General features: G+C 41.4%; 42 protein-coding genes and 2 pseudogenes. 7 read left to right on the top strand and 37 right to left on the bottom strand.

The annotated features are described in order from the left end of the window. Positions 1-129: 129 nt before the first annotated feature. The 12 genes and pseudogenes from PseudUWO311_RS17940 to PseudUWO311_RS17885 all read right to left on the bottom strand — a co-directional run bounded on the left by PseudUWO311_RS17940 (position 130) and on the right by PseudUWO311_RS17885 (position 15,997). Entirely contained in the window at positions 130-4,491 is a 4,362-nt protein-coding gene (locus PseudUWO311_RS17940) for a non-ribosomal peptide synthetase (RefSeq protein WP_142656605.1), read from the bottom strand. Between the two features lie 97 nt (positions 4,492-4,588). Continuing rightward, positions 4,589-4,741: pseudogene (locus tag PseudUWO311_RS24935) on the bottom strand (phosphopantetheine-binding protein); the annotation flags it as partial. A 219-nt stretch (positions 4,742-4,960) separates the two neighbouring features. Then, on the bottom strand, positions 4,961-5,305 hold the full coding sequence (locus PseudUWO311_RS17930; protein WP_142656604.1) for an EamA family transporter: 345 nt from the start codon (positions 5,303-5,305) through the stop codon (positions 4,961-4,963). Positions 5,306-5,390: 85 nt separating this feature from the next. Continuing rightward, complete coding sequence (locus PseudUWO311_RS17925) at positions 5,391-6,287, bottom strand: class I SAM-dependent methyltransferase (protein ID WP_142656603.1); 897 nt, start codon at positions 6,285-6,287, stop codon at positions 5,391-5,393. Between the two features lies 1 nt (position 6,288). Beyond that, positions 6,289-7,311 (bottom strand): polysaccharide deacetylase family protein, encoded by a 1,023-nt coding sequence (locus PseudUWO311_RS17920; protein ID WP_142656602.1) that lies wholly within the window; start codon positions 7,309-7,311, stop codon positions 6,289-6,291. 96 nt (positions 7,312-7,407) lie between these two features. Then, the gene (locus PseudUWO311_RS17915; RefSeq protein WP_142656601.1) at positions 7,408-8,952 is read right to left on the bottom strand and encodes a hypothetical protein; all 1,545 of its coding nucleotides are present in this window, start codon (positions 8,950-8,952) and stop codon (positions 7,408-7,410) included. Between the two features lie 104 nt (positions 8,953-9,056). Continuing rightward, positions 9,057-10,382, bottom strand: a complete 1,326-nt coding sequence (locus PseudUWO311_RS17910) for an NAD(P)/FAD-dependent oxidoreductase (RefSeq protein ID WP_142656600.1) — start codon at positions 10,380-10,382, stop codon at positions 9,057-9,059. A 94-nt stretch (positions 10,383-10,476) separates the two neighbouring features. Continuing rightward, positions 10,477-11,103: an acyltransferase gene (locus PseudUWO311_RS17905; RefSeq protein WP_142656599.1), complete on the bottom strand. Its 627-nt coding sequence runs from the start codon at positions 11,101-11,103 to the stop codon at positions 10,477-10,479. Between the two features lie 4 nt (positions 11,104-11,107). Continuing rightward, a complete protein-coding gene (locus PseudUWO311_RS17900; protein WP_142656598.1) occupies positions 11,108-12,145 on the bottom strand; it encodes a Gfo/Idh/MocA family protein in 1,038 nt (345 codons plus the stop codon). A 132-nt stretch (positions 12,146-12,277) separates the two neighbouring features. Then, positions 12,278-13,510 (bottom strand): DegT/DnrJ/EryC1/StrS family aminotransferase, encoded by a 1,233-nt coding sequence (locus tag PseudUWO311_RS17895; RefSeq protein WP_142656597.1) that lies wholly within the window; start codon positions 13,508-13,510, stop codon positions 12,278-12,280. Positions 13,511-13,790: 280 nt separating this feature from the next. After that, positions 13,791-14,933, bottom strand: coding sequence for a glycosyltransferase family 2 protein (locus PseudUWO311_RS17890; protein WP_142656596.1), 1,143 nt, complete (start codon positions 14,931-14,933; stop codon positions 13,791-13,793). A 632-nt stretch (positions 14,934-15,565) separates the two neighbouring features. After that, positions 15,566-15,997, bottom strand: coding sequence for a hypothetical protein (locus PseudUWO311_RS17885; protein WP_223807627.1), 432 nt, complete (start codon positions 15,995-15,997; stop codon positions 15,566-15,568). Between the two features lie 793 nt (positions 15,998-16,790). On the opposite strand from PseudUWO311_RS17885, the gene PseudUWO311_RS17875 reads away from it, so the two are divergent. Next, positions 16,791-21,872 carry a diguanylate cyclase domain-containing protein gene (locus PseudUWO311_RS17875; RefSeq protein WP_142656595.1) on the top strand — a complete coding sequence of 1,694 codons (5,082 nt, stop codon included), beginning with the start codon at positions 16,791-16,793 and terminating at the stop codon, positions 21,870-21,872. Between the two features lie 27 nt (positions 21,873-21,899). Here the strand turns inward: PseudUWO311_RS17875 and PseudUWO311_RS17870 are convergent, their stop codons facing one another. After that, a complete protein-coding gene (locus tag PseudUWO311_RS17870) occupies positions 21,900-23,477 on the bottom strand; it encodes a cryptochrome/photolyase family protein (RefSeq protein WP_142656594.1) in 1,578 nt (525 codons plus the stop codon). 87 nt (positions 23,478-23,564) lie between these two features. On the opposite strand from PseudUWO311_RS17870, the gene PseudUWO311_RS17865 reads away from it, so the two are divergent. Continuing rightward, a complete protein-coding gene (locus PseudUWO311_RS17865) occupies positions 23,565-25,808 on the top strand; it encodes an ATP-dependent helicase (RefSeq protein ID WP_142656593.1) in 2,244 nt (747 codons plus the stop codon). A gap of 285 nt (positions 25,809-26,093) precedes the next feature. On the opposite strand, the gene PseudUWO311_RS17860 is transcribed toward PseudUWO311_RS17865, so the two are convergent. Then, positions 26,094-27,437: an IctB family putative bicarbonate transporter gene (locus tag PseudUWO311_RS17860; protein ID WP_142656592.1), complete on the bottom strand. Its 1,344-nt coding sequence runs from the start codon at positions 27,435-27,437 to the stop codon at positions 26,094-26,096. Between the two features lie 107 nt (positions 27,438-27,544). Between PseudUWO311_RS17860 and PseudUWO311_RS17855 the strand changes: the two genes are divergently transcribed. Both PseudUWO311_RS17855 and PseudUWO311_RS17850 read left to right on the top strand, forming a co-directional pair. Further along, the gene (locus PseudUWO311_RS17855) at positions 27,545-27,868 is read left to right on the top strand and encodes a tetratricopeptide repeat protein (protein ID WP_142656591.1); all 324 of its coding nucleotides are present in this window, start codon (positions 27,545-27,547) and stop codon (positions 27,866-27,868) included. Between the two features lie 108 nt (positions 27,869-27,976). Continuing rightward, positions 27,977-29,494 carry a UbiD family decarboxylase gene (locus PseudUWO311_RS17850; protein WP_142656590.1) on the top strand — a complete coding sequence of 506 codons (1,518 nt, stop codon included), beginning with the start codon at positions 27,977-27,979 and terminating at the stop codon, positions 29,492-29,494. 154 nt (positions 29,495-29,648) lie between these two features. Here PseudUWO311_RS17850 and PseudUWO311_RS17845 read toward each other — a convergent pair whose 3' ends face one another. From PseudUWO311_RS17845 to PseudUWO311_RS17785, 14 genes are all read right to left on the bottom strand, one after another. Then, complete coding sequence (locus tag PseudUWO311_RS17845; protein ID WP_142656589.1) at positions 29,649-30,743, bottom strand: RuBisCO accumulation factor 1; 1,095 nt, start codon at positions 30,741-30,743, stop codon at positions 29,649-29,651. 341 nt (positions 30,744-31,084) lie between these two features. Beyond that, on the bottom strand, positions 31,085-31,621 hold the full coding sequence (locus PseudUWO311_RS17840) for a tetratricopeptide repeat protein (protein WP_142656588.1): 537 nt from the start codon (positions 31,619-31,621) through the stop codon (positions 31,085-31,087). Between the two features lie 384 nt (positions 31,622-32,005). Beyond that, on the bottom strand, positions 32,006-33,178 hold the full coding sequence (carA, locus tag PseudUWO311_RS17835; RefSeq protein WP_142656587.1) for a glutamine-hydrolyzing carbamoyl-phosphate synthase small subunit: 1,173 nt from the start codon (positions 33,176-33,178) through the stop codon (positions 32,006-32,008). A 76-nt stretch (positions 33,179-33,254) separates the two neighbouring features. Beyond that, on the bottom strand, positions 33,255-33,425 hold the full coding sequence (locus PseudUWO311_RS24455) for a hypothetical protein (protein ID WP_223807626.1): 171 nt from the start codon (positions 33,423-33,425) through the stop codon (positions 33,255-33,257). 27 nt (positions 33,426-33,452) lie between these two features. Then, positions 33,453-33,584 carry a DUF4926 domain-containing protein gene (locus PseudUWO311_RS24450; RefSeq protein WP_223807625.1) on the bottom strand — a complete coding sequence of 44 codons (132 nt, stop codon included), beginning with the start codon at positions 33,582-33,584 and terminating at the stop codon, positions 33,453-33,455. 214 nt (positions 33,585-33,798) lie between these two features. Next, positions 33,799-34,077 carry a DUF6883 domain-containing protein gene (locus PseudUWO311_RS17825; RefSeq protein ID WP_142656586.1) on the bottom strand — a complete coding sequence of 93 codons (279 nt, stop codon included), beginning with the start codon at positions 34,075-34,077 and terminating at the stop codon, positions 33,799-33,801. Between the two features lie 275 nt (positions 34,078-34,352). After that, on the bottom strand, positions 34,353-34,871 hold the full coding sequence (locus PseudUWO311_RS17820) for a glyoxalase-like domain protein (RefSeq protein ID WP_142656585.1): 519 nt from the start codon (positions 34,869-34,871) through the stop codon (positions 34,353-34,355). A 136-nt stretch (positions 34,872-35,007) separates the two neighbouring features. Then, entirely contained in the window at positions 35,008-35,490 is a 483-nt protein-coding gene (locus tag PseudUWO311_RS17815) for a hypothetical protein (protein ID WP_142656584.1), read from the bottom strand. 25 nt (positions 35,491-35,515) lie between these two features. Continuing rightward, the gene (locus PseudUWO311_RS17810) at positions 35,516-36,727 is read right to left on the bottom strand and encodes an AAA family ATPase (RefSeq protein ID WP_142656583.1); all 1,212 of its coding nucleotides are present in this window, start codon (positions 36,725-36,727) and stop codon (positions 35,516-35,518) included. A 151-nt stretch (positions 36,728-36,878) separates the two neighbouring features. Next, entirely contained in the window at positions 36,879-37,643 is a 765-nt protein-coding gene (gene larB / locus PseudUWO311_RS17805; protein ID WP_142656582.1) for a nickel pincer cofactor biosynthesis protein LarB, read from the bottom strand. Positions 37,644-37,706: 63 nt separating this feature from the next. Then, positions 37,707-38,633 (bottom strand): FTR1 family protein, encoded by a 927-nt coding sequence (locus PseudUWO311_RS17800; RefSeq protein WP_142656581.1) that lies wholly within the window; start codon positions 38,631-38,633, stop codon positions 37,707-37,709. Positions 38,634-38,705: 72 nt separating this feature from the next. Continuing rightward, positions 38,706-41,306 (bottom strand): bifunctional aconitate hydratase 2/2-methylisocitrate dehydratase, encoded by a 2,601-nt coding sequence (gene acnB, locus PseudUWO311_RS17795; RefSeq protein ID WP_142656580.1) that lies wholly within the window; start codon positions 41,304-41,306, stop codon positions 38,706-38,708. Between the two features lie 251 nt (positions 41,307-41,557). Next, positions 41,558-43,186: a sensor histidine kinase gene (locus PseudUWO311_RS17790; protein ID WP_190303552.1), complete on the bottom strand. Its 1,629-nt coding sequence runs from the start codon at positions 43,184-43,186 to the stop codon at positions 41,558-41,560. Beyond that, positions 43,179-44,567, bottom strand: coding sequence for a TldD/PmbA family protein (locus tag PseudUWO311_RS17785; RefSeq protein WP_142656578.1), 1,389 nt, complete (start codon positions 44,565-44,567; stop codon positions 43,179-43,181). Before PseudUWO311_RS17785 ends, PseudUWO311_RS17790 begins: the two co-directional genes overlap by 8 nt. A 448-nt stretch (positions 44,568-45,015) precedes the next feature. Between PseudUWO311_RS17785 and PseudUWO311_RS17780 the strand changes: the two genes are divergently transcribed. After that, on the top strand, positions 45,016-45,570 hold the full coding sequence (locus tag PseudUWO311_RS17780; protein WP_142656577.1) for an Npun_F5560 family protein: 555 nt from the start codon (positions 45,016-45,018) through the stop codon (positions 45,568-45,570). A 107-nt stretch (positions 45,571-45,677) separates the two neighbouring features. On the opposite strand, the gene PseudUWO311_RS17775 is transcribed toward PseudUWO311_RS17780, so the two are convergent. The 6 genes from PseudUWO311_RS17775 to PseudUWO311_RS17750 form a co-directional block, all read right to left on the bottom strand. Continuing rightward, positions 45,678-46,937, bottom strand: a complete 1,260-nt coding sequence (locus PseudUWO311_RS17775) for an O-antigen ligase family protein (protein ID WP_142656576.1) — start codon at positions 46,935-46,937, stop codon at positions 45,678-45,680. 255 nt (positions 46,938-47,192) lie between these two features. After that, the gene (groL, locus tag PseudUWO311_RS17770) at positions 47,193-48,827 is read right to left on the bottom strand and encodes a chaperonin GroEL (protein ID WP_142656575.1); all 1,635 of its coding nucleotides are present in this window, start codon (positions 48,825-48,827) and stop codon (positions 47,193-47,195) included. Positions 48,828-48,945: 118 nt separating this feature from the next. Next, entirely contained in the window at positions 48,946-49,257 is a 312-nt protein-coding gene (groES, locus tag PseudUWO311_RS17765) for a co-chaperone GroES (RefSeq protein ID WP_142656574.1), read from the bottom strand. A gap of 414 nt (positions 49,258-49,671) precedes the next feature. After that, on the bottom strand, positions 49,672-49,773 hold the full coding sequence (locus PseudUWO311_RS17760) for a PetM family cytochrome b6-f complex subunit 7 (protein ID WP_263402976.1): 102 nt from the start codon (positions 49,771-49,773) through the stop codon (positions 49,672-49,674). Between the two features lie 73 nt (positions 49,774-49,846). Further along, the gene (locus PseudUWO311_RS17755; RefSeq protein WP_142656572.1) at positions 49,847-50,536 is read right to left on the bottom strand and encodes a hypothetical protein; all 690 of its coding nucleotides are present in this window, start codon (positions 50,534-50,536) and stop codon (positions 49,847-49,849) included. Between the two features lie 104 nt (positions 50,537-50,640). Next, positions 50,641-50,922, bottom strand: coding sequence for a hypothetical protein (locus tag PseudUWO311_RS17750; RefSeq protein WP_142656571.1), 282 nt, complete (start codon positions 50,920-50,922; stop codon positions 50,641-50,643). An 825-nt stretch (positions 50,923-51,747) separates the two neighbouring features. On the opposite strand from PseudUWO311_RS17750, the gene menB reads away from it, so the two are divergent. Continuing rightward, the gene (gene menB / locus PseudUWO311_RS17745) at positions 51,748-52,578 is read left to right on the top strand and encodes a 1,4-dihydroxy-2-naphthoyl-CoA synthase (protein ID WP_142656570.1); all 831 of its coding nucleotides are present in this window, start codon (positions 51,748-51,750) and stop codon (positions 52,576-52,578) included. A 365-nt stretch (positions 52,579-52,943) separates the two neighbouring features. On the opposite strand, the gene PseudUWO311_RS17740 is transcribed toward menB, so the two are convergent. Together PseudUWO311_RS17740 and ribBA are read right to left on the bottom strand one after the other, a co-directional pair. Then, complete coding sequence (locus PseudUWO311_RS17740; protein WP_142656569.1) at positions 52,944-53,159, bottom strand: Nif11-like leader peptide family natural product precursor; 216 nt, start codon at positions 53,157-53,159, stop codon at positions 52,944-52,946. A 452-nt stretch (positions 53,160-53,611) separates the two neighbouring features. After that, positions 53,612-55,312 carry a bifunctional 3,4-dihydroxy-2-butanone-4-phosphate synthase/GTP cyclohydrolase II gene (gene ribBA / locus PseudUWO311_RS17735; RefSeq protein WP_142656568.1) on the bottom strand — a complete coding sequence of 567 codons (1,701 nt, stop codon included), beginning with the start codon at positions 55,310-55,312 and terminating at the stop codon, positions 53,612-53,614. A gap of 478 nt (positions 55,313-55,790) precedes the next feature. On the opposite strand from ribBA, the gene PseudUWO311_RS17730 reads away from it, so the two are divergent. Next, a complete protein-coding gene (locus PseudUWO311_RS17730) occupies positions 55,791-57,020 on the top strand; it encodes an S-layer homology domain-containing protein (protein ID WP_142656567.1) in 1,230 nt (409 codons plus the stop codon). 361 nt (positions 57,021-57,381) lie between these two features. On the opposite strand, the pseudogene PseudUWO311_RS17725 reads toward PseudUWO311_RS17730, so the two are convergent. Further along, positions 57,382-57,671, bottom strand: a pseudogene (locus PseudUWO311_RS17725) (photosystem II q(b) protein); the annotation flags it as partial.

Raw genomic sequence — 57,671 nt, 5'->3', positions numbered from 1 at the left:
GGAGAGTATAATATGAGTCGATGGTTTGCAGTGTTCCGATTCAGTCTCTATGCAATCAATAAATAGCAAATGTCTCTCTGGAGAAATAAGTTTGTTGGGAGAGCGTTTAAGCTCTCCAGTGATTTTGTTTTAGCGAAACTCCTCAGACGCTTGCCAAATTAATCTACCGATCTGCTCAGCATTCTTCTTCATTCCAACATCAGCATGTGCACAATCAATCTTATAGAGTTCGACCCTTCCTGTTAGGCTATTTCCCCATCCATAATAGGGAAATAGCCATGAAAAATCAGTCCAGTTTATTTCGGTCATACCCGATCTCAGTCCAGACCTCGTAGGCGTAGTTAGTATAACTCTACCCGAATAACCTTTAGAGCAATGGCTTTTCAATACTTCTTCAATTGAATCCCAAGCTTGTGGTAATATTCGATCATATTCATTTAGTGGTTTCTTCGACTTTGATGGAAATTCCTCATCCGCAAATTGATTAAAGTCTCGCTCGCTCTCAATTTTACGAATTTCTTGCTTAGCTTTAGGCGAAAAAAGCTTCTCAAGTATATATTTAGCTTTGTTAATTAGGGATAATGGTAAGAGTTGTAAAAGATGAAACTTCAGCTGACAAAATTTGAGATCGACTTGACGCAATTTATCGTAAATTTGAGATGGGCCTGGCTTATCCACTACTGCTAAGAAAGCAACTTCTTTCCCTTTTTTCTGTAGTTGGTGAGCTACTTCCATCGCAACTATCCCTTCGTAGCAATTACCCCCAATCAAATAAGGTTCATCTTGCGGGATTGACAATAATTCATCAACTATGACGGATGCGATCGCCTCAATATAGTTTTCGGTAGAGCGTAAAGGTGTCCAACTACCGCCAGGTATGGTATATACAGGTTGATGTAGTCCTAAATTCTTGCTGAAATCAATGTAGCCAATCCAAATAAAAGGTTTAGATGATTTCATCTCAGCTGGTGGAACTTCCACGATTAAGCCTCGTTTTCCGATATGCTTGCCTATACGACCCGCACACAAAGCTAGAAAAGCTCGATAGTCTTCTAAATCAAGACCAGAAGGAATTTCATCAAGAGAGATTGTCTCAGATGGCTTTTCACGCATCCATTTTGCAATCCCTGCGATCGTTCCTGTCTCAAAAAATGACGACAGCGGGAAATGGTAGTTAAAAACCCGTTCTATTTCTGTAACTAAACGTACAGTTAGAAGAGAATTCCCACCTAGTTCAAAAAAGTTAGCTGTAACACTTATATCGTTAACACCAAAAAGCTTTTGCCATATATTTGCTAGTTGTTGCTCTAGTTCATCACGAGGAGTGATCGCTTCATCGTTTTGCTCTTGTGCTGCATCTAGTTCGAGTAAAGCACGACGATCTACCTTTCCATTTGGGGTTAACGGTAATGTATCTAAGACGATAAAACGAGAAGGCAGCATATAAGATGGCAGTTTTTGACGTAAAAACTTCCCTAGGGATTCAATATCAATCGCCTGTTCCTTTTCTGCACTTAGGTAAGCAACAAGAAATTTTTCTCCATTCGGAGCTTCATGACATAGGACAATAGCTTGTTTAATAGCAGGATATTGTTCTAATCGGGTTTCAATTTCGATTGGCTCAACCCGAAAGCCTCGGATTTTAATTTGGAAGTCGGATCGGCCAATAAATTCTATATTGCCATCAGGCAAATAACGAGCGACATCACCAGTCTTGTAAAGCCGATCTTTTGAATTCTTTGAGAAAGGGTTAGCAATAAATCGTTTTGCTGTAATATCTGGACGATTTAAATAACCTCGACTGAGACCAACTCCACCAATATACAATTCACCAGTAGCCCCAATAGGAGATGGCTGTAAATTGTGATCTAGAATATAGGTCTGAAGATTAGCGATCGCACGACCGATGGGAACTTCAGCATCAGGATGGAGGCTCCCAGATGGCTCGTAGACTGTTGCAGATACGGTTGTCTCAGTTGGTCCATAGGTATTCAGCCAACGTGGAAAATCACCAACCAGCGATCGCCATTTTTGATAAGTTGATTTCGAGACCTTTTCTCCTCCTACAATTACCAGTCGAAGTTCCGTAGGAAGAGGCTTATTTAGGATAGAAATACCATGAACCATCTCATGCCAAAAAGCCGTTGGCAAATTAATGATTGTAATGGATTGCTGGGCGATCTCTTCGAGAAAATAAGTAATTGATGTGTAAAGTTTTTTGGTAGGCAAAACAAGCGTTCCACCACTCAACCAAGTGGGGAATATTTCTTCAACTGCCGCATCGAAGCTTATATTAGAGAAATGTAAAACTCGATCTTGTCTAGACAGCTCAAATATTTTACAAATAGCCATGCTGTGGTTGACCATGCTGCGATGGGAAATCATCACACCTTTAGGTTGTCCTGTCGAGCCTGACGTGTAAATCACATATGCTAAATTCTCAGCGGTTAAAAAGGTTAATGGAGCATCGTATCGATGCTGGGTGATCGCATCCAATTCTAGGTCGAGAGACACCACTTTAGCGCTGCACTCCGAAAAAGAATCAGCCATGCTTGAATGAGTCAAAATCAGGGCAACTTGTGCATTCTTTAACTTGTCTATGCGACGTTCATGCGGATAGCTAGGATCTAGAGGAATATAGGTTCCACCAGATTTAAGTATACCAAGTAGACTAACTAGCAATTGTGTCGATTTCTCTATACAGATAGCGACTAGGGTCTCTGTCCCAACTCCCTTAGCTTGGAGATAGTGAGCCATTTGATTAGCGCGATTATTCAGCTCTTGATAAGTTAACTGCGCATCTTCGCCGATGATTGCGATCGCATCTGGAGATTGTTCCACCTGAGATTCAAACAATTGATGCATACAAGCATCTGGGATTGGGATTTGATTTTCATTCCACTTATACAGGATTTTTTCTCGTTCTGGAATTGATAAGAGTGGAAGATCAGAGATTCTCTGGTCAGGATTAGCAGCTATCCCCTCAAGAATATTCTCAAGATGAACTAACATTCGCGCAATTGTACTAGATTCAAATAAATCAGCATTATAATCAAACACCATGCCGAGTCCTTCGTCCTGCTCGCGCATGACTAAAATCAAGTCGTACTTTGTCTTGCCGTGATAGATGTAACCAAATAGAGATGTAATAGTCAAATCGGGAAGCTTGACTGATGCCATACCTCGTCCATTTGACCAAGGTGGATTGAGCGCAAATTTCACTTGAAATAAAGGCGATCGGCTATTGCTCAGTTCAGGAGGTAACTCTTCTACTAGTTTCTCAAAAGGTAAATCCTGATACGTATTAGCTTCTAGAGAAGCTTCACGAACTCGATCAAAGAGTTCCCTAAAGGTGGGATTGCCATCAAAATTAATGCGTTGCATTAAAGTGTTGGAGAAAAAACCGACTACGCCCTCAGTTTCCACCTCTCCTCGACCTGCACAAGCAAAGCTGATCAGAATATCGTTTTTTTGTGAATACCGATGTAGCAGAGTTTCAAAAGCTGCAATTAGAGTCATGAATAGGGTTCCACCCAGCTTCTGACTCAAGTTACTGAGGCTCTCATTTAAAGATTTTGGCAACATTCTCGCTCTGCGATCGCCTCGATAGGTCTGAACTATCGGGGGACGAGTATGATCGGTTGGCAACGGAATGACCGATAAAGATCCTTCTAATTTCTGCTTCCAATAATTAATCTGTGATTCTAAAACTTCGCCTTTAAGCCACTGGCGTTGCCAATGAGCAAAATCAACATATTGAATTGATAGCTCTTTTAAAGGAGAAGGCTTGCCATCAATAAAAGCAGTATAAATTGTAGTGAGATCCTGATAGAACACATCGGAAGAAGCACCATCACAAATAATACAGTGCATATTCCAAACCAGAAGATATTCATCATCACTCAACTGGATGAGCAGCACCCTCAATATCGGTCCTTTCGCTAGATTAAATGGACAGCGAGCTTCTTCAGTTGCTAGTCTTAGTGCTTCTGCATCACCCTGTTCAGGTTGAAGATTTCGCAAATCGAGTACTGGCAAGGTGAGATCGACATCAGGTTCAATTACTTGCGTAGGCTGATCGTCAACTGATGGAAATCGAGTTCTCAGCACCTCATGGCGACGAGCCACTGCTTGCAGACTTTTCTCCAGTATTGGAATATTGAGAACTCCATTAAACCTAACCACAACAGGGACGTTGTTAGAAGAGCTTTCAGGTTCAAACTGGTGTAAATACCAAAGACGCTGCTGTCCAAAAGATAGAGGCAAAGCTCCGCTGCGATCAATCTTGACAATTGGAGGGAGTTGGGAATTGTTAGTTCCCGTAGCTTGACGTAGAAACTTAACGATTTCGGCTTTGCGATTTTTAATCTCAGTTAACAGTTCAGGCGTAATTGCGTCTTTAGCAGCCCGATAGCGTAAGCGATCGCCTTCTAACCAAAGATGTATATCTTTTTGACTCAATTCAAACAATAATGCGTCCAGTGTTTTCATAGCTCTTCCTCCTCGTAAAGATCTGACAGATTATCTTGGGCAACTTGTGAGCTTTGTTGCACCCAGTTTAATGTCACAATCCTCTCTCCTAAATCTCCTATAGTAGGGGTTTCAAAGAAAGTACGCAGCGATATTTCAACTGTAATACTTTCCACTGTCTTGCAATTATTTGAGTTGCTAATAGAGAATGCCCACCTAACTCAAAAAAATTATCATGGATACCCTCTCGCTCTAAATTAAGTATCTTTCCAAAACATCTGCGATCTGCTCCATATAGTTATCATTTCCTAGAATGCATTTCAGAGATGAAGTGAACAGCAAAGTAGATTTTTTTCTTCGTATTGACATAAAACAAGACACTATGAGCTTATGTGGGACAGTAGTTAATTCAACAGCATAAGAAACTCTTGCCCTCCTGTGACAGTAAATAACCAAACTCAAAAATTCGTTGATGATTACGAAAATATAGCTATAGTTCTAGAGATGTCAAGACTAAGCCAGAAAAAATTAGTCCCATACCTACAATATACCAATTGGTAATTCGATCGCCAAGGAATAAAGCGGAGAAAAGCGTCACCAAAATATAAGTCAAAAAGGTGAATGGATAAGCCTTAGAAAGGGGAATAAACCTTAAAGCAAATACCCATAGCAAAGTGCCGATCGCATAAAAGAACAAACCCATAATCAATGCGGGATTTATCCAAGTGAGATAATTCTCTCCATTGATTAAGACAGCACCTTTCTTGAATAAAATATGCCCCCCAGTAGTTACTAGAGATATCGCTAAAAGTAAAAGTAAATTTCTATCAAACATACTGGCTGGGTTTAATGGGCTAAAGATGAAAGGTATCGTAAATCACGGTAGGTTAAGCCTTGCATAACTTATCGTAATTTTATTGTTAAGCTGCTTCTGCTTTCTGGAATAAAATCCAAAAGAGATCCTCAGCAGGATATGGAATGGCAAGATTGTCAGGAATAATGCTCAAAATATTGATAACTAGTCTACCAAGTCGCGATCGCTCAAGTTTGTAGCGTAGTAGAGATTTGATATGTGCGCCATTGATCCATTTAGACGGTCTACCACATATAACTTTGTAAAAGCCAAATTGAGTAGCTAATTGTTCTAAATCATTAGGAGAAAACCAATGTAAGACACTCGGTGGACTGTATTCATGCCAATGCTGTCCACAAATCTTAGCCGTTAGACTGTCCCGATTCCAAGTTTCTATGAGCCAGTAACCATTAGGTTTAGTTATGTTTGCGGCATTACTCAATGCTTGGCGCAGGTCAAAAAAGTGTGGCATAACTTGGATCATACTAATCAAATCGTAGCGATCGCTGGTGCTAATAGTTTCTAAGGAACCAACTTCGACGGACAAACCTAGCGATTTGCAATCATGATTAACCATCTCGGCATTTGGTTCAATACCTTTGCCTTGCCAACCACTTTGAGTAAATCCTTGCAATATAAAACCTGCTGCTGCGCCAACATCTAATATCGTGCCAGTGTCCATATAGCGCTTGAGAAGTTGAGCATATCTTTTTCCATGATCAAGGATCAATTTAGCTTCACCTAAATAATCGGGATAGCCATCTCCACCACTATTAAAGTAATGATCACCATAAACAGTTTGAGTATGGTGATTATTAGGGATAATGTCAGCAAATTGATGACTACATTTTTGGCAGTAAAGAATTGAGCAGTCATACTTTGAGAATAAATATGTACCAGTTGTTCTACAAATGGGGCAATTTATAGGTTTCGCAGAAGCATTGTTGCTATCCAAATTCAGCATATCAAATCTCCTTAATAGGAGTATTAGTGTTATAAAAATGTGGTGTAACTAAGGCTAACTTTGCTTGGCGTTGTTTAATAGCCTCAGCATGATGAGACATAGGCACGATCGCATAATGCTTTGCAAGGATTTGTAAAACCTTGCCAACCATAGCTACCTTCTTATAACTAGGTTGATTCATCGCAGGGAAAAAAGCTAGCTCAGGGACATCCTCACCACCCATAAAATCTAATGGATGCAGTAAAAGCGATGGCTGAACGCGCATCAAACGACAGAGGGCGATCGCAAATCGAAAATAGAGCAAAGCCAAAGTCTGCGAAAAGACTCCAAGGTAAAGTAAGTAGCTAACATGAATTGGAATCTTGAAAATAGGCATTGTCGTCACGGGAATCTCGATTAAATTACCCATCAATCGCCATTGATAAGGCTTAAGTGGACGAAATCCTTCTCGAAATTTTCCAAATAGTCCCTTACGCTTTTCCATTTCCTCTTTACTAAGTTTACTAGTCATAAAGTAGTAAGCACGCGCAAGAGGTCCTAAAAATGTCGGAAATGTCGATGCATCATATTCATAACCACGCCGAGCTAACACTCGCAACACCGTAGAAGAAAGACTAAATCCAGGTCCACGAAACCCGATCGGACGACTACCTGTTGCTTTTTCAATATAATCTTCTGCGATCGCAAGTTCTTGATCCACTTCATCTTCTGAATAAAGATGCAGCCAAGGTTCATGCTTAAAGGAATGATTACCAATTTCATGCCCTGCATCGGTAATCGATTTAAGAGCAGCATGATTTTTTTCTAGTGCAGCATCTTGCCCAACAATAAAAAAAGTAATTTTTATGTTTCGATCTGCCAAAAATTCCAATACTCTCGGAATTACAATATCTAAATATGAAGGAAAAGACTCCCAGCCAGCATCTCCATGGGTTTTCATGTAAGACCACTGATTATCAAGATCAAGGGATAAACTGGCAACAGGTTGATTATTTTTTTTATTCAACGGATTCTGAGACTTCATAGATTTATAGATAGCGTAAATTTATTGTTTATATTATCGTGCAAATTATGTGAACACATGAAAGATGAAATTAGAAAAGCAAAACTATAAACTAGATTAAATTGGTAATTTATTAAACACCCATAGCCAACTCCAAATACTTGCGATAACTATAATGACCCATAATCCACGCAGCCATAACACAGCAGTTAGGCTTAGTCGTCCTTCAGATAGCCACGGCAAATAATTCCATCTAGTTGCACGTTCCCAATCATTGCCTGCTAAGTGAGACAAATCGATGTCAGATATATTAACTACTTTGTCATTAATTAGTTTTGAGAAAAAATTTGCGTAGCGCATCTGGACATGGTTAACATTTTCGATTCTTGGCGTTTTAGAAACTCCATTAGCTAACCTATAAGATTGAAATATTTCCAAGTTCATATGCAGTGAAATAGCGGGGATTTGTAGTAATAATAGGACTGAAGCAATTAGAGTTGCTAACCTATATTTTGTTACTCTCAGCATCGTTGGAAAATGTTCTCTAAAAAATAATACTGTCGCCGCTCCAAGAGTTACAGCAATTAGTGGTAAAAGGTGTACTTGGAAACGAGAGCCGTATGATGAACCACCAGCCCAATCGTTATATTTACAATAAATCAAGATTGATGAAGTAAATAGGAACAGAGTGAACAACAATGATTGTTTTAAATTACGTGTTAGGTATTTCCAAGCATAGATGGTAATCGCTAAACAGGGAAGAATCCAGAGATTAGTCCATACTACTCCCCTACTCAAGCCAAGAATCGGTTCAAAAATTCCAATCAGCCAATCACCACTAAACTCTGACAAGGGATTCCCAGATCTTAGAATATTGCCAGTCTTAAATATGTTATACGAACCAATCGTGATAAGAACGCAAAATATAGATACCCCAAAGGCAAGAAAAACTGAACGCAAACTTTTCGCTTGAGATAGCTGAGATTTGGACCCATAAAAAATTTCAGCTCCGTATAGTCCTAAAATCCCTAAAAGGAATGGTAAAGCAGTTAATCTAAACAGTAAAGCACTAGCTACAGAAATAGCAGAAAAACATATGTACTTATTATCACCAAATTTTTTCCAGTTTAAAAAAGAACAGAGCGCAGCGATCACAAAAATGGATAACTGTACTTCCTCTTGACCCTCCTTAAGCATCGACCAATAAATAGTCCCAAAATTTGCAACTACCGCTAACATATAAGCTATTAACGGCTGCATATTTAAGATCAAAGCTAATTTCATACACAGCCAGAAATTAAGAGCAAGACTCACAAAAAAAACTGAAACTGAAACTAGAAATATTAAGAATCTTTCTTTTTGTCTGGGATCTGTTGGAATATCTTTAACAGCTAGATGCGAGACAGCAACAAATGGCAGAAAAAACAATGATTGTCCAGGTCCCCAAACTGCGATATAAGGACTGGAATATGGAGTATCTTTATCTTTGAACATGGGGAAGCTTTCTGCATCGCCATACGAACTAACAATTATTTGCCCTTCTGTAACTAGTTGACGTGCAACTCTATAACGATTAATTGTATCTGAACTATCAAAAGTACCTGATGATGACCATAAAGAGGTCATCAAAATTGCCACAATCAAAATCAGTATCCTTTTCATTTTGATTTATCTCTTTCCAAGCATAAAAACACCAATTATTTCCTAACATAAATGTTTTCGGGAATTTTATATTTAAAAACATAAATGTTTTTGAGTTGACGTATCTAATTTATATCTATTTTTGTCAGTGATTGTTCTGCAAGCTGAATCGTTTCATTGACATTTAATGTTCCATTAAGAATGTGAGCGGAATTAACTATATAAACACCTGATATAGAGGTTCTAATAGATGGTAAGCGTTCTGAATAATTTAAGGTGGCGATCGCTAGCACATGTCTTACTCTAGAAACTTGAAAACATAACACATCACTACGCTCAAACCGAGGATACATATGGACTAGGGCTTGAATAAACTTTTCCTCAAGTTCGCGATCGCTTAATTCAAACGCAGGATCGTCAGGAACAACGTATTTTGGTAAATATACTAATGCATTACCACCAAACTGTGCGCGATCGACTAGAGCCGTCATCTCAATTACACCAGTAAAGGGAACCCAAGTATCTGTAATATTCGTGACATAAAATTTAGAGATTGGCTTTTTAAGAAGTACCGAAGCGCAGATAATACCCTGATACTCAATATCTTTCAGCCGCCGAATTTCGTCATCAGTAAGCCCTGAGCATACCTTTACCGCAACTGGGGCGGGTACTGTCAGAACAACCCGATCAAATTCTTCATAGGAACCATCCTCAAACGCAATATTGATAATATTTCCATCAAAGGTTTTTAACGATTCGACATTCTTGATTTTATGGTTTAATTTAATCGAAACATTAGACTCGGCTAGGACTTCAGCAAAGCGAACAAGCATACGGCTATATCCACCAGGAAGGTAGCCAAATAGTTCTTTTTTTAAGCCAGTGCGCCTAGCAGCATATAGTCTGGCAATAATTGCCCAAATAAATGAAGCTGATGCTTTCTTGTAGTTTTCTCCTAATTTCGATCGCAGTAGTGGCAACCAAATTTTCTCAAAGGTATGTTTGCCCGACCATTTTGTAAGCCAATCGCTAACAGATATCTTTTCCAGCTTTTTCCAGTCTTTAATTTTGGAACCATAGATGATTGTGAAAGCAAAGCGCAGTTTATCAATGAGATTGAGAGGGAAAAATCGTAAGAACTCGATCGCATTAGAGATCGAATAAAGTTTACCGTCGTTATAGAAACCTGTTTTAGTCTCAACCCATTGCATATCTCGCTCTAGACCTAGTTCAGTAAGCAGCGATCGCAAATGTTTATCTGACAGCAAGGTAACGTGATAATGGCGATCCCAGATGATGTCGCCTAGTTGCCAAGCATCTGCCAAACCACCTAAGCGATCGGAACTTTCAATTAAAGTAACTTGCTTACCTTGTTGGGCTAAACGTAGAGCGAGGGTCATTCCTAAAATGCCGCCACCTACAATGCCCCAATGCTTGGATTTGGATGCCATAGGTCGTCAATTTGCTATTTTATTTAATTCAAGATATAACAGGATATTCGGATGAGAGCTACCATATCACCCAAATATTTAAATTCAGCTTAACTTAGCAAGGATGAGCCAGTTCTATAACCTTACATTCTTTGATCTCATACTTCAAACCACATGCCGAGCAGGCTATTTCTGACTCATCTACATTTCCCTCAACAGGAAAACGCCTTAGTAGCTGACCGCAACGACAGACACAACCGACTGACTTAGCGGGATGCCCGATCACTAAATGGAAATCAGGTACAGACTTAGTGACCAAAGAACCCATGCCAATCATAGCAAAGCGTCCGATCGTGAGATCATTGCCAATTGTACAGCCTGCGCCAATTGTTGCACCTGCTTGGACAAGAGTTGGGAGCGTATGCTCATCAGGATCGGAAGGTCGGAGTTTCTTTAGATCGCTGGTGGTTGCTCTGGGGAAGCGATCATTTGTGAAAATAGTACCTGCACTAATCATCACGCCATCTTCGATGGTGACAGCATTGCAAATATATACAAAGGCATTAATCTTGACGCGATCGCCAATTTTGACACCATAGGCAATGTAGGTCTTTTCACCGACGATACATTCTTCGCCAATTTGGGTTGAGTGGCGAATGTGAACGCTGTCCCAAATGGAACTGCCTTCACCTATGCTAACGTTATCCTCGACGATCGCCGAAGGATGGATACGAACCGTCATATATTTACCCCACAACTACAGAAGCAGCTTCGTTGCTTTGCAAACCGTACATTTTGCGAGAGATCGGAGTCCAACTAGTTTGCATCATGGCAGCGTAGGCTGATTCAATAGCTTCTACGGAGGCTAGTCCATCTTCAGCAGTAATAATCAGTGATTCTTCACCTCTAATTGCCTTGGTGAAATTCTCAATCTGGCTGCGAAATGCTTGGACTTTGTTATAGCCTTTACCAAATACAATCCAATCAGGACTGGAAGCTTGGCGATATTTAGATTCCTTCCAACCGACAGAAATTGTGCCTTGAGAGCCATATATACGGATATAGCTATCTAGCTCTTTATTGATACTCCAAGAGAGGTCAATATTTCCACGTACACCACTTGCACTCTTCACAAAAATCTGCACGGTGTCCTCAACCTCCAAGCCTTGAATGCGTTTGCCCTCAACAACTTGAATCTCAGCCAGAGTGCCAAGAAAATACCGCATAATATCAACAGAATGCGTACCGTTGTCAATTAGAACGCCACCACCGCTGATTTGTGGTTGAGAGTTCCACCGCTTGCTCATATCAACGCGACCTGTGAAAGCATTCTCAAACAGGACAATTTCGCCTAGAATGCCTGACGAAACAATCTGCTTAGCATGAATCACATCTTCTACATAGCGGAACTTAGAAGCCATTGTCAAAATCACACCAGCCTGTTTTGCAGCTTCAAGCATTAGCTTGGCACTGGCTGAGTTGACGCTCAGTGGTTTTTCACAAAGAACATGAATTTTGCGCTCTAGTAGGTATCGACTAACTTCCAAATGGGTAATTGGAGGAGTACAAATGATTGCGGCTTCAATCTCAAAGCCATTTAGCAATTCTTCGTAGGAGGAGAAACTCTGACATCCTAAACGCTCTGCTAAAGACTGTGCTCTGGGAAGATCCACATCGGCAATACCTACAAGTTGGGCAATATCACTACTCTCAAACGCTTGGACGTAAGATTGCGCGATCGCGCCAGCACCAATTAGACCAAATCTCAATTTTGCAGTTGACATGATTATTTCTGTTTAACTTTAAATTATTTAGTTTGTAAAGCAAGAATAATTTTTGAAAAGCTTTCTAAATTAGATAGAGCTTTTCAAAAATTATTTGAATTTAACGAGATATCTAATCCCTAATACACAACATTAAATGCTCAGTTGTTTAACAGATTCGTGAATTGCATCAGCAATATAATCGATATGCTCATCGGTGTAACGCTCATTCCAAGGTAAAACCAACACAGCTTCTAGTCCAGCATAAGTCCCAGCAAATTTTGCGGCATCATAATCCACTGCTTCAGGTCTAGCTAAAGTAAATGGGAAGCGAGAATTGCCAAATGTGCGCTGTTTTTGGAAAATCTCGCACATGAAAGCTGGCTTTTGGATATAGCGTGGTGCTGAGAAAATTCCTTTCGGTTTCAAACTTTTCGCTAAACCGACAGCTCCATCCGCAATTTTTGCGCTATCGACGCTCAGGCAATACTTCCAATAAACATGGGTGTTTCTGGGATCAATCAGAGGAGTTGCAATTCCATCTAGTCCTTGCAACTTAGCTGTCAACTTGTCAGCAGCAACTTGACGACTCTTAACAATTCCTTCTAACTTTGCAAGCTGGGCAACTGCTACGGCTCCTTGCAACTCACACATCCGACCATTGAGAGCGAGGAAATAATGATCGGGTTGGGGATCTCCATAGCCCCAAGCCTTGTTTACGAATAGAAACATACGCCGTGCAAAAGCTTCGTCATTAGTGGTGACAATCCCGCCTTCTCCAGTGGTAATGTGCTTACCTTGTTGCAGACTAAAGCATCCAATTGAACCGATCGCCCCAACTTTTGTCCCATTATGCTCAGCGAGAAATGACTGAGCGCAGTCTTCGATAATAGGAATGCCGCGTGATTCTGCTAGTTCGACAATCTCTGTCATGTTGCAAGGATTGCCGAATAGATGTGTGACAATGATCGCCTTAGTGCGATCGCTTAGGCAAGCCTCAATCGACTCAGCCGTGACATTCCAAGTTTTGGGATCGACATCAGCGAATACAGGAATAGCGCCTTGGTAGAGAATAGGAGTCAAAGCTCCCATATCAGTAATTGAAGTGGTGATAATTTCATCACCAGGCTCAGGATCAACAGCACATATCGCGGTATGAATTGCACCTGACCCCGAAGAACATGCATAAGCGTATTTAACACCAATTAAAGCGGCAAACTTTTCTTCAAGCGTTTTAACAAAATTTCCTTTTGTGCTAGTGAGTGTACCGCTATGAATAGCTTCAGACAGTAGCTTGATTTCTTCTGCGCCGAGAGTACGTCCAGACGCATCTTGGTCAGAGGGTAATTGAATCATCTTGTTGAGAGTTGATGCAGATTCAGTCATTTTAAATGATGCTCCTTAAAAAAGTTATTTCTCGAAAACAAATAAGGTGTTGATGTTACAAAACAAGTAAAACTTACATAGATGAAAAGTAAACCCTTGATTTGTGTGATCTTAATAGCTTAAGACGTAATTCCAAGTTCAGAGATATTCTGCCCTATTTCAGCAATCAGCCAAAATATCAAGAATGGCAAGACTTAGTTACTACGAGGTTTTCAGAGCTATCAAAAATTACAGCTACCAATATAAAGGCATGTCAATTAGCCATGTCTTTGATATTAGACTAGTTCTCAGTACTACTATCATTTTGCTTTTTTTCATAGATAGAAGAGGCAAGAAAAAATATTTCTTCAAAATATTTTTTGCTCTGCATAGATAAAGTACCTAAGCTAAACATTTGAATAGCTAAAATCAGTGTCACACCACCAATAAAAAAGGTGTGAGGTGATTGATTGTATGCCATTGCAATAGCTTCGGTAAAATCTGGAAATTGCTGATACGATGCTAGATCTTTGTAATTAGACCAAGATCTTAAAAATGCATAAAAGTTGGCATAGATTGAAAGTAAAAACAATATGAGACTGGGAATGAGAAAGAATATTACAGGTCTAAATAAAAATCCAGATAGCAAAACATCAACTATCTGCCAACCAATCTTCATACTAGAGATTCTTTTGACCTCATTCGCTTTCTGGGGTAACCAACAAAGATGAGCGGGAATTTCTTCAACCCTCGCACCCAAAAGTCTTGCTTTATGAATGATTTCTGGATTGATGTCCATTCCTTTCGATCTAAGATTGATTTTTTTCAAAAATCTAGCATCATAAACTCTGACCATCCCAGTTAAGGTTGCCAGACTACGCTTGTCAGTAAAAGATAGAAATCGATTAGCCCAGATGCTCAGAGTTTTTCGTAACCAAGGCACATTAGAAATAGAACCACCACGCATATATGGTGAAGCTACGACTATTCGAGCTTGAGTTTTGACAATCCGATCTAACATGTCACCAATATGATCGACTGAGTAACTCAAGTCTAAATCAACAACAACAATGTAATCTCCTTGACAATTCTTGAAACCATATTTTAAAGACTGACCAAGCCCAAAGTTAATGCGATGATGTAGTACCAAAATGTTGTCTCTACTCTTAGCAAATTCTAACGCCTTTGCGTGAGTGTCATCTCTGCTTCCATCGTTAATGATAATCATCTCCCATTGGTAATTAGCCTCTAGGGACTGCATATACTCACAAAGAATTGCCAGATTTGCTTCAATAATAGATGACTCATTGTAAGCTGGAACAATCAATGAGACTAGTGGCTTTTCAGATAAAAATGTTGCATCACTTGGCAGTGATGTGTCTTTTTCAACATGAGATTCAGAGGATGAGGATGTATCTAATTCTAAGGTCTTAGAGGAAGTCATAACTTTAATAATTAGAGAGCTGATTGTCTGGTAGTTTTTAGGATGATTAGAAACAAACTAATTAATCCCTGCAGTAATTTTATATGACAGGTAATCAATAGACTTGTTGAGCAATAAGCTCTAAAAGCCTTGAAAACCAGTTTGGGCAGAGTTTTAGCACTATAGACTTAAAATCTTTAAGAATCTATCTGGGCAACGATTTCAGTAATTTTAATTGTTATTATCCAACAAGTCTAATTACAGATTACTTTATCAAAAACTATTCTAATATTTACTCTTGCCTCTATTGTATGAATTGTGTGAATTTTAAGCTTTAAATTTATAATATTATACGACTATAAACTGAAAGAACACAAGTTAAGTTATACATATGTTACAAATTAAGTTATACATAAGTTACAAATCAAGTTATACATAAGTTACTTCATTTCTTCTCTCTCAGTTAAACTCCCTGAAACTGGATGATTTTATCTGACTATGCTCAGTATGAGCATAGTCTTAATTTTTGAGAAATAGACTAGCAATTTTGAGGTTTGCTGCGCTTCCGTCACTACAAACATTAAGGCTTATTCATAATACCTACGTTTTAGATTCTTTGTGAAATGAATTGATGATTCCCGAATAGCCTGCTTTTAGTCTTCACTTTTCTTTTCATAAACATTAGTCATTAGCGACACTCTTCCATTCTCAGCAAAGCTATCACGATGCTGATCAACGAAATTCCAATATAAATAATTAAATGGACAAGCGCAGCTGCCTGTCTTTTGCTTCACATCATATTTGCATTGTGAGCAGCAGTTACTCATTTTATTGATGTAACTACCACCTGAGATATAAGGTTTTGATGCAAGTATGCCACCATCTGCAAAGGTAGACATGCCTATGACATTAGGAAGTTCAACCCATTCGTAAGCATCGATATAGGCAAGCCAAAACCAATGATTTAGCTGACGCGGATCTGTGTTTGTGAGATTGCTAAAGTTGCTCAGAACCATCAGTCTTTGAATATGATGCGAATAGCCATGATTTAAGACATGGGTAACAGCATCTTTAAGACAGAGCACATCTGTATTTGCATTCCAATAAAGTTGTGGTAAATCGTTAGTAATAGACTGTCGTCAGAAATGGACTTGCGAGGAAATAAGATGCCAATCAATTAGGAACAATGGTTATATTCCATTTGGGTAAAGTATCAGAATGTTGCCAAACATTTTACTAGCTCACCTTACAGCAACATTAACTTAATCTAGAATCGTACCATGCCAATAATTTTCTATAGCAATGAAAGCGATAGAGCAGCCCAGCAGCGTTTAATAGGATTATTTTTGATGGATAAAAGGGATAGTAAACTAGACGAATTTTTAAGTCAATCTTTTGGGATAACTCGACCATGCGTTTGATAAATTGAGTAAGTTTTCTGCGAGTTGCGGAACCGCTATCAAGGTTAATCACCCATTCGTCAAAGGCTGAAGCCCGTAATTGATTCTTTTGCCGCTTTTTATTTGAACAAAAGTAACTAACTTGTAAATGCCCAGATTCCCAACTTTTTGTATGGCTGGTAAAAGCTATCTGCGATCGCGCCGAAAAAGTCGGGAATCATTTGTTTATACATTTTTGAATTTCAAGCTTATGCTGATCTTTATCAAGCAATTGCTACTGGCAAGTTACGCAGACATACTAATGAGAGTTTTCAATCAGGTTAGTCTACTAAACTTGAAAGCAAGAACGCCCCAGAAGTTTCAGTAATAGCTGCACAATAACTAAATATTAGTGAATACTCTCTCAACATATTTAATCTTATAAATACGATAGAATTGCTATATATTTAAACTATTTATCTATTTATTAAGCAAGCCAATGAGCATTTTTTCTAAATACGAAGAATTAAAGCAAATCTATGATGGTGAAAGCTCACAAGTATATAATGCTCGACATATAGAAGATGGTCAATTAGTAATCCTCAAAGTTTTAAAAACAGAATATCCAACCCCAGAACAAATTCGCCGTTATCGCCAAGAATATCATCTTACATATCATCTACAACTACCCAAAGTAATCAAAGCCTTTAGATTAGAAGAATGGCAAAGAACCCTCGTAATTGTTTTAGAAGATTTTGGCGGTATTTCTCTTTCTCAATTATTAAAACAACATTCTCAGGGATTACCACTAGATCTATTTTTTATGCTAGCTTTCAAGCTAGCAAATGCCCTAGGTCAACTCCATAGCCAGTCAATTATCCATAAAGATATTAATCCTGCCAATATCGCTTTTAATCCAAAAACAAAGGTACTCAAACTGATTGATCTTGGCATCTCTACCCAACTCAGTCGAGAAAATCCCGTACTGCAATCTCCAAACACTTTAGAGGGGACATTACCCTACCTTTCACCTGAACAAACTGGGCGGATGAACCGATCGCTAGACTATCGGACTGATCTTTATTCATTAGGAGTAACTTTCTATGAATTATTGTCAGGAAGATTACCTTTCCAAAGTTCTGATGCGATGGAGTTGATATATTGCCATATTGCCAAACAGCCAGATTCTTTATTAGAGATAAAGAAAGGACAGATTCCATCAATGGCAGTGGAGATAGTCAACAAACTCATGGCAAAAAATGCCGAAGACCGTTATCAAAGTGCATGGGGATTAAAGGCGGATTTAGAGGAGTGTTGTGTGCAATGGGAGAAAACAGGTGCGATCGCAAAATTTACTCTAGGAAGATTTGATATCCCCGATCAATTTCAAATTCCTCAAAAACTCTATGGGCGCGATCGGGAAATCAGCCAACTCCTATCATCATTTGAACGGGTTGCGACTCCAGCATTAGAAGTAAAGAGGGAGAGTCACAAGACTGAATTAGTATTAGTCACAGGTTATTCTGGGCTTGGTAAATCAGCAGTCGTGCGATCGCTATATCAACCGATTACCGCGAAGCGCGGCTATTTTATTACGGGCAAGTTCGATCAGTTTCAACGTAATATTCCCTACTCAGCATTAGTTCATGCATTCGCGGAGCTAGTCAAACAATTACTAGGTGAATCGGAGGCAGTACTGCAACAATGTCGCGATCGCTTAGTAGTCGCTTTAGGTAGCAATGGCAAAGTGATCACAGATATCATTCCTGATCTGGAATTGATCATCGGTGCTCAGCCGCCCGTGCCGATGTTAGGCGCGGCTGAAACTAAAAACCGATTTCATTTAGTATTTCAACAATTTATCCAAGTGTTTTGTAGCCCCGAACATCCTTTAGTGCTGTTTCTCGATGATATGCAGTGGGCGGATCTTGCGACTCTAGAATTGTTGGAAAAGCTGTTAGGCGATCGCCAAATTCAAAATTTATTGGTCATCGCCGCCTATCGTGATCATGAAGTGTCAGCAGGTCATCCCCTGACTTTAATAATTAATCAATTACAGGATAAAGGAGTTAATGTAGAACGGATTACGCTAGCACCATTGGCAATTGAGCAAATCGAGCAATTGATTGCCGAGACATTGCATCAACCGACTCTCAATATCAAAGGTTTAGCCGAATTAGTCATCCGCAAAACTGAGGGCAATCCTTTTTTTATTAATCAGTTTCTCAAAACTCTCTACAATGAGAACTTACTGAGTTTTAATTATAGCTTTGGGGAATGGGTTTGGGAATTAGACAAAATTGAGCAAATGGGTTTCACCGATAATGTGGTGGAACTGATGGTTGGGCAATTGCAGAAACTCCCCAAATCTGTGCAGGAAGTCCTATCAATAGCTGCTTATTTAGGTACAGAGTTTGATCTCAGCACCCTCTCACTAGTCCAAAATCGTCCTGCACAGGATATCTTCGAGGATCTCAAACTTGCCATCAAACAGGGATTTGCGATCGCGCGATCGCCCTTTGATGACAATATCCTGATTCAAGATTATCAATTCGGACACGATCGCATTCAGCAAGCCGCCTATGCCCTCATCCCTGAACAGGAGTGTAACCCCACCCACTATCGCATTGGTCAGTTATTGCTGCAACATTGGTCAGAGGCAACCCAATCCGAACAGATTTTTACGCTAGTTAAACATCTCAATTATGGTATTGCTTTAATCACTAATCAACCTGAACGCGATCGCTTAGCCCAACTCAATCTCTTGGCAAGTCGCAAAGCCAAGTTAGCAACTGCTTATCAAGCCGCCTATGAATATGCCGAAGTTGGACTAGGCTTGCTGGATAGTTCATCTTGGCAAGAGCATTATGCAATGACTTTACAGTTACATGAGCTTGCCGCCGAAACTGCATCCCTATGTAGGAAATTTGAGCGCATGGATTTGTACTTGAATACGATCGTTCACCATGCTAAAAGCATCCTTGATCAAGTACCCGCTTACTTTATCAAAATTCAATCTTTATCTTTTCAGAATCAATTTACTGAGGCGATCGCCATTTCTCAAGTAATTCTCCAAAAACTGGGAGTGCAATTTCCTGAAGTGATTACGTCCGAATTAGGACTACAGGCAATTCAACAGATCAAAAATTTAATCGGCGATCGCGTAATTGCTGATTTGGGTGACTTGCCTGCGATGCGAGACCCTGAAGCTCTTGCCATGACCCAGATTGCGGCTATGACAATTCCTGCTTGCCATATTCTGAGCGCACCAATCTATCCCTTGGTGATGACCTTTCAGGTACGTTTATCGATCCAATATGGCAATAGTCCTAGGTCTGCTTTTAGCTATGCTGCCTATGGAGTTTTTCTGATTATCAACTTACAAGACATTGATTCGGCAATAAAGTTTAGCCGCCTTGCCTATCATCTCGCGTCTAAACCCGAATCCAAAGATATTCGTGCGGAAACCTTGGTTCCGATTGGATTATTTCTGCACCATCGCCAGTTCCATCTTCACGAAACCTTGCCCATCCTTCAGGAAGGTTATCAAACTGGATTAGAAACAGGAAAATTTGAACATACAGGCTATTGTGGCTATGGATATTGTGTTAATGCTTTCTGGAGTGGACTCGCTTTTAGAGAGATAGAAACGACAGTTAATACCTATGGACAACAGTTACACTATCTTAAGCAGATTACTAATGCAAACTATTGCGAAATCATTAAGGCTGCCATAGCTGCTTTGCTAGACAATCCCAATAAGGTAGAAGAGCATTTTGCTCAAATTACCCAAACAGAAAAATTAATTGCCGAATCTCTAGCTGCAAACAGTTGGCTACGATTATTTCTCTTCTATTTACATCGTGCTTTCTTAAGGTTTTTAATGGAAGAGTTAATTGATGCAAACAACGATATTACTCAAGCCAGATCCTACGTTACCTCGATTGTGGGGATTATTTGCAAAGCTAACTTCTACTTTTATGACTCTTTGATTTTGTTAGCGACGATCGGCAATTCTGAAGTTGGTTTAAAAAGTCAATATCAACGCATTCAAGATAATCAATCTCAGTTAAAGTTTTGGGCAGATCATGCTCCGATGAATCACTTGCACAAATGGCAACTAGTCGAGGCAGAAATCTGTCGCGTACTAGAGCAGAAAGAACAGGCGATGGAACTTTACGATCTGGCTATCGCAGGAGCAAAACAAAATCAATACCTGCAAGAGGAAGCTTTAGCTAACGAGCTTGCCGCTAATTTCTATCGGAACTGGAACAAGTTAACGATTGCACGAACCTACATGATGGAAGCGCGTCATGCCTATTTACGTTGGGGGGCGATCGCTAAAGTCAAACTGCTTGATAGCCAATATCCACAGTTATTACATATGCCCGTGAGTAGTTCCTCCTCAAGCTTCCTGCATACTACCTTGAATACTTTGAATACACTGGACGGTAGAAATTCTGGAGCCGATCTCGATTTAGCTACGGTGATGAAAGCATCGCGAGCGATCGCTAGTGAAATTGTCCTCGAAGACCTCGTTCAAACCTTAATGCGAATTCTCCTAAAAAATGCAGGAGCGCAAACGGGTTGCTTGCTATTGCCCATAGATTCGCCTGTAGAACGATCTGAGAACTTAGCGATCGCCATTTATATTAGTGGCGAGCAAGCAAACATTTCCCCAAATCAAGCGATTAATCAGGTCTTACCAGAGTCGGTTTTGTATTATGTGACCCGCAGTCAAGAAAGTGTTGTCCTTGACTATGCAACCCATATCGGAGACTTCACTCAAGATCCTTATATCCAATCGGTGCATCCCATGTCTATTCTCTGCTATCCCCTCATCAATCAAGGGAATTTAGTGGGCGTGGTTTACATGGAGAATCAAGTGACGATCGCCGCCTTCAAGAGTAACCATATTGAGTTCTTACAATTAATCAGTGGTCAGGCTGCGATCGCAATTACCAACGCTCAACTCTATGCCGAGAAGATGAAATACACCTGCACTCTAGAACAAAAGGTTGCAGAACGGACTGCTGAACTGCAATCTGCCAATGAAGAGCTATATCGTCTAGCGACCTTAGATGGACTCACGCAAGTGGCTAATCGTCGTTACTTCGATCAACAGTTAGATCAAGAATGGCATCGTCTCAAACGTGAACAATTGCCCCTCTCGCTAATTTTATTTGATGTGGATTATTTCAAACGTTATAACGATTGCTATGGACATCAGGCGGGAGATGCTTGTCTAATTCAAGTTGCTCAAGCTGCCAAGGAGGGGAGTAGTCGGTCTGCTGATCTCGTGGCGCGTTACGGAGGTGAAGAGTTTGTGATCATTTTGCCTAATACCGATCATAAGGGGGCGATCTTGATCGCCGAGCGCATTCAAAAGTCACTACGGGATAAAGCTATTCCTCACGAGCGTTCAGAGGTACGTGACATTGTTTCGATCAGTTTAGGGATTAGCTCCGTCATCCCCTCATCAGATTGCTCTCCTAAGATGCTCATCTCCACTGCTGATGAGGCTTTGTATATGGCTAAACAACAGGGACGCGATCGATATATTTTCAACTCCCCAACTTAGTTCAGGCTAATTGGGGATTCACTCTCATTAGCCACGATCCAAATTTACAATAAAATGAATTGAAGATTCTTTAATCGCCAGCTTTTCATCTTCAGTTTTCTTTTCATAAACATTAGTCATTAGCGACACTCTTCCATTCTCAGCAAAGCTATCACGATGCTGATCAACGAAATTCCAATATAAATAATTAAATGGACAAGCGCAGCTGCCTGTCTTTTGCTTCACATCATATTTGCATTGTGAGCAGCAGTTACTCATTTTATTGATGTAACTACCGCCTGAGATATAAGGTTTTGATGCAAGTATGCCACCATCTGCAAAGGTAGACATGCCTATGACATTAGGAAGTTCAACCCATTCGTAAGCATCGATATAGGCAAGCCAAAACCAATGATTTAGCTGACGCGGATCTGTGTTTGTGAGATTGCTAAAGTTGCTCAGAACCATCAGTCTTTGAATATGATGCGAATAGCCATGATTTAAGACATGGGTAACAGCATCTTTAAGACAGAGTAAATCTGTATTTGCATTCCAATAAAGTTGCGGTAAATCGTTAGTAAATTCAAAATAGTTGCTTTCTCTAGCTTGGGGCATCTGGGCTTCGTAATAGACATGAATATATTCACGCCATCCTAAAATCTGCCGAACAAAGCCCTCAACGGAATTTAGAGGCGCTAATTTCTGTTCAAAAGCTGCGATCGCCATTTCACAGATTTCCTGTGGCAACAACAAACCATTATTAAGATAGGGCGATAATACAGAATGGAATAAAAATGGCTCACCAACTTTGATTGCATCTTCATAGGCTCCAAAATTTGCGAGGCGAGTTGTGATGAATGCTTGAGCTAACTCTAGGGCGCAATCGCGAGTTACCGCATAGCCAAACTGGTCTAGTCTTCCAAAGTTATCGGGTAAGTAGTTTTTGACTAACTCGATTACTTCTTGCGTAATCACATCTGGCTCTATTACAGGAATCTTAGGAATAGAGACATTTTTGGGTAGAGATTTACGATTCTCTTTGTCATAATTCCATATACCTCCCAAGGGTTTCCCATCTGCCATCAAGTAGCCAGTTTGCTTACGAAGTTCTCGATAGAAATTTTCTAGGCGATAACCTTTTTTGATTTTAGATTTGAACTTATCCGCATCTGCAATGAAAAAGTTATTGGGAATTAAGGTAACGCGATCGCCAAATTTATCTGCTAAAGCCGTCATTTGCGCTCGCGTATCCCATTCTGATGGCTGCATGTAAGTAAGATTAATCTGGGGATATTTTTCCAAAAACTCTGCGATCGCATCCGCATGAAAACCTTGCGTAAATAAATTCAATACAGTAAAGCCTTGGTTATGACAGGCGATCGCAAAGTGGCGCTGAGCACTAAGGATATAAACCAATTTTTGCTTATGGTGTGGGATTACTGTCGCATATTTTAAGGATTCGACAAAGACTAATAATGGCTTTTGGTCAAGTAATTCCTTAGGAAATACATCAAGATTTAGCTGATCGTGCAGAACAAATAGAGCGTGATCGCTAGTTTTTAACTTGTTTTCAAGAGACGGTAAATTATTGATTTGCGTAAGAAATTCACGAGCAGTTTCTATCATGTTTTAACACAGCTTGATTGCTTAAAAAACACTATAGCCTTTCCCAGCTTGCTATAAAATGCGTGATGTACATCTGCCAAAGTTGCTATGGTCACCACTGAAGCTCTCCATGAATTACGCCAAATCCTCCGTAAAGGACAGCAACCAATGGCAGACTGGAGTGGTGGCGAATTGGCAGTGTCCGCAGTGCCAGGGGCTGGCAAATCAACAGGTATGGCAGTAGCCGCCGCGATCGCGATCGCCAATTTCAATCTGCATCGCCAAAAGCAATTGGTCATCGTCACCTTTACGCGATCGGCAGTAAGTAACATTCGCAAAAAAGTATCAGATCATCTCAAAAACCTGCGCTTGCCGCAAAGTTCTTTTACAGTTAGCACATTGCATAGCTTGGCTTATAACATTGCCAGTACCCATCGAGAGCTATCAGGATTTGGCTTAGGCGAAACTAAGATTATTTCCGAATCTCTCAAACAGAAATTAATTCGGAATGCTACAAATATTTGGGTAAAAGAAAATCCCAAGCTCTATGACCTATTGCTAGAAGGTAAAAATTTTGACGGCGAAGATACTGAGCGGTTACGGCGACAGACCGTGTTGCGGACTGATGTATTACCGAGCTTAGCGAGAGAAGCGATCGCTACCGCTAAAAGCTCTGGATTAAGCGCGATGCAGTTACGGGAAGCCGAAGCACCCGATGGCGGCGATATTTTGGCGATCGCAGCGGGACTTTATGAAACCTATGAGCGATTGTTACGGCAAGAAGGAGCGATTGATTATGACGATATGATTTTGGGGGCGTTGCGCGTATTGAAACATGAAGGCGTTCGTAAATATTGGCAAGAGCGGATTTTTGCTGTATTTGAAGATGAAGCGCAGGATTCTTCGCCATTGCAGACAGAATTGTTGGAGATTCTGGCTCAGAATCCTCTTGAGGGCAAAAACCTGATGCGGGTTGGTGATCCTAACCAAGCGATTAACTCCACATTTACCCCTGCTGATCCGCGCTTTTTTAATGAATTTTGCGATCGCTGCCATATCAATTCTCAACTCTCGACTCTTGACCAAGCAGGACGCAGCACTAGAAACCTGATGCAAGTCGCAAACTATATGTTGCACTGGGTCAATCATTCGGAATATGCCAAGATTGAGAAGCCCTTTCGGATGCAAAGAATTATTCCTGTCGATGCGGATGATCCGCAAAAAAATGCGAATCCTGAACCAATAGGCAAGGGTGTAGAAATCTATCTGCCAAATACTGTCGATGATATCGAGCATGAGATTACGATGATCGGCGATCGCATTAAGCAATTACATGAACAAGATCCTAAACTCAGTATGGCGATTTTAGTACGTCAGCATAATCAAGGTCGCTTCGTTGCTGAGTCTTTAGCATGGCTAACCAAAGAGCATGAAATTAAAATCTACGATGTCGAACAAAGCGATCGGCGATCGCGTGTGCCGATGGATATGTTGGCGATTTTGCAATTTATGGAGCGTCCTCATTCGCCTGACAATCTCAAATCAGCACTGGAAGTTCTCAAAGATCGCCAAAAAATTTCATCCTTGCAAGATCTTAATGCCCTCGCCAGTAATCCTGAGAAGTTTCTCTATCCGACCTTGTTAGATCCTGTGCTATCGCAACTCGCACAGGAAACTCAAGCAAAATGTATCGGCTTACTTCGCGCTAAAATCGAACTTCCGTTATATAACTTAATTCCATTTGTTGCGTTTACCCTCTATGACGATGAGGCAGGGCTATTAGCAACGGCAGATAAATTAGGCGATCGACTCAATCAGCAACTTGTGGGCAGTTATTCGATGCAAACTGTAATCGAGTCATTACGAGAAATTGTCGAGTCAGAAAACTTTGAAGCGGTCGAAGATGAGAATCTGGAAGGGCGCTATATGACTGGTGGTCAGGTGACGCTGATCAGTTTGCATAAATCTAAAGGGCTAGATTGGGATGTGGTATTCATGCCTTTTCTGCATAAACGCATTTGTCCAGGGGAAGCTTATATTCCTGAGTCTGTAAAGTTCTTAGGAGATTTTGGCTTGCCTGAAGTAACGCGGGCACAGATTAGAGCGATTGTCCATAGCGATCGCCTGCCTAATGCTGAGGAAGCTTGGAAGCAATGCAGTTACCTCAAACAAGCTGAGGAGTTTCGTCTGCTCTATGTCGGCATGACCCGCGCCAAAAAACTACTATGGCTATCGGCAGCTCAGTCCGCGCCATTCAGTTGGAACACCTTAGAAAATCGTACTGAGAATGCTGCCATCTGTCCTGCGATTACCGAACTAGCCCGTAAATTTCCTGAGCTTATTTCATGGTGATAACAGGCTGAGTTCGCATGGTTGAAGAATGCACTGGTAAAATTCTAGGCTCTGAAACACTGACTTTGTGAAGACAAAAAAGACGTAAATACGTCGATCAAGTTTTAATATCAATTCAAAAAAATGTTGTCACACTTTCGTGAATTGATATTAAAACCCAGTAAGGTTTTTGAAATCAAGAAGTGGCTACGCCTTTTCTTGATTTGGTATAAGTACAGTACCTCTCGGCAAGAAGAACTTAGTAATGGTAAAAAATTTCTTCAGCATTCTCTAAATAACACTTTTTTATTCTGCATTTTTGGTTGGAGCTATATAGAAACTGCTAACGATTGCGATCGCTAGCCACCAGAGTAATTGAACTTGAGGTCGATACCAAACTGTATCGACTAAGCCATGTGTCATCATGCCCACGATGGTCGCGATCGCGGCGATAATCCATAAGCCATTGGCATCGCGATCGCTTCTCAAGCGATTCAGCGCAATCCATGCTTGGCGAAAGAACGTGAAAATTAGCCAACCATAGCAAATTACGCCGATAATTCCTGTCTCAACGGTAATCTCTAAAGGCACTGAATAAGTCCCCAGAGCGCTGTAGCCCGATCTCTGATAGAGCGGATAAACTAGGTTAAAAGCTTTATTCCCAGGTCCAATCCCTAAAATTGGTTTGGATTTAATCATATTAAATACTGCCTGCCAGACGTTGACCCGAAAGGCGTTACTGCTATCTTCGGTTCCAAAAATACTGCCAACCCGCTTACGCAATGTCGGTACAAGAATTGTCCCTAAAGCGATCACACCTGCGGTTCCGCCGAAAGTAACTGGCAAAGTCCAAGTCGGCAAACGCTTGCCCCACCAATAAACTAACAGCAAAACTAGGATAAAACCTTCGGCTGCCAGTCCCATCAGACCACCCCGACTTTGAGTCTGCGTAATGCAGAACGCACCCGTAACTGCGGCGATCGCACCCAAAGCTTTCATGCCCCAATCACGCCAGTAAATCGTAGCAATTATCCCCATCGGCAATGCTGGTATCAAGAAGCCTGCAAATAAGTTGGGATTACCCAGAAAACTATAGACGCGGGTAATACCCGCAACTTCTGAAGTGGGATCTGTCCATGTCGCTAATTCGGGTGCACCAAGATACCATTGCTGCACCCCGTAGGCACTTGAGATCAAAGCAGTGACTAAATAAGTCGCAATCAAAATAGAACGCCAACCTAAGCGCATCATTCGACTCATTGATACGAAGGCAAGCATATAAATGGTCAACTTGACCATGCCATCAAGCGCAGCTACGCGCACAGGTGAAATTAATGTGGCAATAAGTGCGATCGCCCAATAGCTAATCAAAGGTATATGAATCGGTGTCCAAATTGGTACTGATTGATCCTCGACATCACGCCGATCGCTAAGCCACATCATCAACCATGCGAGCGCTACTGCCGCCCCAATTACCCCAGTTTGAGCATTTTCTAGAAAAGGCAACGTGGCGATGAGAATCACTAACAAACCGCCCAAAAATTTCGCACCTAATAATCGGCTACCATCACGCCATGCCTGTAATGGGCTAATTAACTGCAAAAATTTATTGTAGACATGGAGAAATGGTAGTTTGAGCTTGGAATTCATACGGGGAGAATTAACTGGTTATGGACAGCGCAAAAATATTAGGTCTAAGCGACCTTACACCTTGTATCTTAGAAGAAAAGCACAGGCAGTAATTATTTTTTAAAGCAATGACGGACAAACTTGACTCCGCAGAAGCCTACAATGATCGTGGTATGGAACGTGCCGAGAATGAAGATTTTGCGGGTGCGATCGCCGACTATACCGCCGCGATCGCGATCGATCCCAACTATGCTGAGGCATACTACAATCGCGCCTACGATCGCTCTGAGATCGAAGACTATGCTGGTGCGATCGAGGATTATAACAAGGTGATCGAACTTGCGCCTGATGCTGCACCAGCCTATTTTAATCGGGGCTTAGCCAAGGCAAAACTTGGTGATGCTGAAGGGGCAAATGCTGACTGTGAATACGCCAAAACTATAGGGCTATAAGAGGAAAGGCGGCGCTTCGCGCTGCCTTTCCTCTTTTTTTGGATTTGGAGGCGTAACATTTAGTTACAATAAGCTACTGACTAATTGCCAAAGCACCACCAAATTCCTATGACCCGTGACCTGCGATCGTTTCTCAATCTGCTCGAAGAACGCAAACAACTTCATCGCGTTCAAGCCCTTGTCGATCCTGAATTAGAAATTGCAGAGATTAGCAATCGTCTTTTACAGTCGGCGGGGCCAGCACTGCTATTCGAGAATGTCAAGGGTTACAAAACTCCAGTTGCAGTAAATCTATTAGGCACAGTGGAGCGCGTCTGCTGGGCTATGGGCATGAAGGAGCAATCGGAATTAGAAGTACTTGGCATGAAATTAGGCAAGCTGCAAAGCCCAAAACCACCTAAAAAAATCTCTCAAGCGATCGAATTCGGCAAAATTCTCTTTGATGTAGTTAAGTCTCGTCCTCAAAAAGTTCTATTTGGAAATGCGCCTTGCCAAGAAGTTGTCTTGCAAGGCGATGATGTCGATCTCGATCAGATTCCCATTCTCAAGCCCTATCCTAAAGATGGTGGTCGGGCGGTGACTCTTGCCCTAGTAATCACTAGAGATGTGGAGAATGGCATTCCTAATGTGGGTGTATATCGCTTACAGCAGCAGTCTAAAAATACGATGACGGTGCAGTGGCTGTCAGTACGTGGTGGTGCAAGACATTTACGCAAAGCAACTGAGGCAGGAAAGAAACTGGAAATTGCGATCGCGATCGGTGTTGATCCAGTTCTGATCATGGCAGCAGCAACTCCAATTCCTATAGATCTATCAGAATGGATTTTTGCGGGACTCTATGGCAATGAAGGCGTACAACTTACTAAGTGTAAAACCCTTAACTTAGAAGTTCCCGCTTGTGCGGAATATGTTTTAGAAGGCACGATTACGCCTCATGAAGTAGGAACTGATGGGCCGTTTGGCGACCATATGGGCTATTACGGCGGTATTAATGATCAAGCTCCATTGATCAGATTCCATTGCATGACTCACCGCAAAGATCCGATTTATCTGACTACCTTTAGTGGCTTGCCTCCCAAGGAAGAAGCGATGATTGCGATCGCCTTAAATCGTATCTATACGCCGATCCTTCGCCAACAGGTTTCCGAAATCACCGATTTCTTCTTACCAATGGAAGCGCTGTCCTATAAAGCCGCGATTATTTCGATCAAAAAGGCTTACCCTGGACAAGCTAGACGAGCTGCCCTAGCATTTTGGAGTGCTTTGCCTCAGTTTACCTATACCAAATTTGTGATCGTCGTTGACCATACGATTAATATTCGCGATCCGCGTTTAGTAGTTTGGGCTCTCAGTTCCAAGGTTGACCCTACCCGCGATGTATTTATCTTGCCCGATAATCCCTTTGATTCCCTTGATTTTGCTTGTGAGAAGGAAGGGCTGGGCGGACGTATGGGCATTGATGCGACTACCAAAATTTATCCCGAAACCGATCGCGATTGGGGAGATCCATTAGAGAGCGATCCTGATGTGTCGGCTATGGTGACGCGCCGTTGGGCTGAATATGGTTTGGCTGACTTGAAGCTGGATGGAGCCGATCCTAATTTGTTTGGCTATGACATTCACTAGTCTCAAACTCCAAAACAAAAGTGGCGGCGCGAAGCGCTGCCACTTTTGTTTTGGAGTTTGATTTGTTCTATGTATCAAGAAATGTAAAAAATGTAGGGGCAATTCATGAATTGCCCCTACATTTTTTTGGTCACACTCAAACTAAAGATTGATATTATTCTTCAAACTGCCAACGATCTTGAGATGCGGCTTCGTCGAAGAAGCGTTTAGGACGAAGAGTCAGGGTGATTTTGCCAAATAGCTTCACCTCTGGTGAAGACTCAAACCATGCAAACTTGAGGTTGCCTTCTTCATCAGCGATCGCAAAATAGCCGTTTTCATCCCAATCACGTTGGGCGCGATCGACTAGTACTAAAACATCTTCAACGCGATTGCGAATCGTACTAACAACCTCTTCTTGAGCGATCGATGCTTGCAAAGTATCTGTATTACATGAAACGATCACTCCATCTTCCGCTTCATGAACCACAAACCATCCTGGCAGAGTTGCCCATGTGGACTCACTAGAGGAATGTACAATCCCAAAAGGAGCCAATTCATCAGCAAATAGAACTGCTTTGAACTGATCAATTGACATTGGCAAAGTCCCGACGACAGGCAAAATGCGAGGGATACTATCTTCGGAATCGTAACGAAAGTTAGGCAACTTGGGAGCTTTCTTTTTGGAAGGGTTAGCCATGTCAGTGAGCAGCCGTTCGATCGCCGATCTTGCCTTTTCACTATGAGCAAAACGCAAGCCCCGCGCAATCAACCTTGTGCGTTCTTGCGGATCGATTTTTCCTTGAGCAGCTTTCAGGACTTGTAATACAACTGCATCCCCAGGGTGGCGAGTAAATCCTTCTGGTAAATTTGCCACTGAAGAAGCTTCTTTAATTGCCTTGACGACATCTTTGGCTTCCAAAACATCAAGATTCTTCTCAAGGGCAAAGGTCGCCATCGCTACTCTTTCAGACTGATTGAGTACACGCAACTCATTGAGAATGTCACTTCCCTTTTGCTCAAAATGGGCAAGCACAATATCAGCAGCATTACCTGCTTGTAGGCTGGCATAAACCTGTGAAGCAACGACAATCTGATTTTGTTGAACTGGCTCAAAACCCGTATTTTCAAAAATTGCGAGGGAATTCTCGCCCATTTTTTGTAGCATTTGGCAAGCAATCCCCCACTGCACCCAAGTGCCTTCTTTATGGCGCAAGAGTCTCAAAAGTCCTTCAGAATCAGTTGGAAGTGTGGGTACGGGGGTCGGCATAGTTGTAATACAAAATCAAATGAGGCAAAGATTGATCAGCATAAACATCATCGCATTTTAGGTGTTAAATTTTCTCGCTCATCTGGGTTAAGTAGGTGAAGACATCTCAAGCAGACCGCAAAGAACTTATACTTATAGCAATTTTAGATAAAACGAACAACAAGAGACTTTTTGAAAATGTTGCTGTCTAATACTTTCAAAAAGTCTCCTACTCCCTTCCGACCAAAGAAATAGACATCAAAAAACAAGGATTAGCGTTGCGGCGCTTCGCGCCGCAACGCTAATCCTTCACTGGGAAAGGAGCAATATAAATCAACGAAAGTAAATGAAATGGAAAGTTATTACTTAGGAAGTTTCTCGATTTTCTCAATTACGGCGGTTGCAGCACTAGCTTTTTCCGCCATACCACTCTTCTTGAATAGTTCGCCAGCTTTTTCAAGGTCAGCCTTCGCTCCTTGCAAATCATCTGACTGTGCTTTTGCAAGTCCACGAGTATAGTAAGGGTCGCCATTTTCAGGGGTAAGGCGGATGGCTTCGTTGAGGTCTACGATCGCTCCCTTATAGTCCTTGAGTTTTGCTTTCTCGGCTCCACTATTGTTGTAGGCTTCAGCAAAGTCAGGACTAATGCGGATGGCTTCTTTATACTCAGTGATCGCCCCCTCAATATCTCCAGCTTTAGCTTTTTCAACACCACTGTTGTAATGTTTTGCAGCTTCTTCCGTAGGACCTTTGGTACTGGTTACTGCGGCTGGAGTTTCTGTGGTCGTCTTAACCTCAGTCCCGCCCGACACACTTACTTTAGCTTCGCAAGCATAAAGGAAGCTGCCCATTAGAGTAATTAGCAGCAATCCACGCAATTTTAATAATGAAGCCATCATAATTTATTCTTTCCTATCTAATATAAAGTTGTGAATTCTAGATACTGAAAAAGATTTAATAACTGACGTTACGTGGAACGCAGATGATGAATCTCCTACTGCTAGCGTGACAGGGCAAGCACGGGGGCATTGCCCCTACCTGTAAAATTTTAGAAACTGTAGGGGCTGTGCCCCCGTGCCAGCCCCCAACCTTGAGGATCGTAGGAATTCCTTCCACTTAACATCAGTTAATAACTGACGTTAAGTGAAACCTTCACCCCCTAGCCCCTCTCCCAAAAAGTAATATGGATGAGGAACTTGAAAAAATTCCGCATAATGTCAGTTAACAATGATAATTTCCCTAGCAAAGCGGGAAACATTACAATTATTATTGACTAAAAAGATTCAAACAGCAACTTTTTTGAAGTTGTTTTTATGCTCGCGCATGGAATTCACAAAACGCTCGAACAGATAATCGGCATCGTGAGGACCAGGGCTAGCCTCTGGGTGATATTGCACCGAGAAGATTGGCAAAGTTTTATGCTCTAGTCCTGCGACCGTGCGATCGTTGAGGTTGATGTGGGTCAACATTGCGGGAGATGCATCAAAAGACTCACCTGTGAGAGCAAAACCATGATTTTGGCTAGTGATCTCGACGCGGCGATCAGAGTTTTCAGCTTGGTTTTGAGCAGGTTGATTTAAGCCACGATGTCCAAACTTGAGCTTGAAGGTGTCGCCACCCATTGATAAGCCCAAAATCTGATGACCTAAGCAAATACCAAACATTGGCTTGTCAGCACCGAGCAAAGCCTTAGCAGTTTCGATGCCTTGAGTAACGGCAGCAGGATCGCCAGGTCCGTTTGACAGGAAAATTCCATCAGGATTATAGGAGAGAATCTTTTCGGCGGGGGTATCTGCGGGAACGACGATCACGCGGCAACCATAGCTAGCAAAGCGGCGGAGAATATTGCGCTTGACTCCGAAGTCGATCGCTACAACAGTCATCGCTTCACCTGTTAACTGCAATGGTTCGATAAATTCCCATGCAGGTAAGGTTTTGTCTGCCCATTCATAAATGCGATCAGTTGAGGCGGCTTGAGCAAGGTTTTGACCTTGCATAGAGGGAGCTGCTTTTACTTGCGATAATAAGACTTCAGGATCAAGGATTTCCGTGGAAATGCCGCCATTCATGGCTCCAAGCGATCGCAACTTGCGGGTAAGGGCGCGAGTGTCAATCCCTGCAATACCGACAACATTATGTGCCTTGAGGTAATCGGGCAGAGACTGACGCGATCGCCAATTACTGGGGACAGCCGTAATGTTACGCGCAATTACACCACGCACCTGTGGGCGATCGGATTCATCATCTTCGGGGGTTACGCCTGTATTGCCAAGTTCGGGGCAGGTAAAAGTTACAATTTGACCTCGGTAGCTGGGATCGGTCATTACCTCTTGGTAGCCAGTCATACCCGTATTAAATACTACTTCGCCGATCGTGGTTCCTGATGCGCCGAACGCATAGCCACGGTAACAAGTACCATCTGCCAAGACCAAAATTGCTGCTTGCTTTGTTGCCATATCTTCAAATACTCGTTCGTTGCTGTCCACTATTCAGATACTTATTTTGGACATTAGCGCACATTCTAAACGTTATCTAAGACACTTTTAGCAAATCGATAGGTTCTTCATTTAATAATTTTTCAATATAAGCATCTAAATGAACCAGTTTTACAACACTTAATCGATGAAGCTTTTCTAATATCTCCATTTCTTTTTGCCATTGCTCTAAAGAAGTAACTTGAGATTCATAGACTTCAATTGTCACATTTGGGACATTAAATCCTTCAAGGCTCTAACCATATTGCTGTTGCTCAGTTACAGCATATTGTTCTACGATGGTCGCAACTGAGCCACGTTTCAAATTATGGGCTGGTATGTCATGTAATAAAACGACTTCGGAGAATAAAGGATATTTAGGTTTCATAAGAATTACTCCCGATCGCTAGAACGTCTAGGAACTAATGTAACAAATTTTGCTTGTTGATTTTTAATCATCCAAATAGTATAGGACTTACGCAAATTAACCAAGAAATCAAGTTCTTGGCTAAAAGCTCAAGTCCACTGAAGTGGACTACAGAATACTGTTAATTAACCCGTTTCAACGGGTTTGAGCTTTTAGCCCGCACTTGAGTGCAGGGCTACTGCGTAAGTCCTATAGTAGTAACTTCAAGCTCTATGCCATTTATACCTTTAAGTTTTGCTTCAATTTTATATTTGTCCCCATAGGTCGTTTTTTCTAAAAATTGTGCAGGCTGGGGCAAAATTTGAGATCGCAAATCAGCTTCTAACTGTTGCCAATTGTCTAGGGTATATCCTGCTTTCTGAAGAAATTGTGATTTGTCATCTTTGGGCAGAAGCACCAACAGATATTTGGTGAGCTTTTCTTCGGCGATCGCGGTGTCAGCAGGAAGTAGCATCGTTTATCTAGACTCCTATTTCTGGTTTTGCCACTGTAGCGCGATCGCTTTCAATGCCAGCTACAGGTAAGTTTAGCTGCTGCCTAAATTTAGCTAGTTCTTGAAAATAGTTGGTCAAGTGGTGGTAGTCCTAAAAAGGAAAGAATGAGAGCGGAGGTAAATAAGCTTTGTAATGATGGATGAAATTCCAAATGGCTCCAAACCGAAAATCTGTAATGCCCGTTAAGCGGGAATTACAGATTCTTGGCTTTTATATTTAATTGTGCGTAGGGTACTTAGCTAAGAACTTCAGCGATTTCAATCACTTGACCATCGGGGTCTTTGACCAAAAAGTTGAGCGGCTTTTCGCTACGGACTTTGTGTTTAATGCCTTTGACTTGAATCTGCAACAAGAGCTGCTCTACACAATCGCGATTAAAGCAAATATGTCGTCCTCGGTTTGCGTCGGTGACATTGGCTCCAGGGACAATGTGCAATTGGACGTTTTTCTTGAGCTGATACCAAGCGCCATCCATGTCTGCTGAATATTTTGACTGAGAGCGTCTAGCTTCGGCAGGAATATAAATGGGATCGGCAGGTGCACCCATGCCATATTCATAGCCATAGTAATAATGTAGCGGCACATCTGCGATCGGCAGTTTCATTTCGCCTTCATAAAAATATCGCGCTTGATCGAGGTTAGAAACCATGATCGTATGTACTTTTGGTGCGCTGGTGAGAAACATCCACATGGCAACAGCGTATGCACCGAGGAGCATAACCATGATGCCTTGAGTAGAAAAAATTGACTCCATCGTAAAGCAACTACATATTAAGAGACTAAGCTTTTTAGTTTAACGCAACTGTCATAGGTTTAAGTCACAAACTACACGATCTGACGATTTGCCTTATAGGTTAGTGCGGCACTTCGTGCCGCACTAACCTATAAATCTAGGTATCGTAGGGAATATCTGAGGGCTTTTTGCCAACGGTTACCGTAAAGCTAGGAAATTTCACTAAGTCCGCAGTAAATTTTTCGTCTAAAGTCAGGGCATATTTGCGATCGGACAATAAAACTACGGGAATATGCTCTCGATCTTCTTTATTAGAAACTAACTTTCTTTCTACTTTTTTTGTGAAATGCTCTTGCTTAAATTCTTTTATCTGCTCGTTACTAATTCGATTTAATCGACCTTGCTGGGTTAAGAGATTAATAATCACGGCAATATTATTACCTGATGCAGCATGTCCCATCGTTCTGTAATATTCAGCTATCAATTTTTGGGAAATAACTAAGTGAGCATTATCATCATGTTTTTTGGGATTAGAGTTAGACTCTATTAGCCATTTAATTAACTTTTTGTACTCAGGATCGATAGGATTAGAGAAGTTTTTAGCTATATTGTTATCGATAAATATATCTTTTCTAGTCATTAGATATTCTTAAAATTTAAACCTATCAAGCATTAAGAGCAATGTCCATTGTGTCAATCATATATGTCTCAAAAAATCCTTTGGGAGCATTTAAGATTTGTCCATCTTTAGTAAATTCAATACGATGAGCGATGCTGCCATCTTTAATAGAATTTTCAAAATAATACACGGCTACATCTTCAGGCTGAATTTCTCCTTTAACAATAAGTAATCTCATTCTATTAAGCAAATACTCACTATGAGTTTCAACAATATAGTTTTTATTTCTCTCTTTGACTTGCTTAACTAAATAGTCACCTAAGTTAGCTTGTACAGAAGGATGTAAATGTATTTCTGGCTGAGACATAATTAATGTTGAATCATCTGACAATTGTAAATCAGCAACAATAATCGGCAAAAACTGACTGATCCCAAATCCAACATCAGCTAATGATTCCCATTTACTTCTACTCTTAACTTTAACTTTTAGCTCAAACCTACCTCCAGAGAGTCTGTGAAGCTTTACGTCATGGAGCATTTTCAAATCCTTAAGAGTAGCGGTCAACTTATATAGTTCTTCTGATTGATTATCATTCCAATCTAAAATTTGATCAATATAGCCATCACCAAACTTATTAATAACACCACTTGATAGAGATTGGTAATAAGTTCTTTCAGGTTGAAATCTGAAAGAACTTATAAAATTGAAATCATTAATTAAATCACCATACATAGCACTAGTACTATCCATAAAATAATTATAAACTTCTATATCAGAGTCATTAATTACTTCAAAGTAAAAATCATTTATATTTAGGGTCATTAATTGTTGATTATTATCTCTAATATTCACAACATAAGACAAATCTTCTTTTTGCTTGACCTCAATTTCAGCTCCATTCTTTAGGTATTTCAATCTCGGAGATTTTCGTATTGTATCAAAGCTCCATAAGGTTGTGAAATCATATATATTTTTCCCAAAAGAAAAATTTAAATCGATTTCTATATTGTTTTTGAAATCATGATTAAATAGAACCTCCTCAAATCCTCCCATATTCACATAGTTGCCATTAAGTGATAAATATAATGGGAACGAGTTTCCATTTAAATTAACACTTTGAAGGGGCGCTAAAATCCCATATATTAGAGAACTCTTCCCACTACTATTTTCACCTGTAAGCAAAGTTATTTTTGAGAAAGAAATATCTACTTCTTTAAAGCATTTAAAGTTTTTAAGAGCTAATCGATGAATCTGCATAAGTGTTTTTCTAAAAAACTATTTTGAGATATTGTTTTGGTTTATATTCTGGAATTTTATGATTTGCCGATCGCAATAAATCTCTAATGAGTTACCGAAGCTGAATACATAATACAAGTTATAAAAGTCCTAGCTTTGTTTTACTACATTTTTAATAATCTTGCCGATCGCTTGCTAAGCGTAAAATTTTCCCTGCTAACATCGCCGCTCCGAAGCCGTTATCGATATTTACCACACCTACACCCGTAGCACAGGAATTAAGCATCGTCAGCAAAGGCGCTAGCCCATTAAAACTAGCCCCATAACCAATACTCGTCGGCACAGCTACAATCGGGCAATCAGCCAAACCAGCAACCACACTTGCCAACGCCCCCTCCATGCCAGCGACCACGATAATCACATCAGCATCAGTGATCGCATCACGATGACTGAGCAAACGATGAATTCCTGCCACACCCACATCCCAAAGTCGCTTAACTGTAAATCCACATAGCTCGCCTGTGACAGCCGCTTCCTCTGCGATCGGCAGATCGGCAGTTCCTGCGGTAAGGATTGTCATTGTGCCTTGCTTTTTCATGATTGACTCACCGAGGCAGCAAATTTGGGCGATCGGGTAATATCGTAAACCTCGCAAAGATGGCTGAATCAGTTCATAAACAGAAGATGAGATCTTAGTTGCCATTACCAAGGGATTTTTGGACTCCATCACCCGCATGATTTGGACGATTTGCTCAGGAGTCTTACCCAGGCCAAAAATCACTTCAGGAAAACCTGTTCGTAAAGTGCGATGGTGATCGATTTTGGCGAAATCTCCAACCGATTCATAGTGGAGATATTTCAATTCTTCTAAAGCTCTCTCTGGACTAAGTTCTCCTTTCGCTACTGTTTCCAGAATTTGCTTTAAGTTGTCATGCATAGAAATTAAATGTGCTGATTTAGAGGGCAATGCTTCGGATAGTTTACTGATTTTACGTTACCGTCAATTCTTCGCCACACTTTTAATAGGCTTGTCCGAAAGGCTTTGGAAATATAGCAATCCCGCAGAGGTTAGAAACGTAAAGTAAGCGATCGCTTGTCCAAGAAATAGGCGATCGCGAAAGCCAAACAAAGCTTTAAGCAAGATTCCAGGGAATTCTTTGTCAGGAAGAATCTCATGTACATCCCAAACTAAACCACCTAGAAGACAAGAAGTTAATTCAGTTGTTGTATCAGTTGGGAAACAAAGTGTAGTCTGCGAGAGTTCGGCATAGGCTGCTACGGCTTTGTCAAGATGTCCGATCGCACTGATGACTAGCCCTGCAACGATTAGTAATAGAAATACACCCATTGTTTGAAAGAATACTTTGAGATTGATGCGAATTCCGAATTGAAACAGTGCAACCCCGATCGCTACTGCCCCAACTAAACCTGCGATAGCGCCCAAAATTGGCGCAAGTCCACCTTGCAGCTTAGCAGAGATAAAAATCACCACCTCAAAACCTTCGCGCAAAACTGCGATCAAAATCAGCGTAAAAACCGCCCATCCTGCATTCTTTTCATTTGCGATCGCCTTGCCAATTCGCCCCTCGATTTCACCCTTCAGCGCTTTAGCATTTTCGGTCATCCATACCAACATCCAACTCAACATGGCGATTGCGGTAATTCCCAAAAGCCCTTGCCACAATTGCCCATAAAAAGCGGCTTGGTCTGGGTCAGTACTTTCGACCTGCTTTAAAAACCAATTCAGTAATATCCCCACTACAAAGCTAGCTAATACTCCTGTACCAATGCCGCCAAACACCCAAGGGTTAAGCGAACTGCGATCGGCTTTTTTGAGATATGCCATCACGATACCCACCACAAGGGCGGCTTCGACTCCTTCGCGCAAGGTAATCGCAAAAATCGGTAAGGCTGCACTGAAATCCATAGAATGTTCCTTTCAAAAATTCGTGTAGGGTTTGCAGTTTGCCTATAGGTAAACTGCAAACCCTACATAATTTTAACGCTTTGCTACAGGCATCCCCAAAATGTCCTCAATGCGAGGCATATCCTCTAGCGCAATCACCCGACCTTGATCTTCAAAATTAGAGATCTGATCGAAGTTGAGATAGCGATAGAGTTCACTGGAAAAAGGATCGATCTTCTTAGTGACGATCGCTTGATATTCTTCCACTGTCGGAATCTTACCTAGCAAGGCGCAGACCGCCGCTAGCTCAGCCGAACCGAGATAGACTTGAGCGTCTTTGCCCATGCGGTTATTGAAGTTACGGGTAGACGTGGAGAAGACCGTCGCGCCATCAGCAACACGAGCTTGATTGCCCATGCAGAGAGAGCAGCCAGGGACTTCTGTTCTTGCTCCAGCTACACCGAAAGTACTATAAATCCCTTCTTCCTTGAGTTGGAACTCATCCATGCGTGTCGGTGGTGCTATCCAGAGACGTGCTTTCACGGCGGCTTCCTTTTCGAGAACCTTAGCGGCGGCGCGATAGTGACCAATGTTGGTCATGCAGGAACCGATAAACACTTCATCCACGCGATCGCCTGCTACTTCTGAGAGTAACTTCACATTGTCAGGATCGTTGGGTGCAGCCACAATTGGCTCCTTGATTTCATTGAGATCGATTTCGATGATTTCGGCATATTCAGCATCGGGATCGGCTTCCATCAGAACAGGATTAGCTAACCATTCTTCCATTTTGGCGATACGACGCAATAAAGTCTTAGCGTCGCTATAGCCACGAGCAATCATGTTCTTCATTAAGGCGACATTTGATCGCAAATATTCGGCAACTGTCTCCGTACTGAGCTTGATCGTGCTGCCAGAGCATGAACGTTCAGCGGTGGCATCGGTGAGTTCAAAGGCTTGTTCGACCTTGAGATCGGGTAAACCTTCGATTTCCATGATTCGACCAGCGAAGACATTTTTTTTGTTCTTCTTCTCAACGGTCAGCAACCCTTTTTGAATGGCAATGTAGGGAATCGCATTCACGACATCGCGCAGGGTAACCCCAGGTTGCAACTTACCTGTGAAGTGCACTAATACGGATTCAGGCATATCGAGAGGCATGATTCCCAAGGCGGCGGCGAAGGCGACTAGTCCTGAACCTGCGGGGAAGGAAATACCCAAGGGAAAACGAGTATGGGAATCGCCACCAGTGCCGACGGTATCGGGTAGGAGCATTCTATTTAACCAAGAATGGATAATGCCATCATTGGGACGCAGGGCAACACCTGCACGGGTTGCAAAGAAATCAGGAAGTTCTTTATGGGTTTTAATGTCGGTGGGTTTAGGATAAGCCGCCGTATGGCAAAAGCTCTGAAGCACTAAGTCAGCGCTAAATCCTAAACAGGCGAGTTCCTGCAACTCGTCACGGGTCATTGGGCCAGTTGTATCTTGAGAACCAACGGTCGTCATCAATGGTTCGCAGGAAGTATAGGGGCGCACACCAGCCACACCGCAAGCTTTGCCCACCATTTTTTGAGCGAGGGTGTAACCTTTGCCTGTGTCAGTAGGTGTGGAGGGAAGGATGAAAATATCGCTGGCGGGTAAACCGATCGCTTGACGAGTTTTGGCGGTAAGACTGCGACCGATCAACAGAGGTATGCGACCACCAGCGCGAACTTCATCTGCGATCGTGTCGGGGGTGAGGCTGAAAGTAGAGAGAGTTTCACCAGCCGCGTTAGTGATTTTGCCTTCGCGAGTGTGAATCGTAATTACATCGCCTGTTTCTAGTTTAGAGACATCGCATTGAATCGGCAAAGCACCCGCATCTTCGGCAGTATTAAAGAAAATCGGCGCAATCGTGCTACCGAGAATTACGCCGCCCGATCGCTTGTTAGGTATGAAGGGAATATCGTTGCCAATATGCCACAGCACCGAGTTAATCGCTGATTTACGCGAAGAACCAGTTCCCACAACATCACCGACAAAAGCGACAGGATGTCCTTTTTTCTTAAGTTCAGCAATGGTTTTTAGACCAGTGGGCATCATTGATTCCAACATACAGAGCGCATGGAGGGGAATGTCAGGACGTGAGAATGCTTGAGAAGCTGGTGAAAAGTCGTCGGTATTGATTTCACCTGTTACTTTAAAAACGGTTACAGTGAGAGTCTCAGGTAATATGGGGCGACTGGTGAACCATTCGGCTGCTGCCCATGACTCGATTACGCCTCTGGCTCTAGCGTTAGTTTTAGATAATTCCAAAACTTGATTGAAGGCATCAAATACTAGGAGCGTTTTCTTGAGAGCAGTTGCAGCAAGATCGCCTAAATCATCATTTTCTAGTAAATCGATTAGAGTATGCACGTTATAGCCACCGACCATCGTGCCAAGCAATTCCACGGCTCTTGACGGTGTCACCAATGGTGATGTCAATTCACCCTTAGCGATCGCTGTTAGCCATCCTGCTTTGACATATGCAGCCTGATCGACTCCTGGGGGAATGCGATCGCGCAGTAACGATAGTAAAAACTCCTCTTCACCTGCTGGAGGCTTTTGTAATAAATCACAAAGTGCCGAAGCTTGCTGGGCATTCAAGGGCAGAGGGGGTATCCCTTGCTGGGCGCGTTCGGCAACATGGTCACGGTAGGCTGATAACATACGTCGTTATTTCTGATTCTGTAATTTGAGATATAGCAGATTGCAAGAGTAAGTACCTCGGCACAATTAAAAAGCCAGAACCCACAATCTGCACCGCCCGCTGCGTGGGCGGTGCAGATTGTGGGGCTTATATTTAATTGTGCCTAGCTATTTATGACCATCTGGGGCACACTCTCATAATCTGCTGAGGATAGCTATATTATTGATCCTATTAAACTTTGGCGCGGAAATTATGTTTACGTTGACATGTTTTAGGTTTTGCAGAGATTTGGGTTCAAAGTAAAATGAAAACTTGTGCCAGATGAACAAGATAAATCTAAGCTAGCTCGCAATTGTTGAGTCATAATACGTACCAGTCTTAAACCAAGAGAAGCAGTTGCTTTAAAGTCAATATTTTCAGGAATCCCAACTCCATTATCACGAATGATTAAATGTAAGTTGTCATCATCTATCGATTTATATAAAATCACTTCAATTAAGCCTACATTATTATTTGGGAATGCATACTTAAAAGCATTTGTTAATAGTTCATTCACAATTAATCCCATGGAAATTGCCGTATCAATATTCAATTGAGTTGGCTTAACATCTAATTTTAATTCAACTTGGCTAGTATTAAAACTTGTGGAGCTATAGAGATTCCCAACTAGACGCTGTAGATATTCACAAAAATCAACCTTATCCACATCATGAGATTGATATAATTGCTCATGAATTAACGACATTGTATGAATCCGTCGTTGACTATCGGAAATTGCTCTCAAAGCTTCTGCATCATTTATATAACGAGCTTGCATTGATAGCAAGCTATCAACTACACTAAGATTGTTTTTAACCCGATGATGTACCTCTCTTAATAGAACCTCTTTGTCCGCAAGTGAAGATTGCAAACTTGATTCAACTTCTTTTAACTTCGTGATATCAGATGCCGCACCAATTGTTTGTTTAACAGTACCATCTGCATTACGAAAAAAAACAGTTTCTTGACTATAGAACCATTTCCACTTGCCATGAATATCTCGCATTCGATATTCAAAGAGAAATAAATCTTCAGGATTTTCTTCCAGTCTTCTATTCTGAATAAGTTCGTAATGTTCTTTTACTCTTTCTAAATCATCAGGATGAATAACCTCATTGAGTAGTAAGTTACCCATAGCCTGAATCTCTGAGGGGGGGTATCCCAAAAGGTGAGTAATAGCTTGATTACAATATATATTACGATGTTCTTCAAGATCGTAAATATAGAGAATATTTGGAGTTGTATCTGCAATTCGTTGAATAAATTGTTGACTGCTTTTGAGTGCTAGTTCAGCTTGCTTTCTGGTTAGCGCGATCGCAACATAAGTAACAATTGTCTGTGTTAGCTGGACTTCTTCTTCTGTAAATTGCCTTGGCGCATCGAAATACGCGACAATATCTCCCAAATGACGACGTTCGTATTCTAAGGGAAATACGGCTAAGGCTCCGATACTTTCAGCTAGGCATATATTTTGTAAGATGCGATCGCTAGGAAATATCGCACAGTAAGGAAAAGGTCTAAATTTGAGTTCAACTTGATGAGATGAATCTTCAAAGAATGCTTCAATAGATTGCCTGTAATCTTGACTAATTCCTACAGATTCCTGATATTGCACACAATGATTAGCAAGAGTTGTAATCACGGCAGAACGCGAAGTTCGTAGAGCCGTACAGATTCCATTTAACGCAATTTGATAAATTTCATTAACTGATTGCGCAGCATTCAATGCTGATACAAATTCGTACATCAGCCTTAAGCGATTGAGCTGCAAATTCAAGCGATCTTCAGTTAATTGTTGATCAGCGATCGTTTGTACTAATTGAAGGTTAACTTCCTTGAGTTCTGTCTTGACTTTAGCCATGAGCATCACCTCCTACGATCGCATTCTTAATTCTTAAGCTTGGCGAACCACAACCCACCGCTAATCCACTTTGTCCTCCTTTACCGCAGCCACCTGACTCGTCCCATACAAAGTCATTGCCGATCGCCTCAATATCTTGCAATGTCTCAAAAGCATTTCCTGAGAGCGTCACATCCTTGACAGGCTCAGCGATTTTACCATTGCGAATCATCCAAGCCTCACCTGCGGTAAAGGTAAACATTTCTCCATTAGTCATACCACCTTGCCAGTTTTTGGCATAAACACCAAGCGGAATATCATTAAACAAATCGGCAACAGATGTTTGACCTCTCCCAATCCAAGTATTCGTCATTCTTACGATTGGTGGATAATGATAATCCAAACATCGCGCATTACCAGTTACTTTTTCACCCAATTTACCTGCTGTCTCCCGCGAATGTAATCTTCCAACCAATACGCCATCTTCGATTAATTGTGTCGTCGTCGCAGGTACACCTTCATCGTCATAGAGATAGCTACCGCGATGGTCAGGATTAGCAGCTCCGTCAAAAATTTGTAAATCCGTGGAGCCAAATCTTCTGCCAATGCTCATGGTTTCTAACATGTCGGGATTTTCGTAGAGCATATCTGCTTCAGATAGATGTCCAAATGCTTCATGTACAAACAATCCTGCCAAAATCGGATCAATGACTACTGTGTAGGTATTCCCTTGCACAGTGGGTAAATCTAGCGAACTAAGAGCGCGTTGAGCCGCACCAATTACTTGTTGATCCAAATTGAGCAAATCTGTATAAGTACTTCTTGAACCGAAAGTTTCGCGACCAGTTTGTATTGTTTCTCCATCCCTTGCGATCGCGGAGCATCGTAATTCCCAGTCAGCCCATTCTTGCTCAATCATCGTACCTTCGGATGTAGCAAAAACTACCTGCTGCGTGCAGTCTCCATAGCGAACAGACGTACTAACTACGCGATCAGAAACCGAGTGCAAAATATCGGTGTAATGGGCGCACAAATTCTTTTTGTCAATGAGTTCAATTTGATGCGGATTTTCTTTAATCAGAGATACCTTTGCTTGTACAGGCTCGACAGCTGCAAGTACCGTTTCTTCACTACCAACCCATTTTGCCGATGCGATCGCTTCCTTGAGTTTGGCTTCCAAACTATGTAGATCATTAAAACTCGCAAATCCCCATCCGCCCCGATGACAGGCTCTCACCTGTCCACCAATCGAAATACCTGTACTCAAAGTTTCAACTTTACCGCTGCGTAAAAAAATATCCGCCCCTTGAGATCGCTCTAACCGAATCGCAAAAAAATCGACATGGGGTTTATATTTTTGCACTAAGCTCAAAATTTCATCTTTAAATTGCCATATGTTCATATATCAAGCTCACAAGAAAAGCTCTTTATGCATTTAGATCAAAATTATCGCACAAAAATATCATTTTAGTGGATAAATAATGTTTGCTTCTAGCAACTCTATATTTATGCGACCGATTTTGTTGTTTTTTAGCACCTACGATGCTAAAAAACAACAAAATCGGCTTTGATGCAAGTTCGCCGCTGGTGAACTTGCATCAAAGCCGATTGTCATAATGAGAATCGTTGATTCGGCTACACAGCCATTTTCATTATGAGACCAATTCTGTGTTTTCCAGTGCCTGCGGCACTGGAAAACACAGAATTGTTTTTTTGAAAGTCTGCCTACGTCAGACTTTCAAAAAAACAATTTTTAAAGGGAGAATTGCTGCCGTCAATAAATATAAATTGCCAATCGAGAACTTTTGTGATATATATCTTAGCCTAAATTCCCTAAATGAATTGCACCTATGAATGCCACAGTAAATGCCCTCACAAATGCCTCAGAAGACATGACAGCCAACCTTCAGAAGGAAATTAATTTACTTAAGGTTGATCTAGAACAAAAGGATCTGTTAGTACAGCAGCTTTCTGAAGAGCTTTTTCGTTTGGTAAAGGGAAATACAGCCTTTTTGCCAAATGCAGAGGTACATGAGCATCATTCAGAAGAGATGCGCTGTTTGGCAGAAAAGCTTGCTATGGTTGAAAATCAATTAATTTTATCTCAAGCCCTAATCCAAGATCGTGATCGTGAAGCCTTAGAATTGCGTCACACGATCCAAGAAATGGGCGATCGCAATCGGATGCTAGAGCAAGTCGTGCAGGAGTTGCCAAATATTTACCGTGCTAAGTTTGCCGAGCGGATTGTCCCGATCAAACAAAAGATCGAAGCCCTGCAAAAAGAAAACCGACAATTGCACATCGAGCTGCAAAGCCTCAGTTTCCGTCTCTCAGGTCGTACCCGTCGTCCTGCGGCTCAGCAACAACGCCTTGAACTACCCAGAGTTATCCCTGCGCTAGGCTAAATAAAAAAGGCGACATGAAGCACCGCCTTTCTCTTGTTCGGGGTTTAGGTTGGCATTGCCTATCCTACTAAAAAATAAATAAAAGCGGCGCTTCGCGCCGCTTTTATTTATTTGGGTTTTAAGCCATACATGCCGCCTAGCAAAAACCATAACAACATACTTAGACGTGGTTCATAGAGTACTAAGTCTAACCAACCTGACATCAAAAAAAGCATAACGCTGATCACGACTACGACTATCATGCCTTCCGTATCTTTAGCGATCGCGGATTTGAGAGATATCCAGATTGTCCAACCGATGATACCAACAAATCCCAACAGCGCAGGAATTCCCGAACCAATAGAGATCGCTAAAAATAAATTATGCTCATGTGGTAATCCTCTCAAGTCATAGCCAATGGACTGAGCCACCAGAGGGAAATTGCGTAACCCCCAACCTTGGAGCGGATGTTGAGATATTAGAGAAAGTGCAAACTGCCAAGCATTGAGACGACCAGCCGTGGAAGCATAGTCACCTAATTGGGGATCGATACTACTAACTAAACGATTGACAAATCCTTCTGGTAATAGCGATCGCACTGCTTCACCACCCAAGCCAAATTTTTGTCCAAACACCCCCCAAGCAATGATTGTCAAAACAATTCCAAAGCCTAAAACAAGTTTCCATTGACGGTAGTAGAGAGTTAGGACAACAGCGCCGACTACGGCAATTCCCCAAGCATTCCGTGAACTAGTCAGGATCAGCACACAAGTTCCTAATGCTAAAGCAATAGCAGCGATCACCTGTTGGGATTTAGAAATACTTTTGACTTTGCCAAGGGCAAAATGAAAAGCAATCGGTAATATCATTAAGAAGTAAGCAGCTGTTTCATTGAAATGACCGAAAAATGACTGAATGCGGCGATCGGGACTAAATCCCATCGGGATCGGATAGCTATCAAAAATCACTTTCGGAAAAATCCAATCGGGTCGATCAAGAACTGCCTGTAATAGCCCAAATCCACTTACCATTATGGAACTCAGCACTAGTAGCCAGAGAAAATGAATAAATTGAGTAGGGGTACGGATGATGTAACTAGTAGTGGCAGCCAAGAGAAAATATGGCAAGAAATTAGCTAATCCAGCAGCAGCTGTGGCTGGGTTGAAAGCAATGATAGTAGTGAAGATCATCCATAGAGATAGCCAAAAATAAGCACGATTAACTGGTGTGGCGATCGCTCTCCATCCATGAAAAATTAGAACTCTCAAAGCCAGTGCAAACATAAAAAGTGGCATAAAAACATTGCTAATCACCATAAAAATAGCAACGCTTTGCAGCCAATTCCACTCTAAGCGCAACTGATCATTGTCTATCGATTTCCAGAGCATCCCTACACCTCACATATCTGCGTAATAACAACTGATGTTACGTAGAAGGAATTCCTGAGACAGCAAAAATCTATGGCTTGCACGGGGGCACAGCACCTACAGAATTTAAATTGGTTCCCCCGTAGTTGCCCTGCCACGCTAGCGGTAAGAGATTCATCATCTGAGTTCCACGTAACAATTAAAACAAGAAAGGGAGCGCATTGCACTCCCTTTCTTGTTTTAAAAAAGATTCGCTCTACAAACCTTTTTTAATGATTAGTAATCGAAGTCGCCGCCAGCAGCCATGGCTCCACCGCCACCAGCATTAGCACCTTCAGGCTTATCAACAACAATACATTCGGTGGTGAGGATCATGCCAGCGATCGAAGCCGCATTTTGCAACGCAGAACGAGTAACCTTAGCAGGATCAACGATACCAGCGACAAACATATCTTCAAATTCGCCAGTCATTGCATTGAAGCCAATGTTGAAGTCTTTTTCACGGACATTCTCAGCGATTACAGCACCGTTGAAGCCAGCATTTTGAGCAATACGCTTAACAGGAGCTGACAATGATTTAGAAACAATGATTGCGCCAGTGAGTTCTTCACCAGTCAGGTTCGCATTTGCCCAAGTGAATAATTCTGGAGCAAGGTGCACATAGGTTGTACCACCACCGGGAACGATACCTTCTTCAACAGCAGCCTTGGTTGCGTTGATGGCATCTTCGAGGCGAAGTTTGCGATCCTTCATTTCGGTTTCAGTTGCTGCACCAACCTTGATGACAGCTACGCCGCCAGAGAGCTTAGCCAAGCGCTCTTGAAGCTTTTCTTTGTCGTAGGAAGATTCAGTTTCTTCGATTTGACGACGAATTTGCTCAACGCGAGTCTTTACAGCTTCTTCGTTACCATCAGCAACAATAGTGGTACTGTCCTTGGTGATAATGACACGACGTGCCTTGCCGAGCTGATCTAGCTTAACTGCATCAAGACGAAGACCAGCATCTTCGGTGATTACTTGAGCGCCAGTAAGAGTTGCCAAATCTTCGAGCATCGCTTTACGGCGATCGCCAAAACCAGGAGACTTGATTGCAGCAACGTTAAGAACGCCACGTAGACGGTTTACAACAAGAGTTGCCAAAGCTTCTTTTTCGATATCTTCAGCAATGATGATCAAAGGACGACCAGAGCGAGCGACTTGCTCTAAAACTGGTACGAGTTCTTGGACTAGGGCAATCTTCTTATCAGTAATCAACAGAACTGGTTCTTCAAAAGAAGCTTCCATGCGCTCTGTATCAGTTACGAAGTATGGAGAGATATATCCCTTTTCAAAGCGCATACCTTCAGTAATTTCCAATTCGGTGAACATGGATTTACCTTCTTCGAGGGAAATCACACCTTCTTTACCGACTTTGTCCATTGCTTGGGCGATCATTGCACCTACTTCTTCGTCGTTACCAGCCGAGATGGTTCCAACTTGAGCGATCGCTTTAGAATCTTCAATAGGCTTAGCATGATCCTTGATCTTGCCAACCAAGAAAGCCGTTGCTTTGTCGATACCGCGTTTAAGAGCGATCGAATTAGCCCCAGCAGCAACGTTACGCAAACCTTCTTTAACCATTGCATGAGCCAAAACCGTTGCGGTAGTGGTTCCATCCCCAGCAGCGTCATTAGTTTTAGAAGCTGCTTGGCGGATCAAAGCTACGCCAGTATTTTCAACATTATCTTCTAGTTCGATTTCTTTAGCGATGGTTACCCCATCATTAACGATTTGAGGAGAACCAAATTTCTTTTCAAGAACTACGTTACGTCCCTTAGGTCCAAGGGTTACGGCAACGGCTTCAGCCAAGATGTCCATACCACGCTCAAGGGCGCGACGAGCATCTTCGTTATAAATTATTCTTTTAGACATGATTTTTTTAATTGAGTAGTAGGTTAACAGAAGATTTGGTGATTGGTGATTGGTGATTGGGTTTCGATCTCAGTTGCCGATTACCAATTACCAATTACCGATTACCAATTACCAGTGATTATGCAACGATCGCTAAAATATCTTTTTCTGTTAGCAGCACATATTCGTCTGTGCCTAGTTTGATATCAGTTCCAGCATATTTGGAGTACAAAACTTTGTCTCCAACTTTGACTTCGAGGGCTTGGCGCTCGCCTTTGTCATCGAGTTTGCCAGGACCTACTGCGGCGATTTCGCCAACTTGGGGCTTTTCCTTTGCGGTCTCAGGCAAGAAAATTCCACCAGCGGTTTTTTCTTCTTTAGCGCTTACTTTAATAAATACGCGATCGGCTAAAGGCTTTACGGTAGTTACGTTTAATGTCGTTGTTGCCATTTGTATTCACTCAGTTGACTAGCATTTTTTGGCTTTGTCTAGAGTTGTTTAGCACTCTAGGTGACTGAGTGCTAATTTAACCGAAATGGTTGCAATGGCTATAGTGTGGTTTACCGAACTGAAAAGAACAAAGCAGGTGACGCTATGCTAAGAATCTCCTGCTTTGTTATATGAAAAACATGTTTGTATTGGCAGACTATTGGATAGTCAAAGTTGTGCCAGATACTATTTAAAGTAAGGTGCGCTACTCTTAACGGTAACGCAACTGTCAAAAACAGAGATTGCGTTACGTAACACACCCTACTACTTTTAAAACCCCAAAAGGTAAACTGCCCGCTACGCGGGCAGTTTACCTTTTGGGGTTTTAGTTTTTATTGCACCGAATTCAGTATAAATCGTCTTTATCTTTATAGATTAAGCTTCTTCTTGTTCTTCGCCTTGCAGCTTAAGTAAGAAGTAACCGAAGGCAATACCGACAGGAATTAATACCATCGATAAGACCATTGCGTTAACCATTTCTCCCATGATTTTCTCTTTTAATAAATAATTTAGATAATATTTCTTTAGGAATTTTACCGTATAAGCAGGGCTAAATTATTACCTCTACATCGATCGCATCAGCATAATCTTCTTGCTCACCCTTAGTTTGATTATCCTTAGATTTATGAGAATTTTGCTCATTTTGATAAGCAGCCATAACTTCGGCTTCATCTAGCCAAACTGGGCGAATCTCGTAATGAACTCGTAGATTTGCAGGAGTGCTACGTTCAGCTTCTCGTACAAATCGATTTGCTTCCCATTCTGCTTGAAATGTGTTGATCAATTTGAGCGTTTTTAGCCGCTGTCGCTCCAGATATGTCCATACTTCCCAAGCATTGTATTCAGACTCTTTGGGCGTTTCAAGGATTTCTTCAGGCTCTGAGATCGTTTCCGCATGATCGTCATGATCTGAAGATTTTTGACTGTCATTAACAGGATCATTGATCCGATCATCAAATTCAGATGATGCTGGCTTTGGACTATCTTCAACATCGCGAGATTTACTGACAAAATCCTGCGAAGCGGCAGAATCTACGACGGTATCTTGCGATCGCGATAGACTTTTAATCTCCCTAGCACGAATTTGTCTAACTGATTGTTCATCAGCGATCGACTTAACCTCGATCGCTGTCTGAGATTGATCAACCCATCCTTTAAAGATGACTTCTTCGCAATTAATTATTAAGAGATCGCCAACTTCTAACGCAAATCCTGCTAACGAATTAAACAATGGCTTCATGTTTGGTGTTGAACTAAAGCCACTAGGACTATTAGTATCTTGACGATGGTCATCAGCGACCTTGGGGATGGAGACATCTGCCTGATTAGATTTCCCATTATCAATCAGGCTTTGGACTCCCCCAGTTGCATTTTCATCTCACTAATTTGAGCATATAACGGAGCTAGACAATTCTCTACATAGGTCAAAAGCTCAGGATGCAAAATGAACGGAGCTATCTCTGGAGGTTTCTCTGGTATTGGCTCAGGCTCAAACTCACGACTGATCACTGTTAAAATCCAATCAGCGATCGCCTGTTGTTTAGCATCAGCTTTTGTTTTGATTTGGCTCAATAAAGGCAGAGGAAAACGAAGATTTACCTGTTTTGTCCTATGAGGAGTCGCCATTATTTGCCCTTACTTAAAATTTTTTGAAGTGTTTGCGAACTCAATTATAGCAATCGGCATCACTAATACCAATTATCGAAAATGTAGTCACATTTTCGATATGGATTTAAGGATAGGCGGCGCTTCGCGCCGCCTATCCTTAAATCCATATTTTTTAGGACTATCCACAAAGAAGAAGCATCGCGATTATTGCGATGCTTCTTCTTTAGCTTTATAGACATTTCGATAGCCAACAATTATTTAAACTGGAAAGGGGCTTTCCCCAATGAAAGCGTAACTATTACCCACAAAGCTAAGCTAGAGCAGGCAAAAGCAGAAATAACTCCTAAGAAAAAGCTATTCCAAACAATAATCATTTTGCTTTTCTCCTGAATTCAGAATCCTAGCTCTACTTTACATAATATGCACAGTCTAATACTTTTTAAAGCATATGTACGATTGCTAATGAAAAATTAACAATATATTCTAGACGATAAAACAAGGTAATTTGTTTCCCGACTACTTCATGTTTGAGATAGCTACAATCTCCCCAGTGAATAACTTAGTGATACGCGGCTTTGCCACGCATCACTAAGTTATTCACTGGGAACATCTTTTCTTTGAAGTAGATCATGCAAATTACAGTCTTAAAAATGAGTAAGGAAGTAAAAAATAGTACTCACAAAATCAATAATTCTCACTATTCATAAGATTAAGTTGTGGGATTTTCTGCGCCGCTGGCGCAGAAAATCCCACAACTTAATCTTGATTGTATTTGGCATAAGAATGATGCGTCAGCTTTAGCCAATGATAAAATGAGTGCCTGTACTTTCCTATTTCAAAACCATGACCGATTGGCAAATTGCCGCCGAATTTGAAGACATTCTCTATCACAAAGCCGATGGAATGGCAAAAATTACAATTAATCGTCCTCAAGTTCGTAATGCTTTTCGACCTAAAACGATTACAGAAATGATTGCTGCCTTTGCTGATGCGCGTGAAGATGTCGAGATTGGGGTGGTTTTGCTAACTGGTGCAGGACCTGCAACCGATGGTAAATACGCTTTTTGTTCAGGGGGCGATCAGAAAGTGCGCGGTGATGGCGGTTATATCTCTGAGTCTGGCGTACCGCGCTTAAATGTACTCGATTTGCAACGTTTAATTCGCACTATGCCTCAGCCTGTGATTGCCTTAGTTGCTGGTTATGCGATCGGTGGTGGTCATGTGTTGCATGTTGTTTGTGACCTAACTATTGCTGCCGATAATGCAATCTTTGGGCAGACTGGGCCAATGGTGGGTAGTTTTGATGGTGGCTTTGGAGCTTCCTATTTGGCGCGATTAGTTGGGCAGAAAAAGGCAAGGGAAATTTGGTATTTATGTCGTCAATATGATGCTCAAGAGGCTCTTGATATGGGCTTAGTAAATAAAGTTGTGCCAGTTGAGCAGTTGGAAGCAGAAGGTATCCAATGGGCTCAGGAAATTTTAGATAAAAGTCCCTTGGCGATTCGTTGTCTCAAGTCTGCTTTTAATGCTGACTGTGATGGGCAGGCGGGTATTCAAGAATTAGCGGGTAATGCAACTTTGTTGTTTTACATGACGCAGGAAGCTCAAGAGGGTAAGCAGGCTTTTTTGGAAAAGCGCAAACCCAATTTTCGACAATATCCTAAATTGCCATAAAACCCACAAAGATCAAGGCGGCGCTTCGCGCCGCCTTGGGGTAGATACAGGATACGTGTAAAAACCTGCAAAATGACAGTTAAAGATATACAGGGAGTACATTCTAAAAATATGATTTTTTGTTTTTTAGACAAAAAATCAAACGATAGAATGCGCATTTTAAGACCAATATTGCAGGCTTGTACACGTACCCTGTAGCTATCCCTACCCTGTAGCTGTCCCAAATTTATAAAACAGAGCATTTTTACAAATCGTCGATGTTGACAATTGGCATCTCATGCGAGGGACTCCACTCGTCTTCCGTCCAATATTTTTTTGGGTGTTTATTCTTCCAATACTTGTCCAATCAGATATTCAAAAAGCATTTAGTTGTACTCTCCAGGCATATCAGTTTTTCTAACAGTAATCCTGCCAACTTTCTTACCTGACATTCTCAATAATTCATCACCTGAAAATTCAAAACCAAGCTTTAGTGCTATTCGCGCAACATCATCTGAGGTTGATGCTGCGAGCACCTCGTTTTTAAGTTCAGGTTCAGACTGCATTTTCTTTAAAAATGCTTCGATTTGCTCAAAAGCCATATTTAAAATTCCTATTCTCGTTAGCTACTCGTAATATAAAGAAAAACAGCAGTATATAAGGGGTAAATACAGGATACGTGTAAAAACCTGTAAGATGACCTTTAAAGCCATACAGGGAGTACATTCCAAAAATAAATTTTTTGTTTTTTTGACGAAAACACCAACGATAGAATGCGCGTTTAAGACCGATCTTGCAGGTTTTTACACTTACCCTGTAGCTATCCCGCCTTTATTTTAATCTAATTGCTATAGTCATAAAAGACTGCTGAAATTTGAGAACAAGATTGATTTTTGCTTTGCAGATGTTTGCCAAACACATACGCAAAGTACTGTAAATTATGATCAATCAGCAAAAAATCAATCAAGTTTTATGTCGGAAGCCATTCTTCTCAATACTTTTTTCTGGGCTGCCATTGTGCTAATGGCGATCGCTACGAGTGGCGTTGGTTATCTTACTTATCTAGAATGGCAAGATCGTCGCCGTCGCGGAGGAAAAAGTTAAACCACTCATACATCCGATCTTCGAGCCAAGGCGTGTGCCATGCTAAACCCAAGTTAATTGTTTCCACGAAACTATTGGGTATATCGGAATCATTAATCGCTACGCAAAACCGAAAGGTCGTAACCTGCTCCCACTGTTTTAAATGTTTGAACACACGGACGATCGCCTGACGATAGGGATGATTTGGCTTTTCATACCAATCATCAGAAATTTCATTAGAGCGGTCAAACCCTAAATGGACAATCGAGAGCTTACTGGAAAACTCTTGGGGGAGTAAGTTTGGAGCCTGCGTATCAGCATTAGCAAACAAACTCGCAAAAGCTATTGAGGTTTCTTCTTGCAGTAATAGATCGTTAGCTGAAGCTACTTCCCGTAATTGATCAAACCATTCAGGCTGTTTATCTTCTGTCCAGCGAATCCCAAGGGTAATTAGTTTAGTTTTCAAGAGCAAATGCCCTAATTTTTCAGCCTTGGTTTCGAGATAACGCAAGTTATGCTCATTAGTCTCTATTAATAAAGGCAAGCGTCCAACAACTTCAATATCAAAACCTTTAAGTCCCGCGAGCTTCCGAGGGTTGTTAGTAATCAGGCGCATTTTCTTAATACCTAGATCATGCAAAATTTGCGCCCCAACTCCATAGGTACGCAAATCAGCCCCAAAGCCTAGCTTTTCGTTGGCTTCAACAGTATCTAATCCACCATCTTGTAAACAATAGGCTTTAATTTTATTTATCAGACCGATACCGCGCCCTTCCTGTCGTAAGTAAACAACTACGCCCCAATTTGCAAACTCGATCATTTTTAGAGCGCTTTGTAACTGTCCACGACAATCACAACGCAGCGATCCGAGAGCGTCACCTGTAAGACATTCTGAATGTACTCTCACTAAGACTTCATTCTCAGAAAAGTCTTTTAGATCACCTTTGACGATCGCCAGATGCTCAGTATTGTCGAGGGTATTACGATAGGCATAAACTTTAAAGTCGCCAAATAAAGATGGTAAATTCGCGATCGCTTCTCTTTGCACAAAACGATCATGAGCTAGCCGATAACTAATTAGATCGGCAATGCTGATTAATTTCAAGTTATGCAACTTTGCATATTCAATCAGTTCAGGCAGTCGAGCCATTGAGCCGTCATCATTTTGGATCTCACAAATAACACCTGCGGGATATAGCCCCGACATTTGTGCCAAATCCACCGCTGCCTCAGTATGGCCAGCTCTTTTAAGTACTCCGCCATCTTTTGCTCTGAGCGGAAAAATGTGTCCAGGACGACGCAGATCATTGGGGCGCGTATTTGGATTAATCGCCGATTGAATTGTGCGAGATCGATCCTCCGCCGAAATTCCTGTTGATGTACCTTCTACTGCATCAATGCTGACAGTGAAGGCGGTTTGCTGACTATCAGTATTTCGATCAACCATTAGTGGTAGATCTAAGCGATCAAGGCGATCGCCTGTCATCGCCAGACAAATCAAACCTCGCGCTTTCACCGCCATAAAATTCACCATTTCAGGGGTGGCAAATTGGGCTGCCCCAATCAGATCACCTTCATTTTCGCGGTTTTCATCATCGACAACGACGATGAGACGACCAGATTTGAGGTCATTAAGAGCATCAGGGATAGAGTCAAATTGAAACTTAGTCAAGGCTTACTGTCAGGCATTCAAGCTATTTATATCCATCATATAGCAATCTCTATATTGCTTACTCCCTTCCTATACAAGAATTAGTGATACGGCGCTCCGCGCCGCATCAGCAATTCTTGTAGTAGCCAAGAAAACGAATAAGTCAACAACATCAAATATGTTGTTGACTTATTTGGTGATACAGTTATTTACTTTGTTGAGACATCAAAATTTATTTGTAAGACTAAATGTTTTTTGAGGATTTACAAAATAAATTAAATGTTTGATTTGCTTGATTTATTTAATTAACTTAATGAATTAAACCTTGATTTAACGAACTTTAATGTTTGATTTGTCTGACTTATTGTTTTTTTTAACGCGAGTTATGCAAAATTATTGAATATGATACAGTCGCTTCTCACAAAATCTTAGGAACATTTAGTTTAGATATACGGTCATTCAAGAATATACATAAATATGTATAGGAGAAAAACTCAAAATGACAAATCAAACTAGACGTTCTAGCACTGCATTACTTGTTGCTGTTAGCTTTATTGGTAGCTCTGCAATTCCTTTATTCAGCGCAACCTCTGCATTTGCTCAGACCACGTTTAATGATGTGCCTACAGGTTATTGGGCGCAGACTTTTATTCAAGAGTTAGCGTCTAGAGACATTATTAAAGGCTTTCCTGATGGGGGATTTCGTCCAAATGATCCAGTAACTAGAGCACAATTTGCGGCGATGCTTAACAAAGCGGTAAAAAAATCACCAATTCGGGGTGGTGTAACATTTGTTGATGTTGCTTCAAGTTATTGGGCAGCTTCTGCTATTCAAACTTCATACACAACAGGTTTTATGTCTGGCTATCCAGGCAACGTTTTTGAACCGACCCAAAATATTCCTCGTGTACAGGTTTTAGTGTCTCTTGCTAATGGCTTAAATTATTCTGCTAGTCAAGCGCCTGAAACAATTCTACAGACCTATGCAGATGCTTCTGGTATTCCTAACTATGCTAGAAATAGCGTGGCTGCAGCTACTGAAAATAGATTAGTAGTTAATTATCCCAATGTCCAGTTCCTAAACCCTAATCAAACCGCAACTAGAGCAGAAGTTGCCGCGTTTATCTATCAATCTTTGGTACGCTCAGGACAAGCCAATGCGATCGCGTCTCCTTACATAGTAGGGCAGACTACTACGACTCCTCCAGTGCAAAACCAAGTCAGGATTCCCGCAGGTAATACAATTGCTGTGCAGTATGCCAAAGATAAGATTTTGCTTGGACCTGATGAAAAAGTGCCTCTAGTGCTCAATGTGTCCCAAAATATTGCTAACTCTCAAGGCACAATTCTGATACCTGCTGGTACTCAAGTTGTTGGTGAATTGAGAACTGTGTCAGGTGGCGCTCAGTTTTTTGCAAGCGAACTTGTATTTGCCAATGGTCAGAGAAAAACGATCAATGCAACTTCTAAAGTTGTAACTACAACTGAGAAAGTTGATAAGGGCGTAAGTGTTGGTGGACTTCTGCAAAATGCTGCACTTGGTGCTGCTGCTGCTGCTGCAATCTCAGCAGTAACAGGCGATCGCGCGATCGCAACTGAGGAAGTACTTGGTGGCGCAGGTGTTGGCGCATTAATCGGTCTATTTTTAGGACGTAATAGTGTGACTCTTGCTTCTGTCAATCCTAATACTGACCTAGCATTAACTTTAAACGCTGATCTTCTGCTATAGATTCTCAAAGTTTTAGTAATACCCATGATAAAAAAGGAACGCCAGTCCCATTTAGGATCGGCGTTCCTTTTTTATCGTAGATCTGATTTGACGTTGATTTAAAGATCTTTCCCTGATTATAAAGACTAACGCATACGTACAAATCCTCAAAAGAACTCAAATTTTTGGCTAAAAGCTCTTCAGTCATAAAGATAACTAAAGAGCTTTTAGCCTTTCCAAAGGGTTTGAGCTCTTAGCCCGCTCTTGAGTACAGGGCTTTCGAGATGTGTGCAGATCAGGCAATATAATCTACAAGCAATAAAAAACTCTCCTTGTGGAGAGTTTTTTAATTATTAGTCAGAGACTAAATCATCGATAGGAATTAACCGTTTATAGCAGGAGCAGCCATTGCTACAGGAGCTACATCAACAGCAGCCAAATCGAGTGGGAAGTTGTGAGCGTTGCGCTCGTGCATTACTTCCATACCCAAGTTTGCGCGGTTGATTACGTCGGCCCAAGACGGTACTACGCGACCTTGGCTATCAGAGATTGATTGGTTGAAGTTGAAACCATTCAAGTTGAATGCCATGGTGCTTACGCCCAATGCGGTGAACCAAATGCCGACTACTGGCCATAGTGCCAAGAAGAAGTGCAATTGACGGCTGTTGCTGA

It is taken from the genome of Pseudanabaena sp. UWO311 (genome assembly GCF_006937785.1).
In the GTDB taxonomy this organism is placed as follows: Bacteria; Cyanobacteriota; Cyanobacteriia; order Pseudanabaenales; family Pseudanabaenaceae; genus Pseudanabaena.
This window is presented reverse-complemented; position numbering and strand designations above follow the sequence as displayed.

Excerpts from the sequence above, each read along its gene's own strand:
- PseudUWO311_RS17850 (WP_142656590.1), top strand. The coding sequence starts at position 27,977 with ATGACCCGTGACCTGCGATCGTTTCTCAATCTGCTCGAAGAACGCAAA.
- PseudUWO311_RS17730 (WP_142656567.1), top strand. The coding sequence starts at position 55,791 with ATGACAAATCAAACTAGACGTTCTAGCACTGCATTACTTGTTGCTGTT.
- PseudUWO311_RS17755 (WP_142656572.1), bottom strand. The coding sequence starts at position 50,536 with ATGAAGCCATTGTTTAATTCGTTAGCAGGATTTGCGTTAGAAGTTGGC.
- PseudUWO311_RS17870 (WP_142656594.1), bottom strand. The coding sequence starts at position 23,477 with ATGATAGAAACTGCTCGTGAATTTCTTACGCAAATCAATAATTTACCG.
- PseudUWO311_RS17930 (WP_142656604.1), bottom strand. The coding sequence starts at position 5,305 with ATGTTTGATAGAAATTTACTTTTACTTTTAGCGATATCTCTAGTAACT.
- PseudUWO311_RS17920 (WP_142656602.1), bottom strand. The coding sequence starts at position 7,311 with ATGAAGTCTCAGAATCCGTTGAATAAAAAAAATAATCAACCTGTTGCC.
- PseudUWO311_RS17860 (WP_142656592.1), bottom strand. The coding sequence starts at position 27,437 with ATGAATTCCAAGCTCAAACTACCATTTCTCCATGTCTACAATAAATTT.
- PseudUWO311_RS17855 (WP_142656591.1), top strand. The coding sequence starts at position 27,545 with ATGACGGACAAACTTGACTCCGCAGAAGCCTACAATGATCGTGGTATG.
- PseudUWO311_RS17895 (WP_142656597.1), bottom strand. The coding sequence starts at position 13,510 with ATGACTGAATCTGCATCAACTCTCAACAAGATGATTCAATTACCCTCT.
- PseudUWO311_RS17810 (WP_142656583.1), bottom strand. The coding sequence starts at position 36,727 with ATGCAGATTCATCGATTAGCTCTTAAAAACTTTAAATGCTTTAAAGAA.
- PseudUWO311_RS17780 (WP_142656577.1), top strand. The coding sequence starts at position 45,016 with ATGAATGCCACAGTAAATGCCCTCACAAATGCCTCAGAAGACATGACA.
- PseudUWO311_RS17910 (WP_142656600.1), bottom strand. The coding sequence starts at position 10,382 with ATGGCATCCAAATCCAAGCATTGGGGCATTGTAGGTGGCGGCATTTTA.
- acnB (WP_142656580.1), bottom strand. The coding sequence starts at position 41,306 with ATGTTATCAGCCTACCGTGACCATGTTGCCGAACGCGCCCAGCAAGGG.
- PseudUWO311_RS17785 (WP_142656578.1), bottom strand. The coding sequence starts at position 44,567 with ATGAACATATGGCAATTTAAAGATGAAATTTTGAGCTTAGTGCAAAAA.
- menB (WP_142656570.1), top strand. The coding sequence starts at position 51,748 with ATGACCGATTGGCAAATTGCCGCCGAATTTGAAGACATTCTCTATCAC.
- PseudUWO311_RS17815 (WP_142656584.1), bottom strand. The coding sequence starts at position 35,490 with ATGACTAGAAAAGATATATTTATCGATAACAATATAGCTAAAAACTTC.
- PseudUWO311_RS17915 (WP_142656601.1), bottom strand. The coding sequence starts at position 8,952 with ATGAAAAGGATACTGATTTTGATTGTGGCAATTTTGATGACCTCTTTA.
- PseudUWO311_RS17790 (WP_190303552.1), bottom strand. The coding sequence starts at position 43,186 with ATGGCTAAAGTCAAGACAGAACTCAAGGAAGTTAACCTTCAATTAGTA.
- PseudUWO311_RS17865 (WP_142656593.1), top strand. The coding sequence starts at position 23,565 with ATGGTCACCACTGAAGCTCTCCATGAATTACGCCAAATCCTCCGTAAA.
- PseudUWO311_RS24450 (WP_223807625.1), bottom strand. The coding sequence starts at position 33,584 with ATGAAACCTAAATATCCTTTATTCTCCGAAGTCGTTTTATTACATGAC.
- PseudUWO311_RS17845 (WP_142656589.1), bottom strand. The coding sequence starts at position 30,743 with ATGCCGACCCCCGTACCCACACTTCCAACTGATTCTGAAGGACTTTTG.
- PseudUWO311_RS17875 (WP_142656595.1), top strand. The coding sequence starts at position 16,791 with ATGAGCATTTTTTCTAAATACGAAGAATTAAAGCAAATCTATGATGGT.
- PseudUWO311_RS17775 (WP_142656576.1), bottom strand. The coding sequence starts at position 46,937 with ATGCTCTGGAAATCGATAGACAATGATCAGTTGCGCTTAGAGTGGAAT.
- PseudUWO311_RS17750 (WP_142656571.1), bottom strand. The coding sequence starts at position 50,922 with ATGGCGACTCCTCATAGGACAAAACAGGTAAATCTTCGTTTTCCTCTG.
- groL (WP_142656575.1), bottom strand. The coding sequence starts at position 48,827 with ATGTCTAAAAGAATAATTTATAACGAAGATGCTCGTCGCGCCCTTGAG.
- PseudUWO311_RS17820 (WP_142656585.1), bottom strand. The coding sequence starts at position 34,871 with ATGGAGTCAATTTTTTCTACTCAAGGCATCATGGTTATGCTCCTCGGT.
- carA (WP_142656587.1), bottom strand. The coding sequence starts at position 33,178 with ATGGCAACAAAGCAAGCAGCAATTTTGGTCTTGGCAGATGGTACTTGT.
- PseudUWO311_RS17760 (WP_263402976.1), bottom strand. The coding sequence starts at position 49,773 with ATGGTTAACGCAATGGTCTTATCGATGGTATTAATTCCTGTCGGTATT.
- PseudUWO311_RS17890 (WP_142656596.1), bottom strand. The coding sequence starts at position 14,933 with ATGACTTCCTCTAAGACCTTAGAATTAGATACATCCTCATCCTCTGAA.
- groES (WP_142656574.1), bottom strand. The coding sequence starts at position 49,257 with ATGGCAACAACGACATTAAACGTAACTACCGTAAAGCCTTTAGCCGAT.
- PseudUWO311_RS17825 (WP_142656586.1), bottom strand. The coding sequence starts at position 34,077 with ATGCTACTTCCTGCTGACACCGCGATCGCCGAAGAAAAGCTCACCAAA.
- PseudUWO311_RS17900 (WP_142656598.1), bottom strand. The coding sequence starts at position 12,145 with ATGTCAACTGCAAAATTGAGATTTGGTCTAATTGGTGCTGGCGCGATC.
- PseudUWO311_RS17800 (WP_142656581.1), bottom strand. The coding sequence starts at position 38,633 with ATGGATTTCAGTGCAGCCTTACCGATTTTTGCGATTACCTTGCGCGAA.
- PseudUWO311_RS17925 (WP_142656603.1), bottom strand. The coding sequence starts at position 6,287 with ATGCTGAATTTGGATAGCAACAATGCTTCTGCGAAACCTATAAATTGC.
- PseudUWO311_RS17905 (WP_142656599.1), bottom strand. The coding sequence starts at position 11,103 with ATGACGGTTCGTATCCATCCTTCGGCGATCGTCGAGGATAACGTTAGC.
- PseudUWO311_RS17940 (WP_142656605.1), bottom strand. The coding sequence starts at position 4,491 with ATGAAAACACTGGACGCATTATTGTTTGAATTGAGTCAAAAAGATATA.
- PseudUWO311_RS17740 (WP_142656569.1), bottom strand. The coding sequence starts at position 53,159 with ATGGCTTTTGAGCAAATCGAAGCATTTTTAAAGAAAATGCAGTCTGAA.
- larB (WP_142656582.1), bottom strand. The coding sequence starts at position 37,643 with ATGCATGACAACTTAAAGCAAATTCTGGAAACAGTAGCGAAAGGAGAA.
- PseudUWO311_RS17840 (WP_142656588.1), bottom strand. The coding sequence starts at position 31,621 with ATGATGGCTTCATTATTAAAATTGCGTGGATTGCTGCTAATTACTCTA.